Origin of the sequence: Pseudomonas sp. KB_15, assembly GCF_052114525.1 — a bacterium.
In the GTDB taxonomy this organism is placed as follows: domain Bacteria; phylum Pseudomonadota; class Gammaproteobacteria; order Pseudomonadales; family Pseudomonadaceae; genus Aquipseudomonas.
On record NZ_JBFREX010000043.1, the window covers coordinates 1 to 54,454 of the forward strand.

At 60.2% G+C, this 54,454-nt stretch carries 40 protein-coding genes, 4 tRNA genes and 1 pseudogene; 10 read left to right on the plus strand and 35 right to left on the minus strand.

What is annotated here, in order from left to right; genetic code table 11:
* The coding region (locus AB4Z35_RS24180; protein ID WP_442099849.1) for a peroxidase family protein at positions 1–10,033 on the minus strand (10,033 nt) is incomplete at its 3' end.
* A 675-nt stretch (positions 10,034–10,708) separates the two neighbouring features.
* On the opposite strand from AB4Z35_RS24180, the gene AB4Z35_RS24185 reads away from it, so the two are divergent.
* From AB4Z35_RS24185 to AB4Z35_RS24205, 5 genes are all read left to right on the plus strand, one after another.
* Positions 10,709–12,445 carry a type I secretion system permease/ATPase gene (locus AB4Z35_RS24185; RefSeq protein ID WP_442099850.1) on the plus strand — a complete coding sequence of 579 codons (1,737 nt, stop codon included), beginning with the start codon at positions 10,709–10,711 and terminating at the stop codon, positions 12,443–12,445.
* Positions 12,446–12,451: 6 nt separating this feature from the next.
* Positions 12,452–13,792 (plus strand): HlyD family type I secretion periplasmic adaptor subunit, encoded by a 1,341-nt coding sequence (locus AB4Z35_RS24190; protein WP_442099851.1) that lies wholly within the window; start codon positions 12,452–12,454, stop codon positions 13,790–13,792.
* A gap of 1 nt (position 13,793) precedes the next feature.
* Entirely contained in the window at positions 13,794–15,122 is a 1,329-nt protein-coding gene (locus AB4Z35_RS24195; protein ID WP_442099853.1) for a TolC family outer membrane protein, read from the plus strand.
* Between the two features lie 235 nt (positions 15,123–15,357).
* Positions 15,358–16,488 carry a carbon-nitrogen hydrolase family protein gene (locus AB4Z35_RS24200; protein WP_442099854.1) on the plus strand — a complete coding sequence of 377 codons (1,131 nt, stop codon included), beginning with the start codon at positions 15,358–15,360 and terminating at the stop codon, positions 16,486–16,488.
* A 3-nt stretch (positions 16,489–16,491) separates the two neighbouring features.
* Positions 16,492–17,532, plus strand: a complete 1,041-nt coding sequence (locus AB4Z35_RS24205) for an AraC family transcriptional regulator (protein ID WP_442099855.1) — start codon at positions 16,492–16,494, stop codon at positions 17,530–17,532.
* A gap of 31 nt (positions 17,533–17,563) precedes the next feature.
* On the opposite strand, the gene AB4Z35_RS24210 is transcribed toward AB4Z35_RS24205, so the two are convergent.
* The 12 genes from AB4Z35_RS24210 to AB4Z35_RS24265 form a co-directional block, all read right to left on the minus strand.
* On the minus strand, positions 17,564–17,710 hold the full coding sequence (locus AB4Z35_RS24210; protein WP_177323284.1) for a hypothetical protein: 147 nt from the start codon (positions 17,708–17,710) through the stop codon (positions 17,564–17,566).
* 194 nt (positions 17,711–17,904) lie between these two features.
* Positions 17,905–18,741: a DUF2242 domain-containing protein gene (locus AB4Z35_RS24215; protein WP_442099856.1), complete on the minus strand. Its 837-nt coding sequence runs from the start codon at positions 18,739–18,741 to the stop codon at positions 17,905–17,907.
* A gap of 203 nt (positions 18,742–18,944) precedes the next feature.
* Positions 18,945–20,816: a SurA N-terminal domain-containing protein gene (locus tag AB4Z35_RS24220; RefSeq protein ID WP_008001577.1), complete on the minus strand. Its 1,872-nt coding sequence runs from the start codon at positions 20,814–20,816 to the stop codon at positions 18,945–18,947.
* Positions 20,817–21,049: 233 nt separating this feature from the next.
* Complete coding sequence (locus AB4Z35_RS24225; RefSeq protein WP_002552737.1) at positions 21,050–21,322, minus strand: HU family DNA-binding protein; 273 nt, start codon at positions 21,320–21,322, stop codon at positions 21,050–21,052.
* A 149-nt stretch (positions 21,323–21,471) separates the two neighbouring features.
* Positions 21,472–23,868 carry an endopeptidase La gene (gene lon, locus AB4Z35_RS24230; RefSeq protein WP_103395411.1) on the minus strand — a complete coding sequence of 799 codons (2,397 nt, stop codon included), beginning with the start codon at positions 23,866–23,868 and terminating at the stop codon, positions 21,472–21,474.
* A gap of 161 nt (positions 23,869–24,029) precedes the next feature.
* On the minus strand, positions 24,030–25,313 hold the full coding sequence (gene clpX / locus AB4Z35_RS24235) for an ATP-dependent Clp protease ATP-binding subunit ClpX (RefSeq protein ID WP_007982210.1): 1,284 nt from the start codon (positions 25,311–25,313) through the stop codon (positions 24,030–24,032).
* A gap of 112 nt (positions 25,314–25,425) precedes the next feature.
* Positions 25,426–26,061: an ATP-dependent Clp endopeptidase proteolytic subunit ClpP gene (clpP, locus tag AB4Z35_RS24240; protein ID WP_277530142.1), complete on the minus strand. Its 636-nt coding sequence runs from the start codon at positions 26,059–26,061 to the stop codon at positions 25,426–25,428.
* A gap of 93 nt (positions 26,062–26,154) precedes the next feature.
* The gene (gene tig, locus AB4Z35_RS24245) at positions 26,155–27,465 is read right to left on the minus strand and encodes a trigger factor (RefSeq protein WP_442099857.1); all 1,311 of its coding nucleotides are present in this window, start codon (positions 27,463–27,465) and stop codon (positions 26,155–26,157) included.
* Positions 27,466–27,851: 386 nt separating this feature from the next.
* A tRNA-His gene (locus AB4Z35_RS24250) sits at positions 27,852–27,927 on the minus strand.
* 77 nt (positions 27,928–28,004) lie between these two features.
* Positions 28,005–28,089 (minus strand) — tRNA-Leu (locus AB4Z35_RS24255).
* A 56-nt stretch (positions 28,090–28,145) separates the two neighbouring features.
* Positions 28,146–28,221 (minus strand) — tRNA-His (locus AB4Z35_RS24260).
* A 32-nt stretch (positions 28,222–28,253) separates the two neighbouring features.
* Positions 28,254–28,330: transfer RNA gene (locus AB4Z35_RS24265), tRNA-Arg, on the minus strand.
* Positions 28,331–28,604: 274 nt separating this feature from the next.
* Between AB4Z35_RS24265 and folD the strand changes: the two genes are divergently transcribed.
* Both folD and pbpG read left to right on the plus strand, forming a co-directional pair.
* On the plus strand, positions 28,605–29,459 hold the full coding sequence (gene folD / locus AB4Z35_RS24270; protein ID WP_442099859.1) for a bifunctional methylenetetrahydrofolate dehydrogenase/methenyltetrahydrofolate cyclohydrolase FolD: 855 nt from the start codon (positions 28,605–28,607) through the stop codon (positions 29,457–29,459).
* A 237-nt stretch (positions 29,460–29,696) separates the two neighbouring features.
* Positions 29,697–30,635: a D-alanyl-D-alanine endopeptidase gene (gene pbpG, locus AB4Z35_RS24275; protein WP_442099860.1), complete on the plus strand. Its 939-nt coding sequence runs from the start codon at positions 29,697–29,699 to the stop codon at positions 30,633–30,635.
* Between the two features lie 57 nt (positions 30,636–30,692).
* On the opposite strand, the gene AB4Z35_RS24280 is transcribed toward pbpG, so the two are convergent.
* The 3 genes from AB4Z35_RS24280 to AB4Z35_RS24290 all read right to left on the minus strand — a co-directional run bounded on the left by AB4Z35_RS24280 (position 30,693) and on the right by AB4Z35_RS24290 (position 31,962).
* Positions 30,693–30,908 carry a hypothetical protein gene (locus AB4Z35_RS24280; protein WP_008001568.1) on the minus strand — a complete coding sequence of 72 codons (216 nt, stop codon included), beginning with the start codon at positions 30,906–30,908 and terminating at the stop codon, positions 30,693–30,695.
* Between the two features lie 17 nt (positions 30,909–30,925).
* A complete protein-coding gene (locus AB4Z35_RS24285) occupies positions 30,926–31,132 on the minus strand; it encodes a DUF6021 family protein (RefSeq protein ID WP_057714089.1) in 207 nt (68 codons plus the stop codon).
* Positions 31,133–31,227: 95 nt separating this feature from the next.
* On the minus strand, positions 31,228–31,962 hold the full coding sequence (locus AB4Z35_RS24290; RefSeq protein WP_442099863.1) for a peptidase C39 family protein: 735 nt from the start codon (positions 31,960–31,962) through the stop codon (positions 31,228–31,230).
* Positions 31,963–32,141: 179 nt separating this feature from the next.
* On the opposite strand from AB4Z35_RS24290, the gene AB4Z35_RS24295 reads away from it, so the two are divergent.
* Complete coding sequence (locus AB4Z35_RS24295) at positions 32,142–32,309, plus strand: hypothetical protein (protein ID WP_442099865.1); 168 nt, start codon at positions 32,142–32,144, stop codon at positions 32,307–32,309.
* A gap of 79 nt (positions 32,310–32,388) precedes the next feature.
* Here AB4Z35_RS24295 and AB4Z35_RS24300 read toward each other — a convergent pair whose 3' ends face one another.
* Together AB4Z35_RS24300 and AB4Z35_RS24305 are read right to left on the minus strand one after the other, a co-directional pair.
* Positions 32,389–33,138, minus strand: a complete 750-nt coding sequence (locus AB4Z35_RS24300) for a TerC family protein (RefSeq protein WP_442099867.1) — start codon at positions 33,136–33,138, stop codon at positions 32,389–32,391.
* Positions 33,139–33,167: 29 nt separating this feature from the next.
* Complete coding sequence (locus AB4Z35_RS24305) at positions 33,168–33,410, minus strand: hypothetical protein (RefSeq protein ID WP_442099869.1); 243 nt, start codon at positions 33,408–33,410, stop codon at positions 33,168–33,170.
* A 135-nt stretch (positions 33,411–33,545) separates the two neighbouring features.
* Here AB4Z35_RS24305 and nhaR point away from each other — a divergent pair, with 135 nt between their 5' ends.
* Positions 33,546–34,445, plus strand: a complete 900-nt coding sequence (gene nhaR, locus AB4Z35_RS24310) for a transcriptional activator NhaR (RefSeq protein WP_442099871.1) — start codon at positions 33,546–33,548, stop codon at positions 34,443–34,445.
* Positions 34,446–34,450: 5 nt separating this feature from the next.
* Here nhaR and AB4Z35_RS24315 read toward each other — a convergent pair whose 3' ends face one another.
* Complete coding sequence (locus tag AB4Z35_RS24315) at positions 34,451–35,608, minus strand: MFS transporter (RefSeq protein WP_008002106.1); 1,158 nt, start codon at positions 35,606–35,608, stop codon at positions 34,451–34,453.
* Between the two features lie 337 nt (positions 35,609–35,945).
* Between AB4Z35_RS24315 and sstT the strand changes: the two genes are divergently transcribed.
* Positions 35,946–37,178, plus strand: a complete 1,233-nt coding sequence (gene sstT, locus AB4Z35_RS24320; protein WP_116260908.1) for a serine/threonine transporter SstT — start codon at positions 35,946–35,948, stop codon at positions 37,176–37,178.
* Between the two features lie 188 nt (positions 37,179–37,366).
* Here the strand turns inward: sstT and AB4Z35_RS24325 are convergent, their stop codons facing one another.
* The 16 genes and pseudogenes from AB4Z35_RS24325 to AB4Z35_RS24400 form a co-directional block, all read right to left on the minus strand.
* Entirely contained in the window at positions 37,367–37,876 is a 510-nt protein-coding gene (locus tag AB4Z35_RS24325) for a DUF1993 domain-containing protein (RefSeq protein ID WP_007986510.1), read from the minus strand.
* Between the two features lie 123 nt (positions 37,877–37,999).
* Positions 38,000–38,869: pseudogene (locus AB4Z35_RS24330) on the minus strand (SDR family oxidoreductase); the annotation flags it as partial.
* A gap of 152 nt (positions 38,870–39,021) precedes the next feature.
* A complete protein-coding gene (locus tag AB4Z35_RS24335; RefSeq protein ID WP_442099873.1) occupies positions 39,022–40,170 on the minus strand; it encodes an acetyl-CoA C-acetyltransferase in 1,149 nt (382 codons plus the stop codon).
* A gap of 166 nt (positions 40,171–40,336) precedes the next feature.
* Positions 40,337–41,392 (minus strand): acyl-CoA dehydrogenase family protein, encoded by a 1,056-nt coding sequence (locus AB4Z35_RS24340; protein WP_442099875.1) that lies wholly within the window; start codon positions 41,390–41,392, stop codon positions 40,337–40,339.
* A gap of 10 nt (positions 41,393–41,402) precedes the next feature.
* The gene (locus tag AB4Z35_RS24345; RefSeq protein ID WP_442099893.1) at positions 41,403–42,569 is read right to left on the minus strand and encodes an acyl-CoA dehydrogenase family protein; all 1,167 of its coding nucleotides are present in this window, start codon (positions 42,567–42,569) and stop codon (positions 41,403–41,405) included.
* Between the two features lie 10 nt (positions 42,570–42,579).
* A complete protein-coding gene (locus AB4Z35_RS24350) occupies positions 42,580–43,335 on the minus strand; it encodes an enoyl-CoA hydratase family protein (RefSeq protein ID WP_442099877.1) in 756 nt (251 codons plus the stop codon).
* A gap of 29 nt (positions 43,336–43,364) precedes the next feature.
* Positions 43,365–44,432, minus strand: a complete 1,068-nt coding sequence (locus AB4Z35_RS24355; RefSeq protein WP_442099879.1) for an NAD(P)H-dependent flavin oxidoreductase — start codon at positions 44,430–44,432, stop codon at positions 43,365–43,367.
* Between the two features lie 2 nt (positions 44,433–44,434).
* Complete coding sequence (locus AB4Z35_RS24360; protein ID WP_442099880.1) at positions 44,435–45,307, minus strand: enoyl-CoA hydratase; 873 nt, start codon at positions 45,305–45,307, stop codon at positions 44,435–44,437.
* Between the two features lie 25 nt (positions 45,308–45,332).
* Positions 45,333–46,121, minus strand: a complete 789-nt coding sequence (locus tag AB4Z35_RS24365; RefSeq protein ID WP_442099881.1) for a CoA-transferase subunit beta — start codon at positions 46,119–46,121, stop codon at positions 45,333–45,335.
* A gap of 12 nt (positions 46,122–46,133) precedes the next feature.
* A complete protein-coding gene (locus tag AB4Z35_RS24370) occupies positions 46,134–47,015 on the minus strand; it encodes a CoA transferase subunit A (RefSeq protein WP_442099882.1) in 882 nt (293 codons plus the stop codon).
* An 11-nt stretch (positions 47,016–47,026) separates the two neighbouring features.
* Positions 47,027–47,917 carry a VOC family protein gene (locus AB4Z35_RS24375; protein WP_442099883.1) on the minus strand — a complete coding sequence of 297 codons (891 nt, stop codon included), beginning with the start codon at positions 47,915–47,917 and terminating at the stop codon, positions 47,027–47,029.
* 602 nt (positions 47,918–48,519) lie between these two features.
* On the minus strand, positions 48,520–49,047 hold the full coding sequence (locus tag AB4Z35_RS24380) for a peptidoglycan recognition protein family protein (protein WP_442099885.1): 528 nt from the start codon (positions 49,045–49,047) through the stop codon (positions 48,520–48,522).
* Positions 49,048–49,144: 97 nt separating this feature from the next.
* Positions 49,145–49,642 carry a hypothetical protein gene (locus tag AB4Z35_RS24385; RefSeq protein WP_442099886.1) on the minus strand — a complete coding sequence of 166 codons (498 nt, stop codon included), beginning with the start codon at positions 49,640–49,642 and terminating at the stop codon, positions 49,145–49,147.
* A gap of 295 nt (positions 49,643–49,937) precedes the next feature.
* Positions 49,938–50,297: a DUF6124 family protein gene (locus AB4Z35_RS24390; protein ID WP_442099888.1), complete on the minus strand. Its 360-nt coding sequence runs from the start codon at positions 50,295–50,297 to the stop codon at positions 49,938–49,940.
* 719 nt (positions 50,298–51,016) lie between these two features.
* Entirely contained in the window at positions 51,017–52,138 is a 1,122-nt protein-coding gene (locus tag AB4Z35_RS24395; RefSeq protein WP_442099890.1) for an LLM class flavin-dependent oxidoreductase, read from the minus strand.
* A gap of 137 nt (positions 52,139–52,275) precedes the next feature.
* On the minus strand, positions 52,276–53,460 hold the full coding sequence (locus AB4Z35_RS24400) for a flavin-dependent monooxygenase (protein ID WP_442099891.1): 1,185 nt from the start codon (positions 53,458–53,460) through the stop codon (positions 52,276–52,278).
* Positions 53,461–54,454: the final 994 nt, after the last annotated feature.

The following is a 54,454-nucleotide window of genomic DNA, read 5'->3' on the forward strand; positions in this document are numbered from 1 at the left end:
CAACACCGCCGAACATCGTGTCGGCACCGCCACCGCCGAGCATCGTGTCGGCACCGCCACCGCCGCCGAGGAAGTCGTTACCCGCGCCACCCCCGAGCGTGTTGTCGAGCGTGTTGCCGCTGCCCGCAAAGTTGCCGCTACCRCCGAAAAACAGATTTTCGACGTCGGCACCCAGGGTGTAGCTCGCRAGCGAGGTCCAGACCGTGTCGCTGCCGGAACCGGCGAGCTCGGCCACCACGTCCCCAAGGTCGGTGACTTCGTAGACATCGTCGCCAACACCGCCGAACATCGTGTCGGCACCGCCACCGCCGAGTATCGTGTCGGCACCGCCGTTGCCGTTGAGGAAGTCGTTACCCGCGCCACCCACGATCGTGTTGGCGAGCGCGTTGCCGATGCCCGCAAAGTTGCCGCTGCCGCCGWAATACAGATTCTCGACGTTGGCACCCAGGGTGTAGCTCGCAAGCGAGGTCCAGACCGTGTCGATGCCGGCACCGGCGAGCTCGCTCACCACGTCCCCAAGCTCGGTGACTTCGTAGACATCGTTGCCGCCACCGCCGGCCATCGTGTCGGCACCTGCGCCACCGATGAGGACATCAACACCTGCACCGCCCACGAGCGTGTTGTCGAGCGCGTTGCCGGTGCCCGCGAAGGTGCCGCTGCCGCCGTTATTCAGATTTTCGACGTTGGCACCCAGGGTGTAACTCGCGAGCGAGGTCCAGACCGTGTCAATACCTTCACCGCCAAGCTCGGTCACCACGTCCCCAAGGTCGGTGACTTCGTAGATATCGTCGCCAACACCGCCGGTCATGGTGTCGGCACCCGAACCGCCGATGAGAATGTCATTGCCCGCGTCACCATTGAGGATGTCGTTGCCGCCCAAGGCGTTCAGGATGTCGTTGCCATCGCCTCCGCTGGCCACGTCGTCGCCTGCCGTGCCGGTCCATATGTCGGCACCGGCGGTACCGACAAACACATCACCGACCACTGTCGTTGCGGCAGAGGTGACCCGCTCAAGCGTGCCGAGGTCATCGGTGTAACTCGCGACGACACGCAGTTGCTGACCGACCTGCGCCTGGCCGGGCGTGAAGGTCGTGCCCGTCGCACCGGCGATGTCGGCAAAGATCGTACCGCTCCCCACCTGCCACTGACGGGTAATCACCGAGGTCGTGGTCCCATCGGGGTCGGTGAACGCATCCGTAGCGGTCAAGGCCGAGCCTTCCGTCGGGGTCGTATCGCTGATCAGCACCGTGCCAACCGGTAGGAGGTTGAAGGGGCTGCCGCCGAGCGGCGCAGTTGGCGCGGTCGGCGCCGAGAACACGCTTTCCAGCACGCCGTGGGCGTCCTGATAGACGGCCCTGACGCGCAGCAGCAGTCCCTCCTCAGCCGCGGTCACCGTGAAGGTCGGACCGGTCGCGGTTCCTAGTCCGCCTCCGAGCGCAATACCGATGTCGTCGAAGATACCGGTGCCCKGGTTTGTTTCGACCTGCCATACGAAGGCGATGGGACTGGTGATCGTACCTGCGCTAGCGACATTGTCCGCATCGCTGACGGTGTCGGCCAACACCGTCAACACTTGGCCAACGGCCGGCGTGCCATCGCTGATCCTCAGCAAGCCCACCGGCTCGGCGTTCAAGCCATTGACGAGAACCAGCGACTGATCGGCGAACTGCAGCCGCTCGATACTGCTGAGCCTGTCAGTACCGTCCCGACCAACGACGCTGTCGGTCACGGTGGTCGTGCCGTCGACGTTCGCGATGACGGTGTAGTCGGCCAGAAGGCCGGTGTACAGGGCCGTGTCGAAGGAGTGGCCAGGGTTAAGGGGGTCAGGCGCATCCGTCAGGATCTCACGGACGGCGACGAGTTGACCGGGGTTGTAAGTGCCGTTGAGCATGAGCGGCACCAACGGGACCATGCTGTCGAACGTTGCGATCTCCGGCCCGGTGCCATCAATGTTCTGCCGCACGCTGATACGTACGTTGAGCCACTTGTCACCGTCGACCAGGTCATCGCCACCACCACCTTCGATGATGTCGCTGCCGCCGCCGCCGAGGACGATGTTGCCGGCGCCGAACTGATCGTCTGCCGTGCCCACAATGCCGTCCGGGCCGGCTGCTGCGGTGCCGACGAACGAGCGCAGGCCGTTGACCAGGTCGAAGTTGGTGAGCACGCTGCCCTGAGCACCGGCAGCCGCGATCACGGTGGCATCAGCATCATCGCCACGCAGGATGTCGCTGAAGTGCGATCCCGTCAGACCTTCCACCAGCTGGAACCGAGCCACGGTTGCGGCCAACTCCGGCAGTGGCGGCGCGAGAGCGATCTCGGCGAGGCCCAGGTCGACGGACACGCCGAACGGGTCGTCCTTGAAGCCGGCCCAGTCGTAACCGGAGCCACCCAGGTAGCGGTCCCCCGCGCCGCCGTTGCCGAACATGATGTCGTCGCCACCTTCGGCCATGAATCTGTCGGGCCCGCCCGTGCCGGTGAAGATGTCGTTACCGCGTATCAGGTCGAGCCCGTTCGGGTCGAAATTGTCGCCGGGAGCACCATCGGCGGTTCCCTTCTCGATCCAGTCGTCACCTTCGTTACCCATCAGCTGTTCATCGGCCATGCTGCCCATGATGAAGTCGTCGCCCGCGCCACCGAAGACCTCCGAGGAGTCCTCACCGGTGACGACGAAGTCCTTGCCGAAGCCGCCGAGGTTCAGATTCACGCCGTTGCCACTGTGGATGACGTCGTTGCCGTCGCCGCCATGAATGGTGTCGTCGCCGCCCATGTCGGTGATGATGTCGTCGCCGTCGCCCCCGACGATGAAGTCGTTGCCGTAGCCACCTTCGAGGCGGTCATTGCCACCGTCGCCATAGAGCGTGTCGTCGCCGTCGCCAGAAACGAGCATGTCATTGGCGGCCGAGCCACCGAGCACCACATGGTCTTCGCCGGTGTACTGCAGGTAGTTGGTATCAGGGCCGACCGTCGCAGGGTTGTCCCGAATGACCAGCGGCGTGAGGAGGATGCCGCCGACAGGGTCGGCATTGCCCGGCAGGTTGTCGGCGGCCTCATTGACTAGCGTCAATGGATCGTCGACCAGTATGCCATCCGGCCCGGCAATCACGCTCTCGTTGAACTGCCTGGTCGGGTCGACCTCCAGGGTAAAGGCCGGAGTCAAGAACATGACGGCTGGGAGGTGGGTCGCATCGGTGTTGGCCATCACCAGTCTCGCGAACGAGTTGTTCTCCAACTCGGTGACGAAGTTAAGCCCCGCGTTGCGTTCCAGGTAGTAGAAGCGGTCGGCGTTCTGCAGCTTCTCCATCTGGTTCTCGAACACGAAGTTGAAGGTCGAGCCGAGCATGCCGCCAAACGGCATTTTTTCCTCGGCGAGGCCGCCGATCCAGAGGTCGATGTTGTCCAGACCGGTAATGGTGACGCCAGTCGGGCCACTCGCCCAGGCGCCGGTGCTATTGAGGAAGTCCAGCCGGTCCGCCGGCTCGCCGGCGCCGCCCAACACCAGGAGCGAGGCCGCGGCGCGCTTCCCGTCGAGCGTGGTGACGCTGGTAATGGAGGCGTGCGTGCCATAGGCGGCGATGAAGTTGATCAGCGATTCCGGGTGCTTCAGGTGTTGCACCAAATCGGCCCAGCTGATGTAGGGCTTCAGGTTGCTGTCGCCGCTCGCGGTGTAGAACTCACGACGCGCCTCGTTCAGGGTCGGAAGCCCGACATCACGGCCGCGCGCGATGTTAATGGCGGGCAGGTCGAGCGGCAGGCCCAGCAAGTTGTTGCGCACCGCTTCGGTGACGAACTCATCGATCTCGTTGCCGACCTGGCGCGTCAAGCCGCGGACGATGGCACCGGCCGCCTGCTCCGGTGTCGGGCCGCTGGCCGCAAACGCCAGCGGATTGAGGAAGGCCTGAATCAGGCCGATCTCGCTGGAGGCGAAGTTAGGGTCCAGCCGGTCGATGGTCTCGGTCAGCATCGAGTGGCCAAGGCGGTAGACCGCGTGCGCGAACTCGGCGACGATCGCCGGGTCGATCTCGGTTTGATAATTTTGGTGTTCGCCAAGGAACGGATCGATGTTCGGCTGAATGGTACGTGCGAACTCTTCGAACACCAGGTGCTGGTACTGCATCTCGGTACCGAATCTCGCCGCCTGGAACAGGCGCTCTCCGTTCCAGTGCAGGGCAGCGATCTCAGCCGCGGTTGTTGGCAACACCAACAATTGGGCATCAGGCATCAGCCACTGGTTCAGGAAGTTGACATCGTTGGAGGCGATGGCCACATCCTTGGTGTGCTGGACCAGACGGTTGTGCTCCGAGTGGAAAATCGCGTGGACGGTGGTCAGGCCGATGTTCTCGTTGACCCGGCCGTCGCCGGCGATGTAGTGCGCGTCAAGCAGTTCGTTGTCGTAGAAGCCTGCGGCCACCGGGCCGCCGGCAACGAGGTCGGCATCGGCCGTCAGTGGCGCACCGGTCTGGCTGTCCACCGGAACGGCGTTGTGGGCGATATCGATGAGGAACTGGTGGCCGGTGCGCACGGCATTGACCAGGCTGATCGGCGCAGCAGGATTACCCTCGACGAGAACATCATCGGCGGTATCAGCAATACCATCCGCGCCCCTCATCATGACCATCGGGAAGCCGTTCGGGCCCTTGATGAAATTGCCGTAGGCGTCGGTGGCGAGCAGCGGCACGTTGTCGAAGTCGGCATCGGTAAGATTAATGCCAAGCAGATCGCGCGCCTGCGCCTTCACCACTTTCCAGGTAGCCATCCCACCGATTTCGACGTCATCCGCAGTGCCGAACAGGCCATCGCCGCCCAGGTCACGATTGGTGATCAGCCTGCCGGTCGCCACCGGATCGCCGGCGGCATTGAACTCGTAGGCGCGCAGGAACACCTGGTGCGAAGGGTGCGAGGTGTAGGTCTGGTTCTGGTCGACGAACGGCGTGGTGGTGTTTGAAGCCTCGTGGATGTCGTCGGCGGTGCCGAGGATGCCATCAGGTCCGGGCAGGTTGGTGGCCCGCGTCATCACCATGAAGTTGGTCGGGCTGCCCGCAACGAACAGCGGATCGTCCGGCTGCAGCGGGATGAACACCGTGCCGCTACCGCCCTTGGTCACCAGGTCGAGGCCGTGGTCGAAGAACTGACCGAAGAAGGTCATCCAGGTATTGAATGGTGCGGACAGGCCCGCGTCCGGCGCCTCGTTAGGCATGAAAAATGTCTGGAACGTCGTGCCGTCGGTACGGGTACCAGTAACCACCTGCGCACCGTCCTTCAAGACATCGTCAACCGTGCCGAGGATGCCATCCGGACCCGGATCGAACGTGGCCGCGACAGCTGCCGGGTTGTTGGCGGTGTTGTCGGCGATCAGATTGCTGATGGTGCGAGGCTGCGAGTCGGTCACCAGGCCGCTGGTCTGGGCGTAAGAGGTGCCCGCCTCCGCCGTATCGAACTGCGCCGGAACCAGTCGCGGGAAGACCGTGTCGGCTGCACCGAACTCGTTCTGACCCGCCACCAGGTTATTGAACGACCCGTCGACCGTGCGCAGGCCCAAAGGCAACCGTGCATTCGGCAGCATGCTGAGGAGATCCTCACCGGCTGCATTCCTTTCCGAGATCAGAATCTGGTCGAGAATGAACTGCAGATCGGCCCGGATATAGTGCACACCGGTGCTGGCGACCGGAGTCTCGACCGGCAGCGGGGCTGCCGGTGGCGGAGCAACGCCGGCTACGACCGCTGCGGTTGGAGCAGAGAACGCAGTCTCAAGCACACCATTTTGATCCTTGTAGACGGCCCTGACGCGCAATTCCAGCCCGGCGAGATCCGGGGTCACCCTGAAGGTCGGCCCGGTTATGTGCGCCAATGCTGCGCCCCCGACCGCAACACGGGTGATGTCCTGAAAGACGCCCGTACCCGGGACTGCTTCGAACTGCCAGTAGAAGGCGATCGGTCCGGTGATGGCTCCGCCGGCGTTGTCGGCATCGGTCACGCCGGCAGCCGATACCCTCAGCAGTTGACCCGTGGTCGGCGTAGCGTCCGGGGTGTTGCTGGCAGCATCGAGTATGGTCAGCAAGCCCAGCGGGTCGTTGTTGAGCCCGACCCCGCCTGGCAGGGTGAGCGACTGATCGTTGAACTGCAGCCGCTCGATATTGGTCAGGCGGTCGGTGCCGTCGCGCCCGACGACGCTGTCGGCCACGGTGGTCACGCCGCCCACAGTGGTGACGGTATAGTCGAGCCGGTTGCCAGTGAACAAGGCCGTGTCAAAGGCGGGGGCATCCGTCAGGACCTCGCGGACGATGACCAACTGACCGGGGTTGAAGGTGCCATCGAGCATGAACGGGATCATGGGCTCCATGCTGTCGAAGGTGGCAATCTCCGGCCCGGTTCCGTCAAGGTTCTGGCGCACGCTGATGCGCACATTCAGCCACATATCGCCGTCGATCAGGTCGTCACCGCCGCGGCCTTCGATGATGTCGCTGCCACCACCGCCGAGGAGGATGTTGCCCGCGCCGAACTGATCGTCTGCCGTGCCCAGGATACCGTCCGGGCCGGCTGCAGCCGCGCCAAGAAACGCCCGCAGACCATTGACGAGGTCAATATTGGTGAGCACGCTGCCTGGGACACCGGCAGTGGCGATCGCGACCGCGTCGGCATCATCGCCGGTCAGCATGTCGCTGAACGCCGACCCCGACAGACCTTCCACCTGGGCGAACTTGGCTTGCACGCCTGCAACTGAAGGCGACAGGGCCGATTGTTCGAAGGTGATGCGGCTCATGTCCACAGTCACGCCGTAAGGATCATCCTTGTAGGTGGTCCAGTCGAAACCGGACATGCCCAACATCTTGTCCTTGGACTCACTGCCGATGAAGATGTCATCGCCGCCTTCACCGATCATTTCATCGAAGCCGCCGTCACCGCTGAAGACGTCGTTGCCGCCGGTCAACTCTGCCAGCAAAGCCAGTGGCAGGTTACCGGCGAAATTGTCGCCGGGGGCGCCGTCCTGGGTCCCGACCTCGATCCAGTCGTCGCCATCGCCGCCCATCATTTGTCCGTTCAGCCGGCTGCCGAGCATGAAGTCATCGCCGGCGCCGCCGAAGACCTCCGAAAAATCCTCGCCGGTGACGATGAATTCGTTGCCGTCACCGCCGAGGATGATATTGATGCCGTTGCCGCCGTGGATGACGTCGTTGCCGGCCCCGCCGTGGATGACGTCGTCGCCGCCCATGTCGGTGATGATGTCGTCGCCATCGCCACCCTCGATCTCGTCATTGCCGTAGCCGCCTTCGAGGCGATCATTACCGGCGTCGCCCCAGAGCGTGTCGTCGCCGTCGCCAGAGACGAGAATGTCATTGCCGGCGGTGCCGCCGAGCACCACATGGTCTTCGCCGGTGTACTGCAGGTAGTTGGTATCGGGACCGACCGTGTTGGGGTTGTCGCGGATAACCAGCGGCGTGATCACGACGCCGTTGATGATGATGCCGCCAGTGGGATCGGCATTGCCGGGCAGGTCGTCGACGGTGCCCAGTATGCCGTCCGGACCGGCAATCACGCTCCGGTTGAACTGCCTGGCGGGGTCGACCTCGAGAGTAAAGGTCGGGGTCGAGAAGATCAGGCCCGGGAGATGGGTCGCGTCGGTGTTGAGCATCACCATCTTGGCGAACGAATTGTTCTCGAGCTCGCTCAGGAAGTTGAGTCCCTGGGTGCGGTGCAGGTAGTAGAGCCGGTCGCCGTTTTGCAGCTTCTCGAGCTGATCCTCGAAGACGAAGTTGAAGGTCGAGCCGAGCATGCCGCCGAACGGCATTTTTTCCTCGGCCAGGCCGCCGATCCAGAAGTCGATGGCATCAACGCCGGTAATGGTTGCCCCATTTGCCAGGTTGGCATAGACGCCGGTGCTGTTGAGGAAGTCCAGGCGATCCGCCGGCTCACCGACGCCGCCCAACACCAGGAGCGTGGCCGCTGCGCGTTTCGCGTCGAGCGTGGTGGCGCTGGTAATGGAGGCGTGCGTGCCGTAGGCGGCGATGAAGTTGATCAGCGATTCCGGGTGCTTCAGGTGTTGCACCAAATCGACCCAGCTGGTGTAGGGCTTCAGCTGGCTGTCGCCGGTGCCGGCGTAGAATTCACGGCGCGCCGCGTTCAAGGACGGGATGCCGGTATCGCGGCCGCGCGCGATGTTGAGGGCGGGCAGGTCGAGCGGCAGGCCCAGCAAGTTGTTGCGCACCGCTTCGGTGACGAACTCATCGATCTCGTTGCCGACCTGGCGCGTCAAGCCGCGGACGATGGCGCCGGCCGCCTGTTCCGGGGTCGGGCCGCTGGTCGCAAACGCCAGCGGGTTGAGGAAGGCCTGAATCAGGCCGATCTCGCTGGAGACGAAGTTGGGGTCCAGCCGGTCAATGGTCTCGGTCAGCATCGAGTGGCCGAAGCGAAAGACCGTGTGCGCGAACTCGGCGACGATCGACGGATTGATTGTGTCATCGAAGTCAAGGAAGGCATCGACTTGCGGTTGAATGGTGCGCGCGAACTCTTCGAACACCAGGTGCTGATACTGCATCTCGGTGCCGAATTTCGCCGCCTGGAACAGGCGCTCACCGTTCCAGTTCAAGGTCGACAGATCAGCAGGAACAGCCGTGACGGGCGTCAGCAGCCACTGGTTCAGGAACGTCAGGTCGCCGGCGGCCGTTGAGGCGATGACCGTGTCCTTGGTCTGCTGGACCAGCCGGTTGTGCTCGGAGTGGAAGATGGAGTGGACGGTGGTCAGGCCGATGTTCTCGTTGACCCGGCCGTCGCCGGCGATGTAGTGCGCGTCAAGCAGTTCGTTGTCGTAGAAGCCTGCGGCCACCGGGCCGCCGGCAACGAGGTCGGCATCGGCCGACAGTGGCGCACCGGTCTGGCTGTCCACCGGGCTGGCATTGTGCGCGATGTCGATGAGGAACTGGTGACCGGTGCGGATCGCCAGCGATGCGTCGATCGGCGCCAGCGGATTGCCCTCGACCAGGCCGGTCGCGGTCACGATCTGCGCAAAGCCGTTCGCCCCCCGAATGAAGTTGCCGTACGCGTCGGTCGCCAACAGCGGCAGGTCGAGGACGTCGAGATCGTCGAGATCAATGCCAAGCATGTCGCGCGCCTGCGCCTTCACCACTTTCCAGGTGGCCATCCCGCCGATTTCGACATCGTCGGCAGTACCGAACAGGCCATCGGCGCCCAGGTCACGATTGGTAATCAGCTTGCCGGTCGCCACCGGCTTGCCGGCGGCATCGAGTTCATAGGCGCGCAGGAACACCTGGTGCGAGGGATGCGAGCTGTAGGTCTGGTTCTGATCGACGAATGGTGTGGTGGTGTTTGAAGCCTCGTGGATGTCGTCGGCGGTGCCGAGGATGCCATCGGGCCCGGGCAAGTTGGCGGCCCGCGTCAACACCATGAAGTTGGTCGGGCTGCCCGCAACGAACAGCGGATCGTCCGGCTGCAGCGGGATGAACACCGTGCCGCTGCCGCCCTTGGTCACCAGGTCGAGGCCGTGGTCGAAGAACTGACCGAAGAAGGTCATCCACGAGTTGAACGGCGCGGACAGGCCCGCGTCCGGCGCCACGTTAGGCATGAAAAAGGTCTGGAAAGTCGTGCCGTCGGTACGGGTTCCAGTAACGACCTGCGCACCGGCCTTCAAGACATCGTCAACCGTGCCGAGGATGCCATCCAGACCGGGATCGAACGCGGCCGCGACCGCCGCCGGGTTATTGGCGGTATTGTCGACGATCAGGTTGCTGATGGTGCGTGGCTGCGAGTCGATCACCAGGCCGCTGGTCTGGGTGTAAGAGGTGCCCGCCTCAGCCGGGCGGAAGGCTGGAGTGGTCAAGCGCGGGAAAATGTTGTCGGCTGCGCCGAACTCGCTCTGACCCAGTCTCAGGTTGTTAAACGTCCCGTCGACCGTGCGCAGACCGAAAGCAAATTCCGGATTCGGTATCAGGCTGGCGAGTGACTGGCCGGCAGTATTCGCTTCAGCGATGAAAATCTGCTGGAGAATGAACTCCAGGTCCGATTTGTTGAAATTGGCCATTTTGGATTGCCCTCGATCTGTCTGGGTAAAGGCGCGGGACGAGAAAACCCTCCCGCGCCAAGTCAAGTGCTGGCTTGCGCAGTTTGTTGGTCATGTTTTTTTTGCGAGAGCTCTGGCGTTACCCGGGACCCGGGATACGCGCCTGGAATTCGCGAAATGAATTGCTCGCCGGGCGATCAGGCAGAGCGGATTCGAGCCATGGGGGGGCCATGGAATCTGGAAGTGAAGACGAACGTCCTGGACAGCTCCTTCCCTGCGCAAAAGCACGAAATGATCGACATGACTCTGCTCCTCTCAGGAGAATCACCGCGCCTTGCGTTGCCAAAACGATGGCAAGCTTCAGGCGGGCGCCCCCCCCGATAACTAAGACTAAAGTTCCATAGCAAATCTTTGTCAATATTACGTCGTTAAAACGGACGACCGGTGCTTGAGCCATACAACTAGCTGTTTTTAAAAGACATATAGGAAGTTGAGTGCAGGTATAGAGCGAAATGTTATTTCTAACTGTTTCAACGCCACCTACGCTGCTGCATAAGGGAGCAACGCAGCGATTTCGGAAGACTCGCCATCCATAGAGCGACCAGCCTGCGTGTCCATAAGCTGTTTACGGGACTACATTTACTGTTACCTGTTGCGCCTCAAGGGCAACCGGCTTTTCGAAGTGGGAGGATCAACATGCCCAAGCAGTCGAGCATCCGTTCCGAACTGGCCGACGCGCTCTTTCGTATGCGTCGCAGTTTTTACTTGCTGGCAGGGTTCAGCGGCGTCATAAACGTCATGATGTTGACTCCAGCCGTTTATATGCTGCAGGTCTATGATCGAGCCCTGGTCAGTCGCAACGTCACGACGCTGGCGATGTTGACTGTCCTGGTGGTAGGTCTGTTCTTGCTCATGTCCACGCTGGAAATGGTCCGCACCCGCGTACTGATCCGGGTCGGCAACTGCCTCGACATGGACCTCAACCGACGTATTTTCACCGCGGCATTCGAGCGCAACCTGAGCCGCGCCGGAGGTAATCCGGCCCAGGCCCTGCAAGATCTCGCCCAGGTTCGTCAGTTCGTCACCGGCAACTCCCTGTTCGCTTTCTTCGATGCACCGTGGACGCCGATCTACCTGCTGGTCGCCTACCTGATCCACCCACTGCTCGGACTGCTCACACTGATCGGCTCGCTGATTCTGATGGGCCTGGCCTATCTCACTGAAAAGGCGACGCAGAAGCCGCTGGCCGAAGCCAATCAGGCCGCCATGTCCTCCGCCCTATACGCCAACAACAACCTGCGCAATGCCGAGGTCATCGAGGCCATGGGCATGCTGCCGTCGATCAGCAAGCGCTGGTTCCAAAGCCATTTGCGCATTCTGGAAATGCAGACCATGGCCTCCGACCGCGCCGCCTTGATCAGCAGCACCGGGCGCTTCGTGCGTATCACCTTGCAGTCGCTGATCCTCGGCGCCGGCGCGCTGCTGGCGATCGAAGGCAAGATCACCCCGGGGATGATGATTGCCTGCTCGATCCTCACCGGCCGCGCACTGGGCCCGGTGGAACAGGTGATCGCGTCGTGGAAGCAACTGCTCGGTTGCCGTTCGGCCTGGGGCCGGCTCAACGAGATGCTGCACGACTATCCGCTCCGGCCACCGAGCATGTCGCTGCAGCGGCCAATGGGCATGCTGGCGGTGGAGAATGTGTATGCCGGTGCCCCCGGCACCAACAACACGATTCTGCGCGGGGTGGGCTTCAGCCTTGTCCCCGGCGAAAGCCTTGGCATCATCGGTCCATCCGCCTCGGGCAAATCCACCCTCGCCCGCTTGCTGGTTGGCGTCTGGCCGGCACAGGCCGGCAAGGTGCGCCTGGACGGCGCGGACATTTTCACCTGGAACAAGGGCGAACTTGGCCCCTGGCTCGGCTACCTGCCACAGGACGTGGAGCTGTTCGAGGGCAACATCGCTGACAATATTGCGCGCTTTGGCGAAGTGGACAGCGAAGCGGTCATCCGCGCCGCCAAGAGCACTGGCGTGCACGAGATGATCCTGCGTTTTCCGCAGGGTTATGACACCCGTCTGGGCACCGATGGCAGCCCGCTTTCCGGTGGCCAGAAGCAACGCATCGCCTTGGCTCGCGCGCTGTATGGCGAACCCAATCTGATCGTGCTGGATGAGCCGAACGCCAACCTCGACGATGTCGGTGAAAAGGCCTTGGTCGATGCACTGGCCGAACTCAAGGGCCGCGGCGCCACCGTCATTCTGATTTCCCACCGTCCCAACGTACTCTGCGCCGTCGATAAGGTGCTGATGATGCGCGACGGCGGCGTGCAGATGCTTGGCACGCGAGATGAAGTATTCGCAGCGCTGCGCAAGGCCAGTGTGATGCCTGCTGGCGCGTCGACCCCTCTGGCCTCCGTCAAAGCGCGGGAGTGACCGATCATGCAAATGAGCCAACACACCGAGATGATCAAAGCCGATACCAGGAGCATGGTAGATCTGGACGTCGGTAAACCCGCGCGATGGGGCGTGTGGCTGGTGCTCGCCGGCTTCGGCGGCTTCCTCCTGTGGTCCTGGCTGGCGCCACTGGATGCCGGCGTGGTCGCGACAGGCACGGTCAAAGTCACCAACAATCGCAAAGCCGTGCAGCATCTCACCGGCGGTACCGTGGACGCCATTCTCGTTCGCGAAGGCGATGTGGTGAAAAAAGGTCAGGAGGTGGTCCGTCTCGATTCGTTGCATGCCGTTTCCGAACAGGGTGCGGTCAGCGCCCAGTACATCGTCAGCAAGACGGTGGAAAACCGCCTGGAAGCGGAACGTGACGGCCGCGATGTAGTGAACTTCGACCCCGAGTTGCTCAAGCGCTTCGGGGATGACCAGCGCCTGGCGGCCGCCATGGACTTGCAACAGCGTCTGCTGGACACCCGGCGCGCCGGTCTCGCTGGTGAAATCAGCATACTGCAGGAGAACCTGGCGGCGTCGGCGGTGCAGCTCAAGGGCCTGCAGCAGGTCTATAGCGCCCGCGCCTCGCAGATCAGCTTCCTCAACCAGGAACTGCAAGGCACCCGCGTGCTCACGGCCGAAGGCTATGTGCCGCGCAACCGCCTGCTTGAGCTGGAACGCAGCAATGCCGACCTCTCCGCCGGCCAGGCCGAGAACCTCAACAACATCGCCCGCGTGCGTAGCCAGACCACTGAAATCAAGTTGCGCATCCTGCAGCGCCAGCACGATTACCTGAAGGAAGTCGAATCGCAACTGACCGACACCGCCAAGGAAAACACCACCCTGGCCGACCGCTTGCGCGCGCTGGACTATGAAGTGACCCACACAGTGATTCGTTCGCCGATCGATGGCATGGTCCAGGGCCTGAGCATTGCCACCGTTGGCGGGGTCATTCAGCCTGGCTTCAAGATCATGGAAATCGTTCCGGTCAACGAGCCGCTGCAGGTCGACGCAATGATTCCCGTGCAGGCCATCGACAAGATGGTCCCGGGCCTGCCCGTGGACATTTCCTTCCCGGCCTTCAACCATGCCAGGACGCCAAACATCCCCGGCCGCGTGAAGACCATCTCCGCCGACCGTCTGATGGACGAGGAAAGTAAGCAACCGTTCTATCTGGCTCAGGTGGAGGTCACGCCCGATGGCATGGGCCTGCTTGGCAGCAACCACATTCGCCCCGGCATGCCCGCCAGCGTCACCATAAAAACCGGCGAACGCAACATGATCAGCTATCTTCTTAAACCAATGCTTGATCGTGTGGACAGCTCATTCAAGGAACAATGAGATGGAACGTCGTTGCCTGTTCTTCTGCCTGCTGGGGCTGTCCCTGCCGGCTGGTGCCATGGACCTCAAACAAGCCTGGGATCTGTTGCAATTCCAGGGCCCTATCTACCAGGCCTCCGTGCATGAAAAAGAGGCTGGCCAGGAAAACCGCGCCATCGGCAAGGCCGGCCTGCTACCGCAGATCAATGCCTCGGGCTACCACAACAAGGTCAATGGCTCCCAAAGCCAGAGCGGCATCGACAGAGATCTCCATTACGACTCCAAGGGCGCTAACGTGCGCCTGCGCCAGCCACTGTTCAACAAACAGAAGATGGCCGAGTACCGCCAGGGTCAGCAGCGTGCCGACTACAGCATCGCGGTGTTCGATGCCAAGACCCAGGACGCCGCGGTGCGCTTGTCCGAAAGCTATTTCGATGTGCTCCTGGCCAGCGAAACCATCGTCCTGGCCAAGTCCAAGCTGACCGCCTTCGAAGAGCAACTCGCTTCGGCGAAGCGGCGCATGGAGCTGGGGGCCGGCACCGTCACCGACATCGACGAGTCGGCCGCCCGCCGCGACCTTGCCGAAGCCGAACTGATCGAAGCGCAGGACAACCTGATCAACGCGCGCGCCAAGCTTGAGGAATACATCGGTGAAACCCCCGAGTCACTGACCACCTTGCGCCCGAGCTTCGATACACCACCGCTGCTACCGAGCAACCTGCAGGACTGGTTGGTCAAAGCCCAGACCGACAGCCCGCTGATCCATGCGCGCCGTTACAGCAGCGACCTCGCAGCAGAAGAAGTGAATCGTGCCCGGGCTGGCCACTGGCCAACACTGGATTTCATTGCCGGCTACACCGCGGGTGAGAGCCAGTCGCTCTCCGAATTGAATCAACGCAACCACTACGGCTCAATCGGGCTGGAAGTCAATATCCCACTGTACAGCGGTGGCGGAGTCAGCGCGTTGACACGCCAGGCCAGTGCCAATAGCGATAAGGCTATGGACGAACTCGACGCCGCGCGACAGGAAGTCATCACCGAAACCACCCGTGAGTATCAAGGCATACTGAGCGGCGCCAAACGCATTCGCGCGCTGGAGAAGGCAGTGGAGTCCAACGAACGCTCACTGGCATCGTCACGCAAGGGCTTCAAAGAGGGCGGCACCAGCACCAACTCGGACGTCCTCAATGCCGAAGAGCTGCTCTTCGTTGCGCGCCACGATCTGTTCGAGGCCAAGATACGCTATTTGATGTCGCGCCTGCGCCTGGCCTCTTCAGTGGGCAGCCTGGGCGACGACGATATCAACCAGATCAACGAATACCTCGGCCCGGAACTGCTGGTCACCAACTAACGTTCACCTGCCGGCCGGTCTAGCCAAAAGATGGCTGACCGGCGCACCCCCTCCCCGTCAATTCCCCTCGCGTTTAGCCCGGTCATTCATTACCGGATCTCGAAGCAGATAGGCAGCCGACCGCGAAAAAACCGTCAGCGTTGAAATTTGCCCACTAAGCCGTTGATTCCCTTTATGCTCGATCCGATTCCAAATGAAAAGCCACGCCCAGCTCCAGGCTGTAAACTGTGTCCCCATGCGCAAACTTTTGTACCTGACATTTTCCATGGCGTTGCTCGCCGCCCTCACGACCTACGCGATGTGGGCCGCGGACCGGCCGGTGGGTCATTACCTTTCGGACCTGCGGATCAACCTGGCTGTCGACCAGGGCACGCCTGCGAACCGTGGCAATCTCTTGGGCATCCAGCCCGAACTGTTTCCTACCGATTATCAAAGCCCCGAGCGCTTGCACCGCAAGCTCGCGGCCTATCTGCAAGCAGCCCGGGACCAGGGTTTGTTGAACGGCAAGACCGTCGTCGTGTTGCCGGAACACATCGGTACCTGGCTGATGGTCAGCGGCGAGAAGGATGAGTTGTATCAGGCCAGCACCCTCAAGGAGGCCATGAACTGGCTGGCGGTGAGCAATCCCCTGAAGTTCGCCAAGGCATTGATCAGCGCCGAGGGTGGCAACCGTCTGGACGATGCCCACCTGCGCATGAAAGCCAAGGCGATGGCCAGGGACTACCAGGCATTGTTCGGAGGGCTGGCCAGGGAGTTCCACGTGACGCTGGTGGCGGGCTCCATCGTGCTGCCCGAACCGAGCATCATCGACGGCACCTTGAAAATCGGCCGCGGCGCGCTGTACAACAGCAGCGTGGTGTTCAACAGCGAAGGCCTGCCGATTGGCCAGCCCCAGCGCCAGATGCATCCGTTCTTCGCAGAACAGAGCGGGATCAAGGCGAACCGCGAGCACTCGCTCAACGTCGTTGATACCCCCACAGGAAGGCTGGGCGTATTGATCGGCCACGACAGCTGGTACCCGGAAAACTACCTCAAGCTCAACGACCAAAGCGTAAAGCTGGTTGCAGTACCGGCCTTTGTGGCCGGCCGTGGCACCTGGGATCAACCGTGGCGCGGCTACAGGGGTTTGCCGGAGCCGGCCTCGGTCAATTTGAAGCCAGGAGAAGTCAGTGAAGGCCAGGCCTGGCAGCGCCTGACCCTCACTACCCGGATACCGGCCAGTCAGGCTGTCGCTGGCATGAGTGTGTTCCTGCGGGGTCAGTTCTGGGATCAGGGCAGCGCCGGGCAGAGCTTCCTCAGCAGCAACGGCCAGCATTTTGCCGACGGCAACGCCCTGGGTGCGCGCTTGCTGAACCTCTGGCTGTAAACCATGAAACCGCAGCCGATGCGCCTCGGCGATCTGTCGGTGGGCTTTGTTCATAGCCTGGCCGATGCCGTGCGCAGTCATGGTATCGATCCGCAGCCACTGCTCGATCAATACGGCCTCGATGCAGCGCGCCTGAGCGAAGCGGGTGCCCGGCTGTCGATACCGCGCTACATGCGCCTGGGCCACAGCGCCATTGCGCTGACCGACAACCCGGCCCTTGGCTTGCGCATGGGTCAGCTCAGTCGCCTGAGCCAGATCGGCCTCGCAGGGGTCACCGCCGCCCAGGCGCCGACCGTACGTGAAGCCGCGCGCTGCCTGATTCGGTTCGAAGCCTTGTATGGTTCGAACTATCGGGGTCAATCAAGCTTTCACGAAGACGCCCAGGGCGCCTGGCTGCGTTTCTATTCGATCAGCCCCTATAACGCCTACAACCGCTTCGTGGTGGATTCGATCATCGCCGGCTGGTTGCAGCAATTGTCCAGCGTCAGCCCTGCCCCGCTGCGCGCCGAACGCATCGAGATCGAATTCGAAGAGCCCGGTTACCGCGCGGCCTATGACGTTTTGGGTGACTGTCCGATTCAGTTTGGCGGCGAACGCAATCAACTGCGCTTGAGCCTGGCAAGTCTCGCCCAGCGCAACCCCGAGCATTGCCCGAGCACCTGGCGGCATTTGCTGCAACTGTGTGAGCGGGAACTGGAACAACTGACGCGCACCCGCAGCCTGCGTGAACGGATCATCGCGCTGCTGGGACCCTTGCTCAATGGTGGCCGGGAGCCCGACTTGCAAGAGGTGGCGGCACGCCTGAAGCTGCCCACCTGGACCTTGCGCCGCAAGCTCGCCGATGAAGGCACACAATTTCGTGCGATTCTCAACGACACCCGTCGCGACCTGGCCATGACTTACATACGCGACACCGAACTGGCGTTCGGAGAGATCGCCTACCTGCTGGGCTTTGCCTCAGCCGAAGCGTTTCAACGTGCGTTCAAACGCTGGAACGGGCAGACACCCGGCGAGTTTCGCCGCAGCCATAGAAAAACAGCCTGAAATTTCTAGCTGCAAGCGACAAGTTGGAGCTTTAGAGCTCAGTGGCGTCTTCTGCGGGCTCCGGCGGGTCCAGTTCGAACGCCTGGTACTCGAGCAGCTCTTCTTGATAATCGTCCATTTTTGAATCTCCCGAACCGTATTGAAAAACGTCTGAATAAATGACCAATGCCTTGAGCATAAAGTGCCCGCGTGAAAGAAAAATGACGCGGGCACGACACTCCGTCTCTACTGAATAAAACGTAGCAACTGGTCAGGAATTTATCATGGTTTTTTTTCACGGAAGGCCGCAGAACAGCGGACTTGCTTGATGCGGGTCAATCTTTTGGCTGATCACAGGATCGGGTCATCTGATCCGACCCTGTGGTGTCACCCTCACTGGCCGGAGACAGGCATCGCCGGAATGGGCTCGCTCGGCGGCGGCAAGTCACTCGGGTTCGCCGGTGGCGTGACGATTTCCGGGGACGGTGCAGGCGCTACACTCTCGGTCGGCGTGATCGGCGCCGCTGCAGGCGGTGGCGCGACCGGTTCAGAGGCCGTAGGAGCGGGTGCCGGGGTCGCCGGGGCTGGCTCTGCGGTCGGCGCAGTGGTCGCGGCGGGCGCCAGGGGAGCCGGTGCTACCTTGGCTTCAGGCACGCCCAGGTCTGTTTTCGGCTTTTCGGTGATGTGCGCAGCCTTTTTCGCTTCCGGCGGCAGGAACAGTTCGACCAGTGCGAAGAAACGCTCGTAGAACTTGGCAGACGATACGGTTTCGCTGGCCACCTTGACCATCGAATCGTCCGATGAACCGATCGGCATCGATACCGAGCCCAGTACCCCCACACCGAGACTGGCGGAGTTGTTGGTTTTCTTCAGCGCGTAACGATCCTGCAGGGCGTTGGCGAATACGGTCGCGTGGTGCCCTTCGCTACCGTCATCGGCGCACACCACACTGAAACTGATCTCCATGTGGTTCTCGCCGGTCTGCTGGAAGCTCTTGTGGCCACTGACCAGTTTCGGATCGTTGCTGGTGATGATGTAACCCTGACTCAACAAGGCGCGGCGGGCCGCTTCGCAACTCTGGGTATCGGTGACCGGGTAATTACGGGAAAAGGTTCCGGAATCGTCGAAGTTCTCATGCTCGTAGATGGCGGCCTTGTTCGAAGAACAACCGGCCGCTACGGCCAGTACGGCAGCCACGCCGACAATCCGCATGGGAAATGATTTAAACATTGAACATCCTGAGGAAAACGGTTCGGGGCGTATTGTGCAACAGATCGATGCTTAGCGGAGCATCGATTGTGTCTTAAAACGGTTACAGGCTGATTGACCCCGGTTTTGCGCAAAAGTCACCGCAGCAAATGACGTACGGCAAAACAAAAAGACCCCGGCTTTTCGGCCGGGGTCTCCTGTGCAGCACTAAACCTGGTCAGGCATCAGTAACGCTTGATGTCCGCCTGGCTTTCCAGCTGCTTGCGATAAGCCGCAAAGTCTTGCTGGCCGATGCGGGAAGCGAGGTAGCGACGATACTGTGCTTTCTCTTCTTCGGTCGGCGCCGCTGCTTCGTTCACGCCATTGAGACGCACGATCATCAGACTGCCATCAGTCAGCGTCACGCTGGTGAAGGTCGGCTTGTCCTTGGCCGCGGGCTTCGCCATGCGGAACAGCGCCTGCAGCACGGCAGGGTCGACCCCTTCCTGAGCGCGAGTCGCCGCTTCGGTGACTTTCCAGGCCTGGCCGTCGATCGCCTTATCCAGCGGGGTCTTGCCGTCGCGCAGGCTTGCAATCAAGGCTTCAGCCTTGGTCTTGGCATCGGCGCTGGCGTGTTCCTTGGCCAATTGCACACGGATCGCAGCAGAAACGCTTTCCAGCGGCAGCTGTGAAGGCTTCAAATGCTCCTTGGCACGCAACACGACCACGGTTTCCGGATCGAGCTCGATGGCGGTGCTGTTCGCGCCTTCATCCAGGACTTCCGGGCTGAACGCCGCAGTGATCACGGCACGGTTGGCTGCAATACCCTCACCGCCTTCACGGCCGAACGGCTTGGACGTTTGGACGGTCAGTTTCAGGTCCTGCGCTGGCTGAGCCAGATCGGACGCTTCGAACGAGGCGTCTTCCAGTTGCTTGCTCGCCTCAACGAAGCGCTGCTCGACCTGCTGGGTTTTCAGAGCGCGGGTCAGCTTGTCTTTCAGGCTGGCGAAGGTTGGCACTTCAGGTGCTTCCACACCCAACAGCTTGATCAGGTGGAAACCGAAGTCGGTGCGAACCGGCCCCGACACCTGGTCCTTGGCCAACGAATACAGGGCTTTTTCGAACGCCGGGTCGTAGACGCCAGGACCTGCATAACCCAGGTCACCGCCGTTGTTCGCCGAACCCGGATCCTGGGAGAACTCCTTGGCCAGTGCCTCGAACTGCTCACCCTTGGCCAGACGGGCCTGGATCTCTTCGATTTTCGCCTTGGCTTGCGCCTCGGTGGTCTTGTCGTTCACTTCAATCAGAATGTGCGCAGCCCGGCGTTGCTCGGACAGGTTCGCGATTTCTTTCTGATAGGCCGCTTGCAGGTCTTCGTCGTTGACGCTGACCTGATCGAAGAAGGAAGCCTTCTTCAACTCGAGGTAATCGATGATCACCTGGTCCGGCGTCATGAATTCCTTGGCGTGTTCGTCGTAATAGGCCTTGACCTCTTCGTCGGTCAGCTTCACAGCCGCCGGGTCAGCCTTGATGCTCAGCGAAGCGAAATCGCGGGTCTGTTTTTCCAGACGGGCAAACGCGAGCACCTGCGCATCGGTCACGAAACCGCTACCTGCCAGACCGGCACGCAGCTGACCAATCAGCATTTCCTGAGCCAGCATCTGGCGGAATTGCATGCGGGTATAGCCGAGTTGGCGAATCACCTGGTCGAAACGCTCGGAGCTGAACTTGCCGTCAACCTGAAATTCTGGTGTTTGCAGGATGACCTGATCAAGTGCCGCCTCGGAAAAAGCGAATTTCGATTTTTCGGCGCCTTGCAGCAGCAGTTTGCGATCGATCAGGCCCTTGAGAGCCGATTCGCGCAACATTTTTTCATCCAGCAAGGAAGCATCGAAATCCTTGCCCAGCTGTTGCATGAGCTGACGGCGTTGCATATCGACCGCCTGGCTCAGCTCGTTCTGGCTGATTTCATCGCCGTTGACCTTGGCCGCATCATTACTGTGCGACGTGGCCTTGAAAATGGCGTCGAAACCGGTCAAGGCCATCAGAACAACGATGACCCCGATAATAGTCTTGGCAATCCAGCCTTGTGAATTGTCCCTGATATTCTGCAGCATGCGTCCCCCAGAAACGGTTGAACTTCAAAATTAGGCAACCGTGGAGCGTGGGTAGAATCCGGATAGAAGAAAGGCGCATCCGAGGATGCGCCTTCTCGTAACTGGCGGAGCGGATCGAGGGCTCGAACTGGCGACCCTCGGTGTCTTGAACCGGCGACCTGCAGTCAGGACTGCCGCTCCGCTGCCAAGTCAGGCATGACCCCGACCCGGATGGGTAAAAACCTGAATCGAACTTAGTTGACAGCTTCTTTCAGTGCTTTACCGGCTTTGAAACCTGGTTTTTTGGCTGCTGCGATTTCCAGCGTCTTACCGGTCTGTGGGTTACGACCAATGCGAGCTGGACGATCAGTTACGGAGAAAGTACCGAAACCAACCAGAACAACAGAGTCGCCAGCCTTGAGAGCGCCAGTGACGGATTCGATTACAGCGTCCAGCGCACGGCCAGCAGCAGCTTTCGGGATATCAGCGGATGCAGCGATAGCATCAATCAGTTCCGACTTGTTCACTCTAAGTCCCCTTATATCTATTTGAGTATGATTCTAAGTTTTTTTGGTGAAAGCAAAAACGAGTGCTGAATGGCCTACAGACACTTAAGAGCCGCTTTATAACAAGGGCTCTAAAAAGCTGTCAAGAAAGCCCCCCAGGCAAATACGTACTAATGCGTGCTAATTCTTTCCTTAGAATCTGCGTCGCGCTTCTCATCCTTCGCGACTATCTCCGGAGCCACGTCCGGCAAGGGCTCCGGCGCGTATTGCAACGCAATTTGCAGGACCTCGTCAATCCATTTAACCGGTTTAATCTGTAGATCCTGCTTGATATTGTCCGGAATCTCTTTGAGATCGCGCACATTTTCTTCAGGAATGATCACGGTCTTGATTCCGCCACGATGGGCAGCCAGCAGTTTTTCTTTCAAGCCGCCAATGGCCAGCACCTGACCACGCAAAGTGATTTCGCCGGTCATGGCGACATCCGCGCGTACCGGAATGCCGGTCAATGCCGACACCAGGGCCGTGCACATGCCTACACCGGCGCTAGGACCGTCTTTCGGAGTTGCCCCTTCCGGCATGTGGATGTGCGTGTCGCGCTTCTCATGGAAGTCCAGGGGAATGCCCAGGCTCTTCGCCCGGCTGCGAACAACAGTCAACGCAGCGGTGATCGACTCGACCATCACGTCACCCAGAGAGCCGGTCTTGATCAACTGGCCCTTGCCCGGCACCACAGCGGCTTCGATGGTCAGCAGTTCGCCGCCCACCTGAGTCCATGCCAGCCCGGTCACCTGGCCGATCTGATCCTGCTGCTCAGCCAGGCCGTAGCGGAATTTGCGCACGCCCAGGAAGTGCTCCAGCATGTCTGCGGTGACCTTCACCGAGAAGCGTTTTTCCAGCGCATGCTCCTTGACGGCCTTGCGGCAAACCTTGGCAATCTGCCGCTCAAGCCCACGCACACCGGCTTCGCGGGTGTAGTAGCGGATGATGTCGCGGATCGCTTCGGCGTCGAATTCCAGCTCGCCTTTTTTCAAGCCGTTGGCAGTGATCTGCTTAGGCGAAAGGTACTTCACGGCGATATTGATCTTCTCGTCTTCGGTGTAGCCCGGCAGACGGATCACTTCCATCCGGTCCAGCAACGCCGGCGGGATGTTCATCGAGTTCGAGGTGCACAGGAACATCACATCGGACAGGTCGTAATCGACTTCCAGATAGTGATCGTTGAAGTTGTGGTTCTGCTCGGGATCAAGCACCTCCAGCAACGCCGATGCCGGATCGCCACGCATGTCGCTGCCCATTTTGTCGATTTCATCGAGCAGGAACAGCGGGTTGCGGACACCCACCTTTGTCATCTTTTGAATCAATCTTCCTGGCATCGAACCGATGTAAGTACGGCGATGGCCACGAATTTCCGCTTCATCACGTACACCACCGAGGGCCATGCGCACGAATTTGCGGTTGGTAGCGTGAGCGATCGACTCCGCAAGGGACGTTTTACCCACCCCGGGAGGACCCACCAGGCACAACACCGGACCACGAATTTTCTTCACGCGTTTTTGCACGGCGAGGTATTCGAGGATGCGTTCCTTGACTTCTTCCAGGCCGTAGTGGTCGGCATCCAGAATGTCTTCTGCACGCGCCAGGTCCAGGCGTACCTTGCTCTGGGCCTTCCACGGCACCTGAACCAGCCAGTCGATGTACGAACGCACCACGGTCGCTTCCGCGGACATTGGCGACATTTGCTTGAGCTTGTTCAGTTCGGCCGTCGCCTTGGCCAGGGCATCTTTCGGCAGACCGGCGGCATCGATACGCTTTTTCAGGTCTTCGACTTCATTGTGACCTTCGTCACTGTCGCCGAGCTCTTTCTGAATGGCCTTCATCTGCTCATTCAGGTAGTACTCGCGCTGACTGCGCTCCATTTGCTTTTTGACGCGGCCGCGAATGCGTTTTTCGACTTGCAGCAGATCGATCTCGGCATCCAGCAACGCAAGAACGTGCTCGACCCGGGCCGACAGATCGATGATTTCGAGGATTTCCTGCTTCTGTTCGATCTTCAGGGCCATGTGCGCGGCCATGGTGTCCACCAGGCGGCCTGGCTCGTCGATGCTGTTGAGCGATGACAGGACTTCAGCCGGGACTTTCTTGCCCAACTGCACATATTGTTCGAACTGCGACAGCAGGCTGCGAACGAACACTTCCGACTCGCGCTCTGGCGCGTCGACTTCGTCGATCAGGGAGACTTCGGCACGGCAGTGGCCGTCCACTTCGCTGAAGCGCTCCACGGCACCCCGCTGCTCACCTTCGACCAGAACCTTGACCGTTCCGTCAGGCAGCTTCAGCAGCTGCAGAACAGTGGCAATTGTACCGACGCGATACAGGGCATCTTCACCGGGATCGTCATCAGCCGGGTTTCTCTGGGCTAGCAGAAGAATCTGCTTGTCACCCGTCATCGCGGCCTCGAGGGCTTCGATGGATTTCTCGCGCCCCACGAACAGCGGGATAACCATGTGCGGATAAACCACGACATCACGCAATGGCAGGAGAGGCAATTCGATGGTTGTCTTCATGATTTCGCCTCTACGGCGGCCGTAAGGCCGTAAACAGATGGAAGTAAGCTTGAAACCAAGATGGGGGCTGCCTTGAAAAAAAACAAGCGCAAAGACAGTGTTAAAACGCACTAAAAGAAAAGGGGCCCGAAGGCCCCTTCTTTATTCAAGCTGCGTGACGCTTAAGCGTCTGGCGCGGCCTTGGCGGTCGGCTCACTGTTTTCGTAGATATACAGTGGCTTGGACTTGCCTTCTATCACGCTTTCATCGATCACTACTTTACTCACCTCGGATTGCGAGGGGATTTCATACATAGTGTCGAGCAATACACCTTCGAGAATCGAACGCAGGCCACGGGCACCGGTTTTACGCTCCAGGGCACGCTTGGCGACCGATTTCAGAGCGTCGGAACGGAATTCCAGATCAACGCCTTCCATCTCGAACAGCTTGGCATACTGCTTGGTCAGAGCATTTTTCGGCTCGGTGAGGATCTGCATCAACGCAGCCTCGTCAAGCTCGTCCAGCGTGGCAAGTACCGGCAGACGACCGACGAACTCCGGGATCAGACCGAACTTGACCAGATCGTCAGGTTCGACTTCACGCAGGGACTCGCCCACCTTCTTGCCTTCTTCCTTGCTTCGTACTTCCGCATTAAAGCCAATGCCACCCTTGGTGGAACGGTTTTGAATAACCTTTTCCAGACCGGAGAACGCACCGCCGCAGATGAACAGGATGTTACGGGTGTCGACCTGCAGGAATTCCTGCTGCGGATGCTTGCGACCACCTTGAGGCGGAACGGAAGCGACCGTGCCCTCGATCAACTTGAGCAGGGCCTGCTGCACGCCTTCACCGGAAACGTCCCGGGTGATCGACGGGTTGTCGGATTTGCGCGAAATCTTGTCGATTTCATCGATGTAGACGATACCCATCTGGGCTTTTTCTACGTCGTAATCGCATTTCTGCAGCAGCTTCTGAATGATGTTCTCGACATCTTCACCCACGTAACCCGCCTCGGTGAGGGTGGTTGCGTCGGCGATGGTGAACGGAACGTTCAGCAAGCGGGCCAGTGTTTCGGCAAGCAGGGTTTTACCCGAGCCTGTCGGGCCGATCAGCAGGATGTTGCTCTTGCCGAGTTCGACGTCGTCATTCTTTTTGTCACGCTGATTCAGGCGCTTGTAGTGGTTGTACACCGCTACGGCCAGAACCTTTTTCGCACGCTCCTGACCAATCACATACTGATCAAGGATGCCGCTGATTTCTTTAGGCGAAGGCAATTTATGCGCGCTGCTTTCGGCCTGTGCTTCCTGCACCTCCTCGCGGATGATGTCATTGCACAGGTCGACGCACTCGTCGCAGATAAAGACCGAGGGGCCGGCAATCAATTTGCGTACTTCATGCTGGCTTTTGCCACAGAAGGAGCAATAGAGCAGCTTGCCGTTGTCCTCGCCGTTGCGGGTGTCAGTCATTCGTTCGATCCAAATCCGATAGGCTTGCAACACAAGATGAAGGCTATTGCGGGCTTTTTCAAGCCCGCAGGTGATCGGACCCGCCGACCAACCCTATTTTGAGCTGCTTATTTTAAGCGGGGCGCTGGGTGATCACTTCATCGATCAACCCGTACTCACGCGCAGCTTCTGCACTCATGAAATTGTCGCGGTTGGTATCGCGCTCGATTTCTTCAAGAGTGCGCCCGCTATGCTTGGCCATCAGCGTGTTGAGGCGCTCACGGATAAAGAGGATTTCCTTGGCATGGATTTCGATATCCGACGCCTGGCCCTGGAAACCGCCCAGTGGCTGGTGAATCATCACACGCGAGTTCGGCAGGCAGTAACGCTTGCCAGGAGCACCGGCCGTCAGCAGGAACGCGCCCATGCTGCACGCCTGACCGATACAGGTGGTCGCCACGTTGGGCTTGATGAACTGCATGGTGTCGTAGATCGACATGCCTGCCGTCACCGAACCACCCGGGGAGTTGATGTAGAGATGGATGTCCTTGTCCGGGTTCTCCGCTTCAAGGAACAGCAGTTGCGCACAGATCAGGTTGGCCATGTAATCTTCTACCGGGCCAACCAGAAAGATCACTCGCTCCTTGAGCAGGCGCGAGTAAATGTCGTAGGCGCGCTCGCCGCGAGCGGACTGCTCGACAACCATCGGGACCAGGCCGCCTGCGGCCTGGATATCAGAGTTCTGCTGAATATACGAATTACGGAACATGCTCTGCAGTCACTCCCAAATAGTTATGTCTTGAATACGCATAAGCCAGCTCGAAGGCTGGCTTATGGTGTGTACTTCTTACTGCAGAAATGATCAGTCGGCTTGTGGAGCTTCTACCGGCTTGACCGCTTCTTCGTAAGAGACCGATTTGTCGGTCACGCTAGCCTTCTGCAGAACAGTATCCACAACTTGCTCTTCCAGCACAACCGAACGGACTTCGTTCAGTTGCTGGTCGTTCTTGTAGTACCAGGACACAACCTGCTCAGGCTCCTGGTAGGCCGAAGCCATTTCCTGAATCATCTCGCGAACGCGGGTTTCGTCAGGCTTCAGGTCGAATTGCTTGACCACTTCAGCCACGATCAGGCCCAGCACGACGCGACGCTTGGCTTGTTCTTCGAACAGCTCGGCCGGCAGCTGTTCAGGCTTGATGTTGCCGCCGAACTGCTGAACAGCCTGCACGCGCAGACGGTCAACTTCGTTGGACAGCAGAGCCTTTGGCACTTCGATCGGGTTGGTGGCCAGCAGACCGTCCATTACCTGATTCTTGACCTTGGATTTGATCGCCTGACGCAGCTCGCGCTCCATGTTCTTGCGAACTTCGGCACGGAAGCCTTCCAGACCGGTTTCCTTGATGCCGAATTGAGCGAAGAATTCTTCGGTCAGTTCTGGCAGCTTTGGCTCGGAAACGGTATTTACAGTCACGGTGAACTCGGCGGTTTTGCCAGCCAGGTCCAGGTTCTGATAGTCCTCAGGGAAAGTCAGGTTCAGAACGCGTTCTTCACCGGCTTTTGCACCAACCAGGCCATCTTCGAAACCAGGGATCATGCGGCCGGAACCCAGAACCAGCTGAGTACCCTTGGCGGAACCGCCGGCGAACACTTCACCGTCGACTTTGCCGACGAAATCGATGTTCAGCTGGTCTTCGTTCCGGGCAGCGCGATCGGCCGCTTCGAAACGGGTGTTCTGCTTGCGCAGGACTTCCAGCATCTTGTCCAGATCGGCATCAGCCACGTCAGCGCTCAGGCGCTCGACGGTGATACCTTCGAAACCGGCAACGGTGAACTCAGGGAACACTTCGAATACAGCGACGTATTCCAGGTCCTTGCCAGCTTCCAGGGATTTAGGCTCGATCGAAGGCGAACCAGCCGGGTTCAGCTTCTGCTCAACCACAGCTTCGTAGAAGGAAGACTGGATCACGTCGCCTACAGCTTCCTGACGAGCATCGGCACCGAAACGGCGCTTGATTTCGCTCATTGGCACTTTGCCTGGACGGAAGCCAGCAATCTTGGCCTTTTGGGCGGTCTGCTGCAGACGCTTGTTGACCTGGCTCTCGATGCGCTCAGCCGGCACGGTGACGCTCATGCGGCGCTCAAGAGCAGTAGTATTTTCAACAGAAACTTGCATGGATATTCCTCGTTGCACAGACGTTAGCCGGCCGTTTCCGACCCCAGAATCAAGGGCATGCATTCTAGTGGGTCAAACTCAAGAAGTCACCCTACTGAAAACGGGTAAAAAAGCAGCAGGCAATTTATAGGTGCGAATGCACGGATGCACCTCGCCCCGATGGCAAATACAACCAATCACGCCAAGGCTCTGCGCCAACCCTTCTATATATAGAGGAGGTGGCCAATCATCTCCCTGACAGCCGATCTCGCAAGCAAGGCCGGCGGACAGGACGGCATCATCGAGAAACATAAATACGACGAAACGCCCCGCCCCTGCGGCCCGAAACCTGCAGCCACTGAAACAAAAAAGGCGCCAGACTTTTCAATCTGGCGCCTTTCGAAATATGGGGTGGACGATGGGGATCGAACCCACGACAACGGGAGTCACAATCCCGTGCTCTACCAACTGAGCTACGCCCACCATATTGCCTGTTAAAGAAGCCAAACAACTTCTTTATCAAGCTCCAGCCAGGCCAACAGCCTGAATGAAGCTTTATTTGGTGCGGATGAAGAGACTCGAACTCTTACGCCTCGCGGCGCTGGAACCTAAATCCAGTGTGTCTACCAATTCCACCACATCCGCGGATGAAGCCGTTAAAGCAAAGGCGCCAGACTGTTAATCTGGCGCCTTTCGAAATATGGGGTGGACGATGGGGATCGAACCCACGACAACGGGAGTCACAATCCCGTGCTCTACCAACTGAGCTACGCCCACCATATCGCGCTACTTGTGCCAATGCTGCCTAATGGCGCACCCGGCAGGACTCGAACCTGCGACCATCCGCTTAGAAGGCGGATGCTCTATCCAGCTGAGCTACGGGCGCCTTGTTAGCTGTAACCTTGGAGGACTACAAACTAAGTGCTTTCCAGCCTTGCAGAACCGTAATCCTGCTCGACCTTCTTAACCAGTGCTAGGCTGTGCCCGACAAGTGCGACGAATAGTATAGAGCCCCCTGAAGGTCGTCAAATCCTTTTTAAAAAAAATTCATTTAATTAAAGGAGTTAGGGGAATTTGCAGACCAAGCGCCTTTGCCCTCACCGCATGACATGCGAGAATGCGTTCTCTTTTTTTCCCCTCTCGATGGTTAATCACGCGCAATGACTGCACAACTAATCGACGGCAAATCGATCGCCGCCAGCCTGCGCCAGCAGATCGCCCAACGTGTCACCGAGCGTCGCCAGCAAGGCCTGCGCACGCCCGGCCTTGCGGTGATCCTGGTCGGCAGCGATCCTGCCTCTCAGGTTTATGTCTCGCACAAGCGTAAAGACTGTGAAGAGGTCGGCTTTCTATCCCAAGCTTATGACCTGCCTTCCGAAACCACTCAAGAAGCGCTTGCCGAGCTGATCGATCGCCTGAACGACGATCCTGCAATCGACGGCGTTCTGCTTCAGCTTCCGCTTCCCGAACACCTGGACGCCTCCAGACTGCTGGAGCGCATTCGTCCGGACAAAGACGTCGACGGTTTCCATCCTTATAACGTCGGTCGTCTGGCCCAGCGCATTCCACTGCTGCRCCCATGCACCCCCAAAGGCATCATGACCCTGCTGGAAAGCACCGGCGTCGATCTTTACGGGATGAATGCCGTGGTCGTCGGAGCGTCCAACATCGTTGGCCGCCCGATGGCAATGGAATTGCTGCTGGCCGGTTGCACCGTGACGGTCACCCACCGTTTTACCAAGGACCTGGCCGGCCATGTCGGCCGTGCGGACCTGGTCGTCGTCGCCGCCGGCAAGCCGGGCCTGGTCAAGGGCGAATGGATCAAGGAAGGCGCGATCGTGATCGATGTCGGCATCAACCGTCAGGACGACGGCAAGCTGGTCGGTGACGTGATCTACGAAACCGCCCTGCCCCGCGCCGGCTGGATCACTCCGGTACCGGGTGGCGTTGGCCCGATGACCCGTGCCTGCCTGCTGGAAAACACCCTGTACGCCGCTGAAACCCTGCACAGCTGAGTTTCAACGAAGACGCTGACAGCGAGTCAAAGAACCCCGCCCCTGGCGGGGTTTTTTTTGCCTGCGAAACAAGCTCGACCACCCGACGGAAAATGACTTTTTTTTCATGTTTCTCAGGACTTTCACCTGCTACTTGATCAACCATCGACAGTTATTCAGCCATACTCCAGAATGTCGCGCTTTTTACGAAATAGCCCGTTACAAAACGGCTTATCAACACTTTACGAGTCTGCCAGCGTGAAAATCCGTCTTTCCATCCTGAGCCTATTTTTTGCAGTTACAGGGGTTTTCCTCACGCCAATCGCCAGTGCTGACGAGACCACCGCAGCGCCGCGAGAAACGAAGACACTCAAGCTCGCTTCCGGCAGTTCCTTACTGCTGGACATACAGACCAACAAAGTCATCTATGCCAGCAACCCTGACGTGGTGGTGCCGATCGCTTCCGTCAGTAAGTTGATGACTGGCCTGGTCGTGGTTGAATCCCGGCAGAACATGGACGAATACATCGACGTCAACATCAGCGACACACCGGAAATGAAAGGCGTGTTCTCCCGGGTCAAGCTCCGCAGCGAACTGCCGCGCCGGGAAATGCTGCTGATTGCCCTGATGTCTTCGGAAAACCGCGCCGCCGCGACTCTGGCGCACCACTATCCGGGCGGCTATGCCGCGTTCATTGCTGCAATGAACGCCAAGGCCCGGGCACTGGGCATGACCAACACGCATTTCGTCGAGCCGACCGGTCTTTCCCCGCGCAACGTGTCGACCGCTCGCGACCTGAGCAAGTTGTTGATCGCCGCACACAAATACCCGTTGCTGACAGAGCTGACCACGACCAAGGAAAAAACCGTCTCGTTCCGTAAACCCAACTACAGCCTGGGCTTTCGCAACACCGACCATTTGGTCCGCAAGCCAGACTGGGACATTCAACTGACGAAAACCGGTTTCACCAACGAAGCCGGTCACTGCCTGGTGCTGGTGACCCGGATGAGTAATCGTCCGGTTGCCCTGGTGCTCCTGGACGCTTATGGCAAATACACACACTTTGCCGATGCTGCCCGCATCCGCAATTGGGTCGAAACTGGCAAGAGCGCCAATGTGGCTTCTGCAGCCCTGCAGTACAAATCGGACAAGAACCTCAAGCAGCGCCAAAGTGGTGTAATTGAAGCTTCGAAGTAAGCAGGCAGCTACAGCAGGCAAAAGCCCCGACCATTCGGGGCTTTTTTTCGTCAGCTGTTAATCGTTGGGCAGAGGCATCTGGTCATCATCCGGAATGCCATCACCTTTGCTTGGGTCTCGCCAGTCCTGCGGATGTTTGGTCGGCACCACCGTCGGCCGCGCCAGCGGATCGCGCATCGGGCTGTCCGGATCCATCACTGGGTCCGTGTCCTGCTCGGGAGTGGTCGGAACGGTTTCCGGACGCTTGTCGTCGAAACTGGAATCGGTAGACATACGCACCTCCATTGGACCTAAGGCTTCAGATCACCCAGTGGATCGTAGGGCTTGGCCGGAGCCTTGGGGTTGTCACCCGGCTTCACATCCCTCGGTGCCTTGGCGGGCCCGATAGGGTCGACCTGCGGATCGGCAAGGTCCGGGGAATCCGGGTCGAAGCCCAGTTCATTACCGGATGAATGTTCAGACGAGTGCGGACCGACGGGCGTTGTGGAATGAGCCATGGGCACCTCCTGATCTCGACCCGGAATATTGTTCCGGGCCCTTAAGGATCAGAGGCTGGCGGTGGGCGATGGTGCCCGGCGGGTGACCAACGGACTTACTGGCTGGCCAAGGCTTTTTTTGCCCTGGCGGCGGCTTGCTCCTGACCGGCCTGAGCCAGATCGTTGGCGGCCTTGAGCCAACGCTGCTGATCGACCTGGGCCGGGATTTGCGTCGGCTTCTGGATCAGCACGGCCCAGCCGCCGGCGTCCTTGAACGCCGACTCGAAGGAGCTGAAGCTCATCAGTTCGCGGCGATTCATCCCGGCGCGCAGCAGGACCGTCTGCTTCTGACGGTTGTAACCGGCAAGAATGGCATAACGCGGTTCGGCCCACATGKCCGAGCCCTCAGTGAAGCGCACCATCACCGGATAACCGGCGGCGACTTGCGTCAACAACGCCGAAAGGTTGCTGTCGACGGGATAAACGACCATCCCGTACTCGCGGGCCAGGTTCTGCATATTCTGTTGCAACCGGTCTTCGCCCCCCGGCAAATGCAAGGGCTTGTCGAGCAAGCCCGGGGTGATCACGATGCCCTGCTGGGACAGCATGCTGGCCAGCACCTGCGGCCCGCTTTGATAGGCATCGCCCCGGTAGAATCGACCGCTGAGTTCGACACGCTCCGGCAAACGCTTGATTTCGGGCGCAACACTCCCGGCACAGCCCGCCAGGCTGGCCACGCAGCCCGCTATCAGCACGGCCGACATAATTCGAGAAAATACCCGCACCGTCATCTCTCTCTTGTTCAGGTTCAGACGCCAGGCAACCCCACTCCCGGCTTGGTTGTCGATCATAGGTTGCCGCGCCGCTACGGTATAGCTCTAAACGGCAGTTGAGTGCATTCGATAGAGCGAACTGGTTGGTGACAGACGACTTTCGGTCAATAGCCTGAAATGTAGCAACGACTAGACTGTTCTCTGAAGCGACAGCAGCAAAGCGTGTTTGCCCGCAGCAGGGCAAAGAGGAGGCACAGATGAGCCTGGCAATGATTATTTTGATGTTGATTGGCAGTTGGCTGGCGGTAGCCGCCGCCATGCTGTGGGGCGTGCTGCGTATTGCCCGCCGCCACCATCACCCTGTTCCGCCAGCACCTGTATCGGCAATGGACAAGACGCCGAGCCAACACGCCAACGCTCACTGACGAACACTTTCAGCCGATACCAACAAAAACGGCCGCCTGCACTCCTTGGAGTTCAGGCGGCCGTTTCTTTCAGCGTCGGTTAAGCCTCAGTGGCTACGCGCTTCTGCCTGGCGCGACGGGACATCATGTTCAACACCTCGATCGAAGCCGAGAATGCCATGGCCGCATAGACGTAGCCTTTCGGCACGTGGGCGCCGAAGCCCTCGGCGATCAGCGTCATGCCGATCATGATCAGGAAACCCAGGGCCAGCATCACCACCGTCGGGTTGTCGTTGATGAACCTGGCCAGCGGATCAGCCGCAAACAACATCACCAGCACCGATACCACCACCGCGATGATCATGATCGGCAAGTGCTCGGTCATGCCGACAGCGGTGATGATGCTGTCGATGGAAAACACCATGTCCAGCATCAGGATCTGACCGATCGCCGCAGCAAAGCCCAGGGTCACGGTCGAAGTCTTCGACGTTGGGTCGTCCGGGGCCGGGTCCATGCTGTGATGGATCTCGGTGGTCGCCTTCCACAACAGGAACAGGCCACCGGCGATCAGGATCATGTCTTTCCAGGAGAACGCGTGGCCGAGAATCTCGATCACCGGCGCGGTCAACTGGACGATGAACGCGATGGTGCTCAACAGGCCGAGTCGCAGGATCAGCGCCATGCCGATACCGATGCGTCGCGCCTTCTGCCGGTGCTGCTCGGGCAGTTTGTTGGTCAGGATCGAGATGAAGATCAGGTTATCGATGCCGAGCACGATTTCCATCACCACCAGGGTGGCCAGGGCGACCCAGGCTGTGGGGCTGGCGGCAAGTTGTAAAAGGTAGTCCATGGGTCAGTCCTGACTCGTTGTAGTACGGTTTAGATTTCCTGGGAGGAAGATTCGGATTTTTCCGCCTCTTTTTCCGATGATTCTTTTTTGCTGATCAGCCCGGCAGTGGCATCGCTGAGTGCTTGTTCGGCGGCCTTGTGGGTATCGTCAATCGCCTGTTTGGCACTTTCGGCGGCCTTGCCCATCAACTGTTGCGCGCTTTTCTCGGCCTGGTCGCAACCGGCCAGTACCAGTAAAGACGTGATCAACAGTGCCGTGGTTTTCAGCTTCATGATGCTTTCCTCGATAGAACGAACGGGACCTAAACGATGGCCCGTTGATAGCGATGCATTCTAGGGAGACGAACACTTCAGGAAAATTCGTATTTTCAGCGGTTATACTTCGGTTTTTACGAACTGTAGACCAACATGCTCAACTATCGGCAGTTACATTACTTCTGGGTGGTGGCCAAGACCGGCAGCATCGTGCGCGCCTGCGAGCAGCTGAACCTGACACCCCAGACCATCAGCGGACAAATATCCCTGCTCGAACAAACCTACGGCATCGAATTGTTTCGCCGGGTAGGTCGGCAACTGGAACTCACCGAAGCCGGGCGACAAACCCTGCCCTACGCCGAACAAATGTTTCAGCTGGGCGGCGAACTGGAGCTGATGCTGCGGGCACGACCCAATGAACAGCAGATTCTGTTTCGCGTCGGCGTGGCGGACGTAGTGCCCAAATCCATTGTCTATCGCCTGATCGCACCGACCATGGAGTTGAGCGAACCGCTGCGCATCACGTGCCGCGAAGACAAGCTTGAACGTTTGTTGGCCGACCTGGCGATCCAGCGTCTGGACCTGGTGATTTCCGACAGCCCGATGCCGTCGCACCTGGACATCAAGGGCTACAGCCAGAAACTCGGTGAGTGCGGGATCAGCTTCTTCGCCACCCCCGAACTGGCGGCACGTTACGGTCACGACTTTCCGCGCAATCTGCACGGTGCGCCGCTGCTGATTCCCGGCCCGGAAACCGTGGTACGCAGCCGTTTGCAGCGCTGGTTCGCCGAGCAGCAGATCCAGCCGCAAATTGTCGGCGAGTTCGACGACAGCGCCCTGATGCAGGCCTTCGGCCAATCCGGCAGCGGGATCTTCATCGGCCCGAGCGTGATTGCCGTTGAAGTGCAACGCCAATATGGCGTGGAAGTGATCGGCCAGACCGACGCGGTGAGCGAGTCGTTCTATGCCATCTCAGTGGAGCGCAAGGTCAAGCACCCCGGCATCGTTGCCATTACCGAAGGTGCCCGACGCGAGCTGTTTACCGAGTTTTAAGGATTTCAGGCGCAGACTTCCCGGGGCTGGAAGGTCATCAGCGCAATCGCCAGCAGGATCGAGGCGAGGATAAAAGCCGCCGCGGCGAAGCCAAGGCCTTGCAGGCCGACGCTGTCGATCACCCGGCCACCGATCATCGCGCCCAGACCGATACCGAGGTTGGCCCCGGCGATGTTCAGCGACGCGGCGAACGCCGGCGCCTCGGGTGCGGCTTTCATCAGGCGCACATGGCTGACCAGGAACAACGCGGCCTGGGTCACGCCCCAGATGCCCATCGCCGCCGCCAGACCGACCGGCGAATGGATGTTCGGCACCAGCGCCACCAGGCCGGCAATCATGAATGCACAGAACATCATCGACGCCATCAGCGGATGACGATCCACCGCGCGGCCGCCCAGGGAGTTGCCGATCAGCCCGACCGCGCCGAAGCCCATCAGGCACCAGCCGACCACGGTGCCGTTGAAGCCGGCCAACCGCTCAAGAATGTCTGCCAGATAGGTGTAGGCGGTGAACATACCGCTGAACACCACCACCGACAGCAACACATGCCCCAGCATCAGCGGGCTGCGCAGGATCTTGAACTGCGAAATGAAACTCACCTGATGCTGGTGCAGGTTGGTCTTCGGCAGGTAGATAAACAGCAACAACGCCTTGGCAAAGGCGATGACCGCCAGAATCGCAAAGGCACTGCGCCAGCCGAACGCATCGGAAATCAGCGTGCCCACCGGAATGCCAAATACCGTGGCGCAAACGATGCCGAAGCCGATCTTGGCAATGGCGCGACCGGCGTAATCCGGCCCGACGATGTCCACCGCTGTCTCGCTGGCCAGCGCCCAGAACACCGGCAGCCCCAGCGCCGGGATCAGCCGCGCGAACGCCATCACCCAGATGTTCGGCGCCAGTGCCGCGAGCGTGTTGGCCAGGCCGAACAGGATCAGCACCGAAATGAACAACTTGCGCCGCTCGAAGCGGGCGAAGTACGCGGTGAGGAACGGCCCGAACGCGGCCACGGTGAAGGCAAACAGGGTCACCAGCAACCCGGCCTGCGGGATGCTGACGTCCAGGTCGCGGGCGATGGCCGGCAACAGGCCGACAATGATGAATTCCGTGGTCAGCACCGTGAAACCGGCGGCAGACAACAGAAGAATGGGCAACAACCGCATGCACAACTCCAGAAAACGACGACACCAGCGATAGCCCGAAGGCCCACTGGCAGACATGAAAATGAGGATGGCGAATCTTAACAGAGTGTTTCCAATCAGGGTTGCACGAACCTGCCGATCTCGTTGAATGCCCGAGTGGCGGATCGTCACAGGTCTGAAGGATCGTGCCTGCGCTGTGATAAAGTCCGCGCCCTGAAAAACGTACACCCTGTGGTTAATGCCGATTATTTAAGGGCAAAACCTGTGTTTCCCTCTCGGTTCCCCGTCTGCGGCCTGCCCTGTTTGTTGCTGCACACCGGCGAAACCTTGCACCTAAAAAAATCAGAGATGCTGTTTTATGACTGCTTCATCCCCTTCTCTATTGCAACGCCTTAAACGCTTGAGTCTGGTCACGCAGATCGTGATCGGCCTGATCGCCGGTATTGCCCTGGCCCTGTTTGCCCCTGACGTGGCGAAGTCCACGGCGTTCATCGGCAAAGTGTTTGTCAGCGCATTGAAAGCCGTCGCGCCGATTCTGGTGTTTGTGTTGGTCATGGCGTCGATTGCCAACCATAAGCACGGTCAGGAAACCCACATCCGACCGATTCTGTTTTTGTATCTATTGGGCACATTCGCCGCCGCCGTAGTCGCAGTGGTTGCCAGCATGATGTTCCCGTCGAGCCTGGTGCTGTCGACCCAGGACGTCGCGGTCACGGCGCCAGGCGGAATTGGCGAAGTGCTGCAAAGTCTGTTGCTGAGCGTGGTCGATAATCCGGTCAGCGCCCTGATGAACGCCAATTTCATCGGCATTCTGGCGTGGGCCATCGGCATGGGCATCGCCATTCGCCACGCCGGTGACACCACCCGTGAAGTACTGGGCGACTTGTCCAACGGCGTGACGGTGATCGTGCGCCTGGTGATCAGCTTCGCCCCGCTGGGCATCTTCGGCCTTGTGGCCTCGACCCTCGCCACCTCCGGCTTCGGCGCCTTGATCGGCTACGCGCACCTGCTGGCCGTGCTGCTGGGCTGCATGCTGTTCGTGGCGCTGGTGATGAACCCGCTCATCGTGTTCTGGAAACTGCGCCGCAACCCCTACCCGCTGGTCCTGACCTGCCTGCGCGAGAGCGGCATCACCGCGTTCTTCACCCGCAGCTCGGCGGCGAACATTCCGGTCAACCTGGAATTGAGCAAGCGCCTGGGCCTGCACGAAGACACCTACTCGGTATCGATCCCGCTGGGCGCCACCATCAACATGGCCGGCGCGGCGATCACCATCACGGTGCTGACCCTGGCGGCGGTGCACACCCTCGGCATCACCGTGGACATTCCGACCGCGATCCTGCTGAGCGTCGTTGCAGCGATCTGTGCCTGCGGTGCTTCGGGTGTGGCCGGTGGTTCGCTGTTGCTGATTCCACTGGCGTGCAGCCTGTTCGGCATCCCGAGCGAGATCGCCATGCAGGTGGTGGCGGTCGGTTTCATCATCGGCGTATTGCAGGACTCGGCGGAAACCGCGCTGAACTCGTCCACCGATGTGCTGTTCACCGCGGCGGCTTGCCTGGGTGAAGAGCAGAAAGCCGAGCGTCTGGCCTGACCCACACCCTTGTAGGAGCGAGCCTGCTCGCGATGGCGGCGTTACATTCAATATCAATGTTGACTGCCCCACCGCTATCGCGAGCAGGCTCGCTCCCACAGGGGGCTGTGGTGTAGCTGAAAAATGCGTACACATGAAAAAGCCCCCGCAGCCAAAGGCTCCGGGGGCTTTTTTTGTACCTGGACGGTTTAGAACGCGCCCATGTAGTCGCGCTTGCCCACTTCCACGCCGTTGTGGCGCAGCAGTGCGTAAGTGGTGGTCACGTGGAAGAAGAACTGCGGCAGGCCGTAGGTCAGCAGGTAGGACTGGCCGCTGAAGCGTTTTTCTTTAGGCGTGCCCGGGCGGGTGACGATCTCGATGCCTTCCTTGCCGTTGATCTGCTCCGGCTTGATGCTGCCAATGAAGGCCAAAGCCTTGGCGATCAATGCTTGCAGTTCGGCAAAGGTGGTTTCGCTGTCGTCGTATTTCGGCAATTCGACTTCGGCCAGACGCCCGGAAACGCCCTTGCTGAAATCAACGGCGATCTGAACCTGACGCACCAGCGGGAACATGTCCGGGAACAGGCGCGCTTGCAGGAACGCGTTAGGGTCGATGTTTTTTTCGGTGGCGTGAGCCTCGGCCTTTTTCAGTACATCGCTCAGGGCGTTGAGCATTTGCTGGAAAACAGGCACGGAAGCGTCATACAGGGAAATGGTCATGGCAGGTCTCGTGTGGTGACGGAGGGATCGCGGGAAACCTGTGGGAGCGAGCTTGCTCGCGATGGACGTGAACGATAACGCGTTCTGTCTGAATACACGCGTCGCGCTGGAGTCCATCGCGAGCCCGTACACTTTGGCCGCCGGAACGGCCTGAGCCACAAGCTGCGCGACGGCATCGCCCATCTCACCGACCGCCCAGCGGCCCTGGCGATCCAGTTCCGGGCCACGGCGCCAGCCGTCGGCGATCGACAACTTGCCGCCCTCGACTTCGAACATCTGCCCGGTCACCTCGGCGGAAGCCTCGGAGCCGAGCCACACCACCAGCGGCGCGACGTTTTCCGGGGCGAAGTAATCGAAGCCCTCTTCAGGCTTTTTCATGGTGTCGGCGAACACTTGCTCGGTCATCCCGGTACGTGCGGCCGGCGCCAGGGCGTTGGCGGTGATCCCGTAGCGGCGCAGTTCAGCCGCCTGCACCAGCGTCAGCGAAGCAATACCGCCCTTGGCCGCCGCGTAGTTGGACTGGCCAATGGAGCCCTGCAAACCGGCACCGGAACTGGTGTTGATGATCCGCGCATCGACCTTGGCACCGCCTTTGGCCTGCTCACGCCAGTACTTCACGGCGTGGCTGGAAATACAGAAGTGGCCCTTCAGGTGCACGGCTACCACGGCGTCCCAGTCGGATTCGCCGAGGCTGRCGAACATGCGGTCGCGGCAGATGCCGGCGTTGTTGACCASCACGTTCAGGTCGCCAAAGGTTTCGATGGCCTGGCGCACGATCAGCCCCGCCGAGTCATAACGGGTAATGTCGTCACTGTTGGCCACGGCACTACCGCCCTGGCCGAGGATTTCGCCGACCACGGCCAGTGCCGCTTCGCGGTTGATGTCGTTGACCAGCACTTTCGCGCCTTCGGCGGCGAAAGCCAGCGCATAGGCGCGGCCCAGACCGCCACCGGCGCCGGTGATGATCACCACACGGTTTTCACAGATTTTCATGGTCTAAATCCTTCAAATTCATAACTAATCGACACAAATCCCCTGTGGGAGCGGGCTTGCTCGCGAAGGCGGTGGGTCAACCAACATTGATGTAGCTGACACTCCGCCTTCGCGAGCAAGCCCGCTCCCACAGGGATTGGTGGCGTTCTGGTTTACAAGCGTTCGATAATCGTCACGTTGGCCTGACCACCGCCTTCGCACATGGTCTGCATGCCAAAGCGTCCACCGCTGCGCTCCAGCTCATGCAGCAGGCTGCACATCAAGCGGGTGCCGGTGGCGCCCAGTGGATGGCCGAGGGCAATCGCACCGCCGTTGACGTTGGTTTGTTCATGGGGATAGCCCGTCTCTTTGAGCCAGGCCATGGCCACAGAAGCGAAGGCTTCGTTGATCTCCACGCGGTCAATGTCTTCGAGCTTCATGCCGGCACGCTTGAGCGCGTAAGCCGTGGCCGGGATCGGCGCGGTGAGCATCCAGATCGGGTCTTCGGCGCGAACGCTCAGGTGATGGATGCGTGCCCGTGGCGTCAGGCCGTAACGCTTGAGCGCCGCCTCCGAGACGATCAGCATCGCGCTGGCCGCGTCGCAGGTCTGGCTCGACACCGCAGCGGTCACCCGGTCGCAGCCGAACAGGAATTCCAGCTCGGCCATTTTTTCCAGGCTGGTGTGGCGCGGGGTTTCGTCATGCAGCACGCCGGCCAGGGGCACGATTTCGCGGTTGAAACGGCCTTGCTCGATGGCCTGCAAGGCACGTCGATGGGACTCAAGCGAATAGGCTTCGAGTTGCGCCCGGGACAAGTCCCACTTTTCCGCGATCATTTGCGCCGAACGGAACTGCGTCGGTGGTTGCGCGCCGTAGCGCCGCACCCAGCCTTCGGAGCCGCTGAACGGATCGGTGAAGCCCAACGGCTCGGCGGCGATCATCGCCGAAGAGATCGGGATCTGGGTCATGGTCTGCACGCCACCGGCGATGACCACGTCCTGGGTGCCGCTCATCACCGCCTGGGCGGCGAAGTGCACCGCTTGCTGGGACGAACCGCATTGGCGATCGATGGTGGTGCCGGGCACCGATTGTGACAGGCCGGCCGCCAGCCAACTGGTGCGGGCGATGTCACCGGCCAGCGGGCCGATGGTGTCGACACAGCCGAAGATCACGTCGTCGTAATCCTCGTCGGGAATGGCGTTGCGCTCGACCAGCGCGCGCAATACGTGGGCGCCCAGGTCGGCGGCGTGGATCTGGCTCAGACCACCCTTGCGCCGCCCGGTGGGCGTACGCAGGGCGTCGACGATGTAAGCTTCAGGCATGGTCTACCTCGGTGAAGAAATTGAAGTCAGGCATTGAAGGTGTCGAAAACCTGTGGGAGCGGGCTTGCTCGCGAATGCGTCAGTTCAGTCGACAAAAATGTTGAATGTACTGCCGCCATCGCGAGCAAGCTCGCTCCCACAGGATTTCGTCCCCCTTACTGACTGGTTAGAACGTATTGCCCGCACCCAGCTCTGGGGTGCCGTCAAACAGGGCCGCACGAATCCGTCCTTTGTGATGGCCGCGATCGCCCCAGACCTTGTCCAGCGCCCAGGCGCGTTTCATGAACAGATGCAAGTCGACTTCCCAGGTGTAACCCATGGCGCCGTGGGCCTGGATGGTGTTCTTCGCGGCGAGCAGGGCCGCTTCCGCGGTTGCCAGTTTGGCGTGGGACACCAGCACGTCCTGCCCCGGTTGCTGTTCGGCCAGCGCATAGGCGGCGCGGTATAGCGGACCTTTGGCGAACTCGATCTGCACCGCGACGTTGGCCATCAAGTGCTTGACGGCCTGGAACGAGCCGACCGGTTTGCCGAACTGCTTGCGCTCGAAGGTGTAATCCACCGCCAGGTCGACCATGCGTTTGGCCAGCCCGAGCAACTGCGCGGCACTGGCGAGGGCACCACGGTTGAAGGCGGCTGCCCACAAACGCCGTCCCTGCTCGCCGCTGGCCACGCAAGTAGCGGGAGTCGGCGTCCATTCGACCTGGAACAATTGACGGCTCGGGTCGACCGACTCGTTGCGGGTCAGGCGCACGGCGTCGCGCTCCAGCGCATGCACCTCGTCGCCATTGGCCAGCAACAGCAGATCGGCAACATGGGCATCGCTGACCAGCGGATTGCCCGGTTCGGAAACGGCGAGACGCGCGCGCCCCTCAGCGACCCGTGACAGCCAAGTCTGCTTTAGTGAAGCGTGTTGCTCATCAAGGGCGGCGAGCAACGGCACGCCGACCAGCATGGTGTCCACCAACGGCTCAGGCAGACCGGCGTAACCGCATTCCTGGGCAATCAGCACGAAATCCAGCTCATTCATGTCCATGCCGTCCTGCGCCTCGGGCACGGTCAGGGCGGTCAGGCCCAGTTCCACCAGTTGGGCCCAGAGTCGCTCACTGCGCCCACTGTCGCTCTGCCACAGTTCGCGAATGCGTTCCGGGGTGACTTCGTTGATCAGGAAGCTGCGGACATTGTCCTGAAACAGCAGTTGGTCGCGGCTGAAACTAAAGTCCATGGTCTATTCCTCAGGCACGCGGCATGCCGAGCATGCGTTCGGCAATGATGTTGCGCTGGATCTCGTTGGTGCCGGCGTAGATCGGCCCGGCCTGGGCAAACAGGAAACCTTCCAGCCAATGGCCGACATCACCGGCGGCCGGGGCTTGGGGCAGCAGCTCGCCACGCAGGCCAAGAATGCTCATGGCGGTGTCGTGCATGCGCTGGTCGAGCTCCGACCAGAAGATCTTGTTGGTCGACGACTCCGGCCCGATCTTGCCGCCCTGCACCAGTTGCGAGGCGGTCATGTAGGTGCTCAAGGTGTAGGCCTCGGCATCGAGCCAGGCGCGCATCACCGCCTCACCGATGGCCGGGTCGCGATCGGCATGTTCGCGGTTGGCCAGGTACAACTGCACCAGACGCTTGGCGGTTTCCTGAAAACGCGCAGGCGAGCGAAGCAACAAACCGCGCTCGAAACCGGCGGTGGACATCGCCACGTGCCAGCCCATGCCCTCGCCGCCGAGGGCGTTCTCCACCGGCACCTTGACGTCATCGAAGAAGATTTCGGCGAAACCCGGCAAGCCGTTGAGCTGCGGAATCGGCCGCACGGTGATGCCCGGCGTATTCAGCGGCAGCAGGATGAAGGTCAGGCCGTGATGGCGCTGAGACTGTGGATCGGTACGGAAAATACCGAACGCCCAATCGGCCCACACCGCGCGGGTCGACCAGGTTTTCTGGCCATTGATCACATAGTGGTCGCCCACCCGTTCAGCCTTGGAGCGGATCGCCGCCATGTCGGAACCGGCGCCCGGCTCGGACCAGGCCTGGGCCCAGATGTCTTCGCCCTTGGCCATGCGCGGCAGAAACCGTGCCTTTTGTTCTTCGCTGCCGTATTCCATCAGGGTCGGGCCAAGCAAGAAAATGCCGTTCTGGTTGACCCGTGCCGGCGCCCCGGAACGGTAGTATTCCTCTTCGAAAATCAGCCACTCGATCAGGTCGCAGCCGCGCCCGCCGAGTTCGGTCGGCCAGGTGACCATGCCCCAACGGCCTTCGTTGAGTTTGGCTTCCCAGGCGCGGTGTTCGGCAAAGCCCTGTTCGGTGTCGAACGATTGCAGCGGTTCACTCGGTACATTGGCCGCCAGCCAGGTTCGCGCATCAAAGCGAAAGGCCTGCTGGGCCGGGGTATAGGTCAGGTCCATGAATATGCCTTCAGCCGTTGAATCGGGCATCGCGTTTCTCGACGAACGAGTCGCGTGCTTCCTGAGAGTCCAGTGAGCGGTAGGCTTCGAGGGTGAAGCCCTGCTCCCAGCGGTATTTGTCTTCCAGATTGCCGTCTTCGATGCCGGTCAGCGCTTCCTTGGCCAGGCTGATCATGCCCGGGCTCTTGGCGGCGATGGTACGGGCGATCTGCAACGCGGCTTCGCGCAAGTCTTCACGCTTGACTACTCGCTCCACGGCACCCAGGCGGTAAGCCTCGGCGGCGTCGATCGGCTCGCCGGTGAAGTACATGTGGCGGACTTTCTGCACCGGGAACAGGCGCTGCAAATGCGCGCCGCCGCCCATGGCCCCGCGATCCACTTCCGGCACGCCGAAGGTGGCGCACTCGGAAGCCACCAGGATGTCGGCGGCGCCACAGATGCCGATGCCGCCGCCCAGCACGAAGCCGTGCACCGCGACGATCACCGGTTTCGGGTTGCGGTGAATGGCCTTGAAGCTGTCGTAGTTGCCCTTGTTCACCGCAACGATCAGGTTGCCGTCGGCGGCCAGTTCCTTGATATCGACCCCGGCGCAGAAGCCGCGCCCTTCGGCGCGAATCACGATCACCCGCACGTCGCTGTTGCGGCCCAGGCCTTCGATCTCGCTGGCGATATCGGCCCAGCCCTGGCAGTTGAAGGCGTTGACCGGTGGCCGGTTGAAGACCAGTTCGGCAATGCCGTTATCGATGCTGACGCTAAATGGTTTCATGGTTTCCTTCCTTCACAATGCATGGCCCCTTACGACACACGGCGGCACAGTTCGCCCAGGCGCGCTTCGGCGTCGCGGACGATCTGTTCAATCAATTGGGCGCAGCTGGGCAAGCTGTCGATGGATGCGGCGATCTGTCCGGCAGGCAACACGCCTGCGGCCGGTTGCCCGTCGACCATGGCTTTCTGGATCACCATCGGCGCATTGGCGGCCATGATGCTTTGCGCGGCGGTCAGCTCTCCGGCACCGCGCATCTTCAACGCGCTGGTCAGCAGTTGAGTCAGGCTCATACCCGTATGGCGGCGATACGCCAAACCACTCTGCAACGCCAGCAACAGGCGCTTGAGGCCACCGCTGTTTTCCAGCTGGTTGAGCAGTTCGTTGCGGATCATCCGTTGCGGCATGCCATCGATAGCTCGGCTGATGATGATCGCCGCCGGGTCTTTCACTGCCAGGTAACGGGCCAGGGTCGCCTGCGGCACCGGGCTGTCGGCGCACATCAGAAAACGCGTGCCCATGGCGATACCTTCGGCACCGTAGGCCAAGGCCGAAACCAGTCCCTTGCCGTCCTTGAAACCGCCGGCCGCCACCACCGGCACCGACACGGCATTGACCACTTGATCGAGCAGCATCGAAGTAGGCACGGAACCGGTATGCCCGCCGCCCTCGCCGCCCTGTACGGTCACCGCATCGGCGCCCATTTCCACGGCTTTCTGCGCATGCTTGAGCGCGCCGACCGTGGGAATGCACACCACGCCGGCATCTTTCAGGCGACTGATCATCTGCTTGCCGGGGGATCGGCTGTAACTGACCGCCCGGACTTTGTGGCGCAATACCAGTTCGACGATGTCGCCGGCATTGGCCTGGTACATGTGGAAATTCACCCCGAACGGCTGATCGGTCAGGCGCCGGGTTTCGATAATCGCCGCTTCCATGAGTTGCGGTTCGATGGTCGCCCCGGCGAGAAAACCGAAACCACCGGCATTGCCCGTGGCCGCCACCAGTTTCGGGTCGGCGACCCAGCCCATGGCGGTCTGGATGATCGGATAACGGCAACCGAGCAGTTCAGTCAACCGGGTATTCAACGAAATCGCCATGCTCACGCCCCGCCCGCTTTGCGTTGCGAACTGGCCATGGCCTTGGCGTCGTAGCCGCCGAGACGGTCGCCGGACACCAGTTCATTGTGGGCATGGGCGAAGTGATGCAGGCCAAACACCATGTCCATGGTCGCGCGCTTGCCCATCAGGTCTTCGGCGTTGTTCACCGCTTGCTTGCTCAGTTGCAGGCCCAGGCGCGGCATCTGGGCGATGCGCCCGGCGATGTCGAGAGTCTGCTGTTCCAGCTCGTCGCGCGGCACCACCCGATTGAGCATGCCCATCTGATAGGCACGCGGTGCCGGCATGCGCTCGCCGAGAAACAGGAATTCCTTGGCGATGCGCGGGTTCAATTCATGCACGTGGGCGAAATACTCGACCCCGGGAATGCCCATGCGCACCACCGGATCGGCGAAGTAAGCATCCTCGCTGGCAACGATCAGGTCGCAGACCCAGGCCAGCATCAGCCCACCGGCAATGCACGCGCCCTGGACCATGGCGATGGTCGGCTTGGGCATCTCGCGCCAGCGCCGGCACATGCCCAGATAGACCTCCTGCTCGCGGGCATAGAGAAACTCGCCACCCGGTTTGTTGGTGTGGTCGTACCAAAGGCTCGCCCGATCGAACGTCTTGTCGACGTCGCGCCCCGGCGTGCCGATGTCATGCCCGGCGGAGAAATGCTTGCCGGCGCCGCGCAACACGATGACCTTCACTTCATCGTCATCGCAGGCCCGGCGAAACGCCGCGTCCAGCGCATAAGTCATCTGCGAGTTCTGTGCGTTGTGGTACTCGGGGCGGTTCATGGTGACGATTGCCACCGCGTCGCGCACTTCGTACAGGACCACTTCGGCCTCGTTCTTGTCGTTATGTTCAGCCATCACTTGTCTCCGAAAATGCGGGCGCTCAGCGCTGGCCTGGCGGGTTGTCTTTGAGCTGCAGGGCGCGCAGGTTGTGCGGGTCCAGACGCTGGATCAGCTGCAATTGCTCGACCGTCGGTGCCGCGGTGGTCGGGCAATCGTCCGGCACGTGCAGCTCAAACCCGGTGTTGTCCCGGACCTGTGCTGCCGTCACGCCGGGGTGCAGCGAACGAATGCGCATCTGCCGCTGCGGTCCCTGGAAATCCAGCACGCACAGATCGGTGATGACCAGGCGAATGTCGATATCATCCAGCGACCAGCCGCGCGCCAGGCGGGCCGGGTTGTAGCCGACCGAGGCGACCATATCGACCTCGCCTTCGACGAACACCCGACGGTTATGGCTCGGCACGCAAAACGAGTTGGCGTGGCTGATCGAGTTGCCGGGGAAACCGCGCACGCCGAGCATCTGCGCCTTGGGTTTGGCGTAGTCGCCGATGCAGGAAATGTTCGCCTGGCCATAGCGGTCGATCTGGGTCGGGCCGACCAGTGCATGGCGCTTGCCGCCCCAGACGTTGTCGAAAATCCGCGAGAACCCCATCCAGCTGTCACGCTTGGGCTCGTAGCCGTTGCGTGCCCCCAGCGGCACCGGCTCGGCGACCATGTAGGCTTCGGAGTCGGTCATCAGCAGTTGCGGGTTGCTGGTCAGCATGGCCAGCGAAGCGGCCAGACGCGGGATCACGCCGATGCCGGTGGCCAACACTTCGCCGTCTTCGCGCCAGGCGTCAGAGGCCGCGCAGATCATCAACTCGGCGAGGCTGTAAGTAGTAGTGCTCATCGGAAGGCTTCCTTAGAAAATCGGCAACGGCAGTTCACGGATCGCAGCCAGGCCGCCAACCTTGTCCAGATACTGTTCGTGGGTGCAGTCGACGTAGTCGCGCACGTACCCTTCCCAGCCATCGGCCGCCTGCACGGTGGCGTTGTAGGCCTTGAAGTGCGCGACGTCGAAACCGTACAGCGGCGCGCAGGACGACGGATGCGCCCCGCCCGGCACGTGGGCCACGGCGGTGGTCAGGTTGCGTTCCCAGAACACTTGATGGGCGTGGGCGCTGTCCTGATGGAAATACTCGCTGTCGACCAGTTCATCGCAGGTCACGTAGCTGTGGGTCGCGGCCCGCACGAACAGGTCGTCCATGTAGTGATCGGGTCCGCTGATCTGGCACACGCCGCGTTTGTCGGCACGGTCGACGTGCACCAGTGCTGCGTCGAGCTTGAGCGCCGGCATCGCCACCCAGTCCTTGCCATCGGCGTACGGCGAGGCGATCAATTTGATCTGGCGGTTGTAGCGCAGCACATCGGTGCCCAGGCCCACTGCGGTCGGAATGAACGGCACATTCATCGCCGCCGCCCGCAGACCGAGCAGCAGCATGCCCTCGTCGATCTCCATCACTTCCAGCGCCGCTTCCTGGCGCGCCTTGCGGAAGTACGGCTCCAGTGGAATGAAATCCAGGGAGACGAAGGCGAACACCAGTTTCCTGATCTTGCCGGCCGCGCAAAGCATGCCGACATCGGCTCCGCCATAGGCCACCACGGTCAGGTCCTTGAGGTCCGAGCGCAGAATTTCGCGCACCAGCGCCATCGGCTTGCGGCGCGGGCCCCAGCCACCGATGCCGATGGTCATGCCGTCACGCAGTTGGCCGACTATTTCGGCGGTGGTCATTTGCTTGTCCATCGTCATGTTCCTCATTGGCGACCGACACTGAAGTCGTGGCCCCAGTGGCTGACCACGGTGCTTTCGAACGGCGTGTGGCGGTCCCAGTCGACCACCAGGCCATCGCAGCCGTACTCCAGGTCAAACCCGGACGGGGTCTTGATATAGAAAGAGATCATCTGGTCATTGGTGTGCTGGCCGAGGGTGGCCGACAACTTCACGCCGTTGGCGTGGACGCGGTCCAGCGCCCTGCCCACTTCATCAAGCGCATTCACCTCGACCATCATGTGCACGCAGCCGTGGGGCATCGGGCACTCGAAAATCGCCAGCGAGTGGTGCCGGCCATTGTTGCAGTGCAGGAAGTGGATGCGCTTTTGCGGTTCGGCCGGGTCCGGGGTGAAGCGGACTTTCATCAGGTCCGACAGACCGAACCCCATCACCTGCTCGTAGAAATCGCGGCAACGCTCGAAGGCCGGCGCCGGGAGTACGACGTGGCCCATGCCAAGGTCGTTGGTGACAAAGCCTTTGACGCCGACCGGCGAGACGAAACGGGCGAAGTCCTGCAACGGGCCCCAGAACAGTTCGTGACGATTGCCATCCGGGTCGCTGAAGTGCACCAGCTCCTGAACCTTGCGCAGTTCTGCTTCGGCCGCGGTACCACGGGTCACTTGCACGTCGGCCTGTTGCAGCTCGAGGACCGCCTGTTCCAGCGCCGCCTTGCCGGCCACTTCCCAGCCGCAGGCACCGAAGCCGTTGTCGGCATTTTTCTGCACCAGGATGCGGTAATGGCGCTCGTCCATTTTCAGGTACAAAAGCTCATCGTCGCCGCTGACCATCATGCCCAGCACCTGACTCGCGTAATGACGCCATTGCGCCAGATCGCTGGACAGCAGGGTGACGTAACCCAGACCACGGATATCCATGGATGCACTCCTCGTTTTACTCAGGCGATGCCACCCTTCGGCGACTGCCGGGGGAGACTTTATGTAGGGCCTATTCAAGCGGGTTCGGGGAGGGGCAACATCGTCCAATGGGACTAGCGGATTTGATGGGGTACACGCATCAAAACTGTGGGAGCGGGCTTGCTCGCGAAGGCGGTGTGTCAGTCAACAGAGATGTTTGATGACAGGGCCCCATCGTCGGATCGCCGCCTGGAGCAAGCTCGCTCCCACAGGGCATTGGTGCAGGCTAAAAAAACGGGCCATACAGGCCCGCTTGAGGAAGGTTCGGAGGTATGAAACTTATCTTTTCTTACATTCTTCAAGCTCGTTTTGGCTTTTCAAAGTCGTAGCTATACCTAACCGATACTTGCAGTACTGGATGACCAGCTGTCGTTCCGTATCGCTTAGCTCACTCAATTTTTTGTCATCTGATTCGTACGCGAAAATATTCTCAAACTTCATCTRAAATGTCGGACTTCTCTTAATGAAAAAAATTTTTTCCGGATACGTGTCTTCCATCTTTTCGTAAAAACCGATGTAGAGAAAAGCGAAGAGTGCGATCGGAAAAATAATAAGCAGCGGCTTCATGATGAAGGTGGATGCATGAGTTGGGTTTTGATTCGAAGGATTCTCACCAGGTCCATCCCGATGTTGCCAGGGCAAATTTTTCCTTCGCCKGCTTGCATGGGGAATTCACGGTGCCCACCCAAAGTAGTCACCCTGAAAACACTGGTCAGAGCTTGAATCAAGTTCAGTAGCGCGTCGATTTGTACGGCAGGGATTTTCTGGTCCATATTGCCATGCATGGTTTCAAGAGCCTGACGGGTAATAGAAACCATATCGCCACCTTCTTCCGCGGTTGTCAGGTTTTCCAGCAAAACGATGCCAATAACACCTGTGTTGTAGTTACGTACGTTTGAGCCTTTGAACCGGATGTCCCGTCCCTCAAAGACTTTACCCATACAGTCGATGCCGTAGTGGTAACTGATGTCATCAAATTTAGCCTGATGCTCGCTCTGAATCGCAAGCATTTGTCCTGCGCCGAAGCCACAGCCCACACTTCTACCCGCATGGTGAAGTGCGATCATCGAGTAGTCCCAGTCATCGACCATTTCGCCTTTTACTTCATGAGCTCCCCAGGACGATCTTTCTACAAATTCATGACCATTTTTTCGGGCGAGCCTAATGATTGCTTCTCTGATCGCAGCTCTATCGTTGACAGTAATGGTAGTAAGGGCTGATGGTTCGTCGGGTATGACGATCGCTCGCCTTCGCCTTAATAGCAAATTGTTGAGCCATTTTTGAGCGTTCTTGAGGTAGCGGGTTTGCGACCGGTTCGGTTTTTGGCAACGATGACTTGCGTTGGGCGGCAGGAGCGACAAGAGGGTAATCCTGCGATCCCGCTCGCCAGCGCACTCCAATGCGTGAATAGTTGCCTGTCGAGTCTTCACTCAACGGGCTGAAAGGGTCACTGCGGACCAACAGCCAATCGCCGTTTTCTACGGTACTCAGTATTCGTTGCATATCGTCGTACAACAACTGACCACGCGAACGGCCATGAGCATGCAAAAAATCATCCAGCCCCAAGACCTCGTCGCGGCGGCTCAGAAGCGCCTGCCGTACCATGGACTTGGCAAAGAATGGAGATTCGATTTGATTGAAACCTATACCTTGACGCTCACGGTCTTGCTGACGAATAAGGCGCATCCACATACACCATCCTCCATAATAACGACGCACTCCAACAACATTGATAGGCGTCGATTTCCTTGTTGAGGACGGCAGAATAAACGGCCTATAGACCACTCAGTCAAGGCGCAGAAATCCCTGTAGGAATAGTCGCTGTGACTGCGCAATTTTGACCTTGCAGCAGAACCTGTGGGACCGAGGTTACTCCGCGCGGTGATCCGACGAAGGCGGCCTGATGTTCAACATCAATGTTGACTGTGCTGACCTATTCGCGAGCAAGCCCGCACCCACAGGGGTAGGTGGTGTTGCGGGTTTATGTAGGCGGATCGATTTGATCCAGCACACGGTTCGCGGTGATCTCGGCGAGCATGACGCTGTTGGAAATGCCCAACAGTGCATTGCGGTCACCGCCCTCCAGATGATCCACCAGTTGATGCACCATCACATCGACCGAGGCCAGGGTCTCGACCAGATAGACCACCAGGGTTTCGGTCGTGGCCTCGGGGTCGACACTGAACAGCGTGCTGATTGTTCGAGGGGTGGCTTTGATGTCGGCTGTCGAGGGGAAGTGGTAAGCGAGGGCTCGCTCGGCGGCTTCGTTGAGTTTTTTGGAATCGGGTTCGTTCGGGGATGCCGGATCGGCTTCCGGGGGATTAGGTGAAGGCTTGATCATGATTCCGTCTCCAGATATTGGAGCCGTCACCCAATTGCGACCAAACAAGGGGGTGGCAGCTGTACGCAGGTTAGTCGACCGGGGAGACACGAAACCGGCGCGCCCGAGAGCGCCCTGCGCACAGCTACCATCAAGCGCAGACATGAAATGACCTGACTCTCTGGAACGCATGCACGCTTCGTGTAACCACAGGCGACTAAACCCGATCACTGATGAGCAGTGACGCGAATCAAGTTACCGAGGGGGTCCAAGGCGCACAAGCCGGCGAATTCTGGCGTACCTGTAGGCAACGACGCAAGGCGTTGTAGCTTTCATCAAGTAACGCTGACAGCCGTTAAACAGGTGGCGCGAGCTTGCACATTAACCTGTAGGAGCGAGCCTGCTCGCGATGGTCGTCAACGATAACGCTGAAAGCCTGACACCCCGCGGCGTTCTCCGGTTTATCGCGAGCAGGCTCGCTCCTACAAGGGGTATGCGGTGTTCAATCTTTATTCGGCAGGCATAAAAAAACGGGCCTTGGGGACCCGTTGGAAAGTTGGCCTGACGTCCGTGCCAGGCCTGAAAAAACTGTAGCAGCTGCCGAAGGCTGCGTCCGAGTGCGCAGCGCTCGTAACCTGGCATACCGAGTCCGTCCAGAAACACCGCCTATTGCCCTTTTGCGAGTGCTGCGCACTCGGACGCAGCCTTCGGCAGCTGCTACAGTTTTGCGCTATCTCAAATCAGCCCTTACGAAAATGCGGGATCACCTTCTCGCCAATATTCTTCAGGGTCTCCAGCTGCGCCCACTGCGGCACGGTGCCCATCTGGCAGATGAACAGGATTTCGTCGGCGCCGGCGTCGATCAGGCGCTGCACATAATTGATGCAATCCTCGACGGTGCCGTAGGCGTGGTTGGGGTTCATCATCGCCATGGTGGGGTCGGAGAAATCGACGCTGACTTCTTCGGACGCGAAGCGCGACTTGATCACGCTCTGGCCGTTGCCGTCGACGAAGGTGTCGTCCTTCCACTTCTCCGGGTCCGGACGCTCGCCACCGCCGTACCAGTAGCCCAGGGATTCCATGAAGTAGCGTTGACCACGGATACCGATGCGGCGCGCTTCTGCGTTGTCGTCCAGCACGATGGCCGGGCACAGCGCGGCGATGTGACGGTTTGGACGGAAGCCCACTTGCTTCTTCTCATCGCGGTTGTCGTAGGCCGTGTGATACACCTCGACCTTCTTGGCTATCTCTTCCGGGCCACCGAAGCCCAGCACCAGCGCACCCATGCCGCGACCGCCGGCGTTTTTCAGCGACTCGGTGTTGGTGCACGCCAGGTACATCGGCGGGTGCGGATCCTGGTAAGGCTTTGGATGGATCGGACGCTTGGGGATCTGCACGAAGTCGCCGTTGTGCTCGATCTCGTCCTGCACGAACATTTTCGGGATCAGGTACATCATCTCGTCGATCTGCGGCTGCAAGGTCGCCAGGTCGTAGCCGAAGGTGCCGGACTCCTGCTGGGTGCCGCCCTTGCCCACACCGAAATGCACACGGCCCTTGGACAGCAGATCGAGGGTGGCGATGCGCTCGGCGACTTTCACCGGGTGGTTCATCGCCGGAGGCAGGCAGACCACACCGTGACCGATGCCGATACGCTCGGTTTTACCGGCCACGAAAGCCAGCATGGTTTCCGGCGCGGACATGTGCGAGTAGTTGCTTAGCGCGGTGTGTTCCACGCACCAGAAAGTGTCGAAGCCAAGCTTGTCGGCGAGGACGGCCTGCTCGACCGTGTCTTCAAAAATCTTGCGGTCGCCTTCACGGCTGGAGTCCACCGTCTGGGCTTCGTAAATCAGGGAAAATTTCATGGTTGATCCTTGTGCTTATTTGGATGCGCAGTCGGCGCCGTAGACCTTCGCCTTACCGTCAATGCTCGTGCATCGACGGGGCGCTCGAATCACGCAAACGGACTAGCCGATTTATAGGTAAAGAGCCGGGCATCGCGTCAGAGGAAGAAGTCGTTGCTGTCCTGGCCCATGCTGACGCCTCCAAGGTTCCAGGCGTACTTGGCCGGGCTATTGGCCACGTGGGCGCGACCAGTGTGAATGTCACGGAAGGCACGGTTGATCGGGTGACTGCGGAAGATCGTCGAAGCACCGCTGTTGAACATCAGGTCACCAACGGCCTTGGCGCACTTGTCGGCCACCAGCGCCGAGTCGTAACGCATCTTCACCCGCTCGGGCATACTCAACGGCTCACCCTTCTGCGCGCGCTCAAGCATCAGGGCGAAGTTGCGCAGCAGCACGGTCTTGCATTCATCGACGCAGACCATGGCGTTGGCCAGGGCCGATTGCGCGGCCGGATCCTGAACCATTTTGCGACCGTCATTGACCCCGACCCGCGCACGGTTGTGCTCGACAAACTGATCCACCGCGCCTTGCAGGGCACCGATGGCGGACGACGAAACCGCACGCACGAAAATCTGCCCGAACGGCAGGCGGAACAACGGTGCAGTGTTCACCTCGTTGCCCGGGCTGTCCTGCATGAAACCGTCGAACGCGCGATGGGTGCGGTACTCCGGCACGAAAGCGTTCTCCACCAGAATGTCGTGGGAGCCAGTGGCTTCCAGGCCCATGACATTCCAGTTATCGAGAATCTGGTAATCGCTGCGCGGCACCAGGAACGTCCGATAATCCGGCGCCCCACCCGCCTCTGCCGGCGGTACCAGCGCGCCGAGGAACGCCCAGTCGCAATGTTTGCTGCCGGAAGAGAAACCCCAGCGGCCGCTCAACTTGAAGCCACCTTCGACCCGCTCGACCTTGCCCACCGGCATATAGGAAGACGAAATCAGCACGCTGGAGTCGCTACCCCAGACATCCTGCGCGGCGCGGTCGTCGAACAGCGCCAGTTGCCAGTTGTGGATCGCCACCACCCCCAGCACCCAGGCCGAGGACATGCAGCCTTCGGCAAGGGTCATCTGTACCTCGAAGAAATCCTTGGGCTCCAGCTCATAGCCTTCCCAGCGGGACGGTTGCAGGATGCGAAAGAACCCGGCGTCCTGGAAATCCTTCAGTGTTTCTTCGGGCAACTGGCCGGCTTGCGCGGCGTTCAGGGCACGCTCACGCAGGATCGGCACCAGCTCGCGGGCACGTTGGCTCAGACGCTGGCGAATCAGGTCTTGATTGAGCATTTTTATTGTTCTCCTTTGTTCACCCCATCCGCCGGGGCGCGCGTGCAACGGGGCGGGTGTAGCGCCCCTACACTGGCATTCAAGCAATGCGCAACAGAGTGGACATCCCTCAAACGGACCATGTGGGATTGGGGGAACAGGTGTCTGGGGGTGTATCTGAAAGGGGGCGTGTTGGCTGACAGGCCGTATTCGCGGACAGGCTCGCTGCCGCATTGGGTCTCCGGTTTTACTCAGGACTTGTGGCCACGGAAGATCCCTGTGGGAGCGAGCTTGCTCGCGATGGCTATGTATCAGGCGATGATTATTTTGTAGGGGTACATATCCGTTGCTGCGGTAACGGCGGCTTATGGTTCCGCCCTTACGGCACCCGAGGCGGCCTACCGGCCGGCCTGGTTATTGGGGACGTTCGTCTGTGCGGTACCTGGTCGACTGGCCGGCCGCCATCGCGAGCAAGCTCGCTCCCACAGGTACTGAGTACATCTGCAAGCAATTGGTTGGCTGGCAGGCCGTCATCGCGAGCAGGCTCGCTCCTACAGTTGGGCGGGGTACATTCGGAAGAAATTGGTCGGCTGACAGGCCGCCATCGCAGGCAAGCCAGCTCCCACAGGGATTGCGGACATCTGCAAATACCAGGTCGGCTGTCAGGCCGCCATCGTCGGAACGCCGCCCGGAGCAAGCTCACTCCTACAGAAGAGCAACGGCAGATCGGCATACCCCCACGCTCTTCACCACTCATCAGGCCGAGCGTTAGCTCGCCTGCAGCTCTTGATCTTGATCCACCCGCCCCCTCGGAAGGCTGAGTGGAGGTGTTCATCCGGGGGTAGGCGCGCAGCGCCGTTCGGCGTAGCCGAACACATCGAGAGGAGGTCGAGCGAAGCCGACCGGAGGCGATGCCCCCGGATGAATGCCGGAGCGAAGGAACCCCGAGCCTAAGCGAGGGGCCGTACGTAAGGGGCGAGCGTTTTTTTGCTTACTTTTTTTAGGCGCTTGTAAA

What these genes read in the sequence shown, in the direction of transcription:
- AB4Z35_RS24385 (WP_442099886.1), bottom strand. Translation starts at nt 49,642, where the DNA reads ATGCGCCTTATTCGTCAGCAAGACCGTGAGCGTCAAGGTATAGGTTTC.
- AB4Z35_RS24360 (WP_442099880.1), bottom strand. Translation starts at nt 45,307, where the DNA reads ATGGCTGAACATAACGACAAGAACGAGGCCGAAGTGGTCCTGTACGAA.
- AB4Z35_RS24285 (WP_057714089.1), bottom strand. Translation starts at nt 31,132, where the DNA reads ATGGCTCATTCCACAACGCCCGTCGGTCCGCACTCGTCTGAACATTCA.
- AB4Z35_RS24350 (WP_442099877.1), bottom strand. Translation starts at nt 43,335, where the DNA reads ATGAAACCATTTAGCGTCAGCATCGATAACGGCATTGCCGAACTGGTC.
- AB4Z35_RS24390 (WP_442099888.1), bottom strand. Translation starts at nt 50,297, where the DNA reads ATGATCAAGCCTTCACCTAATCCCCCGGAAGCCGATCCGGCATCCCCG.
- AB4Z35_RS24190 (WP_442099851.1), top strand. Translation starts at nt 12,452, where the DNA reads ATGCAAATGAGCCAACACACCGAGATGATCAAAGCCGATACCAGGAGC.
- AB4Z35_RS24325 (WP_007986510.1), bottom strand. Translation starts at nt 37,876, where the DNA reads ATGACCATTTCCCTGTATGACGCTTCCGTGCCTGTTTTCCAGCAAATG.
- AB4Z35_RS24195 (WP_442099853.1), top strand. Translation starts at nt 13,794, where the DNA reads ATGGAACGTCGTTGCCTGTTCTTCTGCCTGCTGGGGCTGTCCCTGCCG.
- AB4Z35_RS24315 (WP_008002106.1), bottom strand. Translation starts at nt 35,608, where the DNA reads ATGCGGTTGTTGCCCATTCTTCTGTTGTCTGCCGCCGGTTTCACGGTG.
- AB4Z35_RS24200 (WP_442099854.1), top strand. Translation starts at nt 15,358, where the DNA reads ATGCGCAAACTTTTGTACCTGACATTTTCCATGGCGTTGCTCGCCGCC.
- clpP (WP_277530142.1), bottom strand. Translation starts at nt 26,061, where the DNA reads ATGTTCCGTAATTCGTATATTCAGCAGAACTCTGATATCCAGGCCGCA.
- AB4Z35_RS24220 (WP_008001577.1), bottom strand. Translation starts at nt 20,816, where the DNA reads ATGCTGCAGAATATCAGGGACAATTCACAAGGCTGGATTGCCAAGACT.
- AB4Z35_RS24370 (WP_442099882.1), bottom strand. Translation starts at nt 47,015, where the DNA reads ATGGACAAGCAAATGACCACCGCCGAAATAGTCGGCCAACTGCGTGAC.
- AB4Z35_RS24375 (WP_442099883.1), bottom strand. Translation starts at nt 47,917, where the DNA reads ATGGATATCCGTGGTCTGGGTTACGTCACCCTGCTGTCCAGCGATCTG.
- sstT (WP_116260908.1), top strand. Translation starts at nt 35,946, where the DNA reads ATGACTGCTTCATCCCCTTCTCTATTGCAACGCCTTAAACGCTTGAGT.
- AB4Z35_RS24365 (WP_442099881.1), bottom strand. Translation starts at nt 46,121, where the DNA reads ATGAGCACTACTACTTACAGCCTCGCCGAGTTGATGATCTGCGCGGCC.
- AB4Z35_RS24400 (WP_442099891.1), bottom strand. Translation starts at nt 53,460, where the DNA reads ATGCTCAATCAAGACCTGATTCGCCAGCGTCTGAGCCAACGTGCCCGC.
- AB4Z35_RS24300 (WP_442099867.1), bottom strand. Translation starts at nt 33,138, where the DNA reads ATGGACTACCTTTTACAACTTGCCGCCAGCCCCACAGCCTGGGTCGCC.
- AB4Z35_RS24345 (WP_442099893.1), bottom strand. Translation starts at nt 42,569, where the DNA reads ATGGACCTGACCTATACCCCGGCCCAGCAGGCCTTTCGCTTTGATGCG.
- AB4Z35_RS24395 (WP_442099890.1), bottom strand. Translation starts at nt 52,138, where the DNA reads ATGAAATTTTCCCTGATTTACGAAGCCCAGACGGTGGACTCCAGCCGT.
- AB4Z35_RS24305 (WP_442099869.1), bottom strand. Translation starts at nt 33,410, where the DNA reads ATGAAGCTGAAAACCACGGCACTGTTGATCACGTCTTTACTGGTACTG.
- AB4Z35_RS24295 (WP_442099865.1), top strand. Translation starts at nt 32,142, where the DNA reads ATGAGCCTGGCAATGATTATTTTGATGTTGATTGGCAGTTGGCTGGCG.
- AB4Z35_RS24335 (WP_442099873.1), bottom strand. Translation starts at nt 40,170, where the DNA reads ATGCCTGAAGCTTACATCGTCGACGCCCTGCGTACGCCCACCGGGCGG.
- tig (WP_442099857.1), bottom strand. Translation starts at nt 27,465, where the DNA reads ATGCAAGTTTCTGTTGAAAATACTACTGCTCTTGAGCGCCGCATGAGC.
- AB4Z35_RS24215 (WP_442099856.1), bottom strand. Translation starts at nt 18,741, where the DNA reads ATGTTTAAATCATTTCCCATGCGGATTGTCGGCGTGGCTGCCGTACTG.
- AB4Z35_RS24280 (WP_008001568.1), bottom strand. Translation starts at nt 30,908, where the DNA reads ATGTCTACCGATTCCAGTTTCGACGACAAGCGTCCGGAAACCGTTCCG.
- AB4Z35_RS24340 (WP_442099875.1), bottom strand. Translation starts at nt 41,392, where the DNA reads ATGGACTTTAGTTTCAGCCGCGACCAACTGCTGTTTCAGGACAATGTC.
- AB4Z35_RS24210 (WP_177323284.1), bottom strand. Translation starts at nt 17,710, where the DNA reads ATGCTCAAGGCATTGGTCATTTATTCAGACGTTTTTCAATACGGTTCG.
- AB4Z35_RS24185 (WP_442099850.1), top strand. Translation starts at nt 10,709, where the DNA reads ATGCCCAAGCAGTCGAGCATCCGTTCCGAACTGGCCGACGCGCTCTTT.
- lon (WP_103395411.1), bottom strand. Translation starts at nt 23,868, where the DNA reads ATGAAGACAACCATCGAATTGCCTCTCCTGCCATTGCGTGATGTCGTG.
- nhaR (WP_442099871.1), top strand. Translation starts at nt 33,546, where the DNA reads ATGCTCAACTATCGGCAGTTACATTACTTCTGGGTGGTGGCCAAGACC.
- AB4Z35_RS24205 (WP_442099855.1), top strand. Translation starts at nt 16,492, where the DNA reads ATGAAACCGCAGCCGATGCGCCTCGGCGATCTGTCGGTGGGCTTTGTT.
- clpX (WP_007982210.1), bottom strand. Translation starts at nt 25,313, where the DNA reads ATGACTGACACCCGCAACGGCGAGGACAACGGCAAGCTGCTCTATTGC.
- AB4Z35_RS24355 (WP_442099879.1), bottom strand. Translation starts at nt 44,432, where the DNA reads ATGGCGATTTCGTTGAATACCCGGTTGACTGAACTGCTCGGTTGCCGT.